Source organism: Mesorhizobium temperatum, assembly GCF_002284575.1.
Lineage (GTDB): Bacteria > Pseudomonadota > Alphaproteobacteria > Rhizobiales > Rhizobiaceae > Mesorhizobium > Mesorhizobium temperatum.
Genome location: NZ_NPKJ01000023.1, coordinates 1 through 53115, shown reverse-complemented (window position 1 = coordinate 53115; position 53115 = coordinate 1). Strand labels below are relative to the sequence as shown.

Sequence of the window (53115 nt, the reverse complement as noted above, 5' to 3'; positions counted from 1 at the left end):
CGCAAATCCTGCAATTCCAAAGCCGACCTCCGCCCTAATCAGGATGCCAGATCAACGGTTTGCGGATAGTTCACGGCCGACCGGTTACCAGAACAAAAAAAGCCCGCTGCCGGGAGGAGGTGGCAGCGGGCTTGATGTCGAATACGGCACGGGAGGAGGAGGTGCGCCGCACTCAGCGTCGGCATCACATCTGGGAGGAGTAGATGGCCGACACGCAACATATATGGGTTGCTTAATGATTCGGCAACAACAAAAGTTGCATAGCTCGTGTGCAGATTTGCGGCGTCGTCTCAAAATTCGCGATGTCGGTCTGGAGCGCGGCGTCACTGCACCGGGACGTTTTCCTTGAAGATAAGGCGCGGCTCGATGAATTTCCGCGTCAGATAAGGCGCCGAGGAAGCGATCGAGCCGAGCAGGCGAATGACCGATTGCTCGGCGATCAGTCGTGCATTCTGGTCGATGACGACATCGAGCAGATCGTTGACGAGATAGCCGCGTGTCGCCCTCGTCAGGTCGTGGCAGATGAACACCGGCTTCCTTTGCGGCTTGGCTTCCAGCAGCGCTTTCGCCACGCCCGAGCGTCCGGCGCCGACGCAATAGATGCCGAGCAACTCCGGCTCGTTGTGCAATGCCTTCATCGTCGCCGTGTAGCTGATATCAGGCTCGTCGTTGATCTCCACGGCGCTGGTCACGGTCAAATTGGGAAACTCCTCGCTGAGCACCGAGCGAAAGCCCATTTCGCGTTCCTCATGCCCGCGGTAGGAGCGTGAGCCGACGACCATTGCCAGATGGCCCGAGCGCCCGCCCAGGAAACGCCCCATCAAAAGGGCTGCGGTGCGCCCGGCGACACGGTTGTCGACGCCGACATAGGCCGATCGCGGTGCGCCCGGAACGTCCGACACCAGCGTGACCAGGCGGATGCCGGCCTCGACGATCTCGCGCAGGATGTTGCGCGTTCTCGGGTGATCGACCGCAATGACGCCGACGCCGTTTGCCTTGAGCGAGAGGTTTTCGACCGCCGCCTGCAACGCGTTCGGCGAGATGCCGGCGAGCTTGTGGATCCGGCAGGAGGCGACAAGCGGCAGGCGTGCCGCATAATCCTCGATATGATTTGCCAGATCCATCATGAAGGCATTGGAGCCGATCGGCAGGAAGAACTCGAGATGCGCCGGCCGCGAGGGCAGCGTGACCTGATCCACGACCGGCAAATAGCCGAGCTGCTTGGCCGCCTCCATTACCCGCTGCCGGTTGGCGGCGCTGGCGCCCGGCCGGTTGTTCAGCACCCGGTCGACCGTCGCGGTCGACAGCCCGCAGCTTCTGGCGATGTCCGCAACGGTGGCTTTCATTGTCGCAGTCATAGGAGCCGATGTGATCCTGTACCAGAGATACGGCCAACCCGGCGTCCAACTGGCCACTCAGCCCTGCGGTTGCTTCCCCTGCACGATGGCGTCGTGGATCTCCTTGTCGGACATGCCGGTGATGATCCGTTCGACTTCCGCGACGTTGGTGCTCTTCGGATCGATATCGTCGGCTACCACCTTGCCGCGGCGCATGACAACGATGCGGTCAACCACCTGGAAGACATGATGGATGTTGTGGGCGATGAAGATGCAGGAATGGCCGGAATCGCGGGCGCTGCGCACGAAGCTCAGCACACCTTGCGTCTCGGCGACGCCGAGATTGTTGGTTGGCTCGTCGAGGATGATGAGGTCGCTGTCGAAATGCATGGCGCGCGCGATCGCCACGGCCTGCCGCTCGCCGCCGGAGAGCGAGCCGATCGGTGTGGTCGGCGGGATGTTCTTCGAGATGCCGACCTGCTTGAGCAGATCGCGGGCGACCACGTTCATCGCCTCCTGGTCCATACGGTTGAGGAAACGCGGCGGCTTGATCGGCTCGCGCCCGAGGAACAGGTTGCGCGCGATCGACAATTGCGTGACCAGTGCCGAGTCCTGGTAGATCGTCTCGATGCCGTGGGCGATGGCGTCGCTGGTGCTGCGGAAGTCCACCTTCTTGCCGCGGATGAAGATGTCCCCGCTGGTCAGCGGAACCGCACCCGACAGCACCTTGATCAGCGTCGATTTGCCGGCGCCATTGTCGCCGAGCAGACCGACGATCTCCCTTTCATTGACATGGAAATTGGCGTCTACCAGCGCTTGCACACGCCCGTAGGACTTGCGGATGTTTTCCATGCGGACAAGCGGTTCGGCCATGGTTCAAGTCCCCGCCTGATGCCGGCGTTCCAGCCATGAGTGGAGCGCCATCATGCCGAGGATGATCGCGCCGATGAAGATGTTGTAGGCAAGCCCTGGCACGCCGATCAGCACGATGCCGTTGCGCATCACGCGCAGGATCAGGATGCCGAGCACGGTTCCGATGATGGTGCCGCGTCCGCCGGTCAGCGCCGTGCCGCCGATCACCACCATGGCGATGACTTCGAGTTCGTACCCGGTGCCGCTGTTCGGGTTGGCCGCCGAGGTGCGCAGCGAGCTGATGACGCCGGCAAGCGAAGCCATGATCGACGACAGGATGAACAGGCCGATCTTGACGCCGCTGACATTGACGCCGCGCGCCCTTGCCGCGTTGGGGTTGCCGCCGGCCGCCTGGATCCAGTTGCCGGTCCGGCTTTGCGTCAGCACGTAGCCGAGTGCGATCGCGGCTGCGATGAACCAGAACAGCGACATGTAGATGCGGAACGGCCCGATGAAGAAATCGCCGACCAGCGCCTCGGCGAGCCAGCTGCCTTCGGCGCTCCAGGTGCGTTGCGGAAATCCGCTGGTGACGAATAGAGCGGTGCCGCGCACCACCAGCAGCATGCCGAGCGTCACCAGGAAGGACGGGATCTTGAGTTGCGTCACGAACCAGCCATTGACCAGCCCGATGAAGGCGGCAACCAGCAAGGCCACGACGAAGCCGGCTTCCAGCGAGGTGAGGTCGCTGTTGAAGAGCGTCCACATCAAGACGGGCGAGAAACCGAACAGCGATCCGACCGAGAGGTCGAATTCGCCTGAAGTCATCAACAGCGTCATCGCCAGCGCGATCAGGCCGAGCTCGACCGTGAAGGCCAATATGTTGCTGATGTTCTGCGGCGACAGGAAGTCGTGGTTGAACCCCCAGAACACCGCGAGCTCGACGACAAGCAGCACGAAGGGCCCGAATTCCGGCCTGGCGATCGAGCGTTGGATGATGGAACTGTTTTCCACGTTGGACCCGCGACATGGTTGGAACTGGCCAAACCCGGCGCCGCATGAGGCGGTTCGAGGCTCAGCGGGATGATGGGGATGATCGTGGCGGGCATGCCGCGACCATCCCGATCGCGGTTTTATTTTCCGGACAGGATGTCGTCGTAGACCTGTGCGGTGTCCTTTTCGTAGAGTGCGCCGGTGATCACGTCGAAGCCGGGCGGAATGCCGCTGGCGGCCATGTTGGCGATCGAAAGCGCCACATAGCTGGTCGCCTGCGGATCCTGCCACTGCGCGGCATTGACGTAGCCGGTCAGCACCTCCTGGGTGGTGTCGAGCGAGTTGCCCCAGCCGACGACCGGGATTTCACCCGGCTTGATGCCGGCCTGGTCGAACACCCGCTTGATCGAGCCGGTCACCAGGTCGCCGAGACCGATGATCGCTTTGACCTTGGCCCTGTTGGCGGTGAGGTAGTCGACCATGCGGTTGATCGCTTCGGCCTGGTCAAGCGTGGCTTCGGTGATTTCATAGGTGATGCCGAGCGGCTCGAAGACGCTCTTGATGCCTTCTTCTTCCTGAACGCCATAGGTGGCGCCCGGGATTTCGACCGGCATCCAGACGAAATCGCCCTTCTTCACCAGGCCCTTGTCGACCAGATACTGCGCCCAGTTCTTGCCGAAGGTGACGTTGTCGCCGCCAACATAGGCGTTGAAGTCCGCCTTCGGATCGGGCGTGTTGAAATTGATGATCGGGATGTTTGCCGCCCGTGCTTCCTTAGCGAGCTCGATAAGGCTGCCCGGGTCGGGGCTGGTGGTGGTGATGCCGTCCGCCTTGGCGGCGATGGCAGCGCGAACAGCCTCCTGCTGGGACGACACGTCGCCATTGTGGAACGAGGTGTTGACGGTGTTGCCGGTGTCCGTCGCCCATTGCTTGGCGCCGGCGAGGAAGTAGGTCCAGACCGGATCGGCCGGGCCGCCATGCGAAATCCAGTAGAAGGTCTTGGCCTGTGCCGCCGCCGGGATGGCCAGCGCCACGATCAAGCCGAATACAAATAGTCGTAGCCTTGTCAGCATTTGATTTCCTCCCATTTTGAAAACATCCTCCACCTCCGACGACGATCACGGCAAACCCTGATCGTATTTCTTGCCAGCGCCGATCTGGATGCATCAGAGCATCCGCTTTTTCGACATATGGCAAGCCTCCATTTGCCAGTGGTAGTTGGCGCGCGACAAGGCGCCATCAGCAGTCCCATCAGATTGCATCAGTTTGGCTGATATTTTCCAGGCAGGCGGATCCTCAATTCGAGCACCAGGCCGGGACATCTCTCCGTCGCAGTCGGGGCGGGAACCTAGATAAGATCGGCCCTGGCGAGGTCGCGCATCAGATGGCTGGCACCGTAGGTCCAGTGGGGACAGTCGGGTGACAGCCGCACCCGGTTGACCAGGGCGCCGAATTTCTCCGATGAGATGGTGACGATGTCGCCGACCTTGTGCGTGAAGCCCTTGCCCTTTTCGCCGCGATCCTTCGACGGCACGAACATGGTGCCGAGATAGAGCGCCAGCCCGTCCGGATATTGGTGATGCGGACCCATGGCGGCCGCGACCAGCTCTTCCGGCGAGCGGCTGATCTCGGCCATCGAGCTGGCGCCCTCCAGCGAGAAACCGTCCTCGCCCTCGACCTTCAGGCGCACGATGGCCTGCTTCACGTCGTCGATGGAAAAGTTATCGTCGAACAGCCGGATGAACGGGCCGAGCGCGGCCGAGGCATTGTTGTCCTTGGCCTTGCCGAGCAACAGCGCCGAGCGCCCTTCGACGTCGCGCAGATTGACGTCGTTGCCAAGCGTCGCGCCGACGATCCTGCCGCTGCTGGCGGCGATCATGGCGATTTCCGGCTCCGGATTGTTCCAGGTGGAAACCGGATGCAGGCCGACTTCGGCGCCGAAGCCGACCGATGCCATCGGCTGGCATTTGGTGAAGATCTCGGCATCGGGGCCGATGCCCACTTCCAGATATTGCGACCAGGCGCCACGCTGGATGAGCTTGGCCTTGATCTCCATCGCTTCCGGCGAGCCGGGCTTGAGCTTCGACAGATCGTGGCCGATCAGCCCGGCAATGTCGGCGCGAATGGCGTCCGCCTTCTCGGCGGAGCCACGCGCCTGCTCCTCGATGACCCGTTCGAGCAGGCTGACGACGAACGTGACGCCCGACGCCTTGACCGCTTGCAGGTCGACCGGAGAAAGCAGGATTGGTTTTTGCGGATCGCGCGCGGCCTGAAGGCTGTTGGCGGCGATTGCGTCGAGCGATCCAATCGGTTCGCCCGCGGCCGCGTGGACGTACCCTGCTGGGTCCGGCATCTCGCAGACGTCGCGCACGGTCGGTGCCATGCTCGACGTGATGTCGAAGACCGTGCCGCCGCGCACCGTGACCACCAGCGGATGGGACGCTTCGCTTGTCCTGACGCGGCCGATGAAGAGGCCGTCGTCAGGCAGGAGAGTGGTGTTCGTCATGGCTGCGGTCCTCTGCTTGTCTTGTTCTGCTGCGACGATCGTCGTTGCCGGACCAATGGTTCATAAAGAGCCTGGTCGGCGGCGGCGGCACTTTCAACAAATTCCCGCCAAAGGTCTATCCCGTTCCTCGCGGTCGAGCCCTGCGCTGCATTTCGCATCGGCGGACCTCTTCAATCCGCTGATGCCGAGATCAAACGCCCTTTCAAAATCATGAAATCGTCACTAGGATTTTCACTTGACGAAGCACATTTCAGGTGACCCTTGCCCCTACCGTTTTCCGATCCGATCTGGCAGAAGCCGCCGGCGGCCCCTGCGTTCCGGTCGCTTTTTCCCGGCGGCCAGCGTGCCGATGTCGTCATTGTTGGCGGCGGGATTCTCGGTCTGTCGACAGCCTTGCATGCAGCCCGGTTCGGCCTTGCCGTGCAGGTGCTGGAAGCCGGCGAAATCGGCCAGGGCGCATCGGGCCTGAATGGCGGTCAGGTCATCCCCGGCCTGAAATATGATCCGGAATGGCTGCTGGAGCATTTTGGCCCGGAACGCGGCGAGATCCTCGTCAATTTTGCCGCCTCGACGGCGGACACCGTCTTCGAATTGATCCGCGACGAGAAACTGGCGGTGCCGTTCGTCCGCAATGGCTGGATCCAGGCAGCGCACACCGAGACGGCGCTGAAGGCGGTGGCGAACAGGAACCGGCAGTGGCGGAACCGTGGCGCCGATGTCCGGCTTCTGAGCCAGACCGAGATCGCCGCGTTAACTGGCGCGCAGGGCTATCTCGGCGGCTGGCTCGACCGCCGCGCCGGCGTGATTGATCCGCTTGCCTACACGTCGGAACTGGCACGGATCGCCTCGACCGCGGGCGTGAAGATCGCCGAGCACCAGAAGGTGGTGCGCCTCGATAACAACGCCGGCATTTGGCGCATCTCGACGGAGGGCGGCGCCGAATTGCAGGCCAAAGCGGTCATTTTGGCGACGGACGCCTATACCGGCGACCTGCTCCCCGGTCTCGCCGAGACGATCGTTCCGCTGCACTCCTTCCAGATCGCGACAGCACCGCTGCCGCCCGATCTGGCGGCCGGGATTCTGCCGGAGGGGCAAGCGGTGTCGGACTCACGCCGCATCCTCGTTTATTACCGCAAGAGTGCCGATGGGCGCCTGGTGCTCGGCGGGCGCGGCCGGATGGCGCTGCCGACCAGCGAAGGTGACTGGGCGCATCTCGAGCGCGCGCTGCTCCGGCTCTATCCGGCGCTATCCGGCGTAGCCATCGAAAAGCGCTGGTTTGGCCGAGTGGCGATGACGCCGGATCACCTCCCGCATATCCACGAGCCCGAGCAGGGCCTGATGGCCGTGGTCGGCTGCCAGGGCCGTGGCGTCGGCCTGATGACCGCGCTTGGCGAGCGCATTGCCGGCTATCTGGTGAGCGGCGACGCCAGGCAATTGCCGTTCCCGGTCTCGCCGATCCGGCCGATCCGGTTGCATGCCTTTCGGCAGGTCGGTGTCGCCGCGACGATCGCCTGGTATCGTATGCTGGATGCATTCGAGCGCTGATTTTATGCCGATGCAGGAATCAGCTTGACAGTTTCATGATTATGAAAAACTCTTGAGTGATTTCAAATTCCGATGGGCAACCCGATGTCGACCATCGTTGCAAGGCAGCCGCTGCCGGAGTCCCGGTCCTCGACGGGTTTCCGGTTGGCCATGCTGCTGCCGGGCGGGCTGGTCACCTTCTTCCTGATCCTGTTTGCCCTCGGCCTCGTGGTTTTCCTCGCCCTTCGCGGCAATGACGGTTCGCTGCTGGGTGCCGGTTTCACGTTTGCGAATTTCATCACCGTGGCATCCGACCCGCTGTACTGGACGGTGACGCTGCGCTCGCTGGCCATCGCCGGCCTGGTAACGCTGGCAACGGTCGTCACCGCCTATCCCGTCGCCTACTATCTTGCCTTCCACGCCGGACGGCGGCGCGGGCTGCTGTTGTTTCTGGTGACGCTGCCGTTCTGGACCAGCTATCTCCTGCGCGTCTTCGCCTGGAAGATCGTGCTCGCCTATAATGGCGTGCTGAACTCGGCGCTCATCGAAAGCGGCATCTGGTCCGAACCGACACTGGCGTTTCTCAACACGCCGGCCGCCGTCGTCGTCACGCTCGCCCACGCCTATGCGCCGTTCGCCATCCTGCCCATCTATGTGGCGCTGGACACGATCCCGAAATCGCTGCTCGAAGCTGCTTCCGATCTCGGCGCCAGACCGTTCACCAGCTTCCGCCGCGTCGTGCTGCCGAACTCGATGCCGGGGGTGCTGGCGGCGGCTCTCGTCGTCTTCGTGCCGACGGTTGGCGACTATGTCACTCCGGCGCTGGTCGGCGGCCCTGCCAGCACCATGATCGGCACGCTGATCCAGGCCCAGTTCGGCAAGGCCAATGACTGGCCGTTCGGCGCCGCACTCGCCGTCGCCGTCATGCTGGTCATCCTCGCCGTGGTGCTGGTTGTGCGTTCCGCCGACCGCAGATTTGGCAGCCGGACATGAACACGGCGCGTATCGATGCAAAGCAGGGTGGCGGTTGGCTCGGCGCCTATGTCCTTGCCTATCTGGTGTTCCTGTACTTGCCGATACTGCTGATCCCGCTGTTTTCCTTCAACAATTCGATCCAGGCGGCGTTTCCGCTGCAAGGCTTCACGTTTGAATGGTACGCGACGCTGTCCGGCAATTCGGCACTGTCCGGCGCGCTTGCCAACAGCCTCGTCATCGGTGCAATTGCCGCCACGGGCGCGACGCTCTGCGGCATCACCGTGTCTTACATGGACCTCTTCGGCCGCTCGCCGCTTGCCGTCACGATCAGCGCCATCGCCCGGCTGCCGATCCTGATCCCCGGCGTCATCGTCGGCATCTCGCTGCTGATCCTGGTCAACCTCATTGGCTTCGGACCGTCACGCACTGCCATCGTGCTCGGCCACATATTGGTGGCGCTGCCGACGACGGTGGTGATCATGAAAAGCCGCTTCGCCGCTATCCCCAAGACCATCCACGAGGCGGCGCTCGATCTCGGCGCGTCCGACTGGACGACGTTCAGGCGGGTCATGCTGCCGCTCAGCCTGCCCGCCATTGTGTCAGCGTTCATGCTGGCCTTCCTGACGTCCTTCGACGAGTTCATCGTCGCCTTCTTCCTCGCCGGCACCGAGCCGACCTTGCCGCTCTACATTTGGAGCCAGCTGCGTTTCCCGAAATCGCTGCCCACCGTCATGGCACTGGGCACGGCCATCCTGGCCGTGTCCTTCGTCATCGCGGCAATTGCCGAAATCCTGCGCCATCGCGGGCTCGCCGCCGCTCAGCGGCCGGTACCCGCCAACCTGTCCAAACCAGAAGAAACCGAAAGAGGAGAACTGCAATGGCATTCGACTTGAAATCGATAAATCGCAAGACAGTCCAAGCCGGATTGGCAGCCTTCGCGCTGGCGCTTTCGTCGACCGTCGCGCTTGCGGCCGACAAGTTGCAATATTTCACCTGGTCGGGCTACGAACTTCCCGACTTCAACAAGAGCTTCCTCGCCGCACACCCCGATGGCGTCGAGGCCTCGATGTTCGGCGACGACGATGACGCCTTCACCAAGGTCAAGGCCGGTTTCCGTCCTGACGTCGCGCATCCCTGCTACGACAAAGTGGCGCGCTGGAACAAGGAAGGCCTGCTACAGCCGATCGACACCAAGCGCATCAAGAACTGGGATTCGATCTTTCCGGTCTTCAAGAACCTGCCCGACCTGCAGGCCGGCGACGGCAAGGTCTGGATGGTGCCGTGGGATTGGGGCAACACCTCGATCCTTTACCGCACCGATCTGGTGAAGAATCCGGAACCGAGCTGGAACCTGCTGTGGGACAAGCAATATGCCGGGCGCATGGCGACGATCGACGCCGTCCACGATACGCCGGTGGTGGCGGCGCTTCTCGCCGGCGTCAATCCGTTCGACATGACGCCGGAACAGATGGAAAAGGTGGCTGAAAAACTGCGCGAGCAGCGCCCGCTGCTCTCCAACTACACCACCGACATGACCTCGGTCGAACAGGCGCTGGCGAGCGGCCAGTTGGTCGCCGCCATGACCTGGAACGCGTCGGCCACCTCGCTGAAGAAGCAGGGCGTGCCTGTCGAGTTCATGAAGCCTAAGGAAGGCATGCTGACCTGGGCATGCGGCTTCGTCTTGCTCAAGGACGCCAAGAATGTCGACCTCGCCTATGACTTCATCAACAGCCGGCTGGAGACGGATTCGGGAAAATACCTGATCCAGGCCTATGGTTACGGCAGCTCGAACAGCTCTGCCTTCGCCGCGGTGCCGAAGGAGGAACTGGAAAAACTGCAACTGCCGTCCGATCCGGAAGTGATGCTGAAGACCACCGTCTTCACCGGGCCGATGAAACAAAATGACGAACTCGCCAAGATGTTCGAGAAGGTCAAGGCAGGCGGCTGAGTTCGCTCTTCCTTCTCCCCTTGTGGGAGAAGGTGGATCGGCGCGTAGCGTCGAGACGGTTGAGGGGTGCTGGACAGAATGCGGGGTTTGCCAAGCTGGAACACCCCTCATCCGTCCGAGCTTCGCTCGGCCATCTTCTCCCACGGGGGGAGAAGGGAAAGCGTTGGCGAACGAGGATGTATGCATGGACATGCTGAACGAAGCGGCTGAAAAGCCGAGGGACGACGCTGACGTGCGGGTCGGCCGGCGCGTGCGGGCGCTCAGGCTGGAACGCAGTCTTTCGCTGGCCGAGCTTGCCGCCAAGGCCGGCGTTTCGATCGGGGCGCTCAGCCAGATCGAGCGCGGCCTGTCCTCGCTTCGCGTCAAGGTGATCTGGCCGCTCGCCGCCGCGCTTGATATCGAGCCTTCGGCGCTGATCGCCGACGGCAACGAAGCCGGCAACGACCTCTATTGCGTGCGCGCCAACGGCCGGCGGCAGATCCCGGTGAAGTCGGAAGGCATCGCCAAGGCGCTGCTATCGCCGCCGGCCGCTACGCTCACCGGCATGCTGGTGACGGTAGAAGCCGGTGGCGGCACCGTCGAAGCCTATGCCCATCCCGGCCACGAATTCGGTTTCGTCCTGTCGGGCGAAGTCGAACTCGTGATCGATTCAACCACCTACGGGCTGAAGACCGGCGACAGCTTCGCCTTCAAAAGCACCTTGCTGCATGCCTTCCGCAATTCGGGCACCGAGCGCTGCCAGATCCTCTGGGTCAACACGACCAAGCCGTCCGAGGTTCGCGATGGCGCCTGATCCTCTCGTCCGGCTGGATGCGGTGTCGAAGATTTTCCCCGGCGGCATCGTCGGTCTCGACGCCGTCGATCTCGACATTGCCCGCGGCGAGTTCCTGACCTTGCTCGGCCCATCCGGCTGCGGCAAAACCACTAGCCTGCGGGTGATCGCAGGGTTCGAAAGCCCGTCGAGCGGACGGGTGCTGCTCGACGGTCGTGACGTTACTTCGCTGCGGCCGTTCGACCGTCCCGTCAACACCGTGTTCCAGGACTATGCGCTGTTTCCGCACATGGATGTCGCCGAAAACGTCGGCTTCGGCCTGTCGCTGCGCAAGCTTTCCGGGGCAGAACAGGCAAAGCGCGTCGGCGAAGCGCTCGACATGGTTGGCCTTGCCGAGAAGCTCGGCGCCCGCGTGTCCGAATTGTCGGGCGGCCAGCGCCAGCGCGTCGCGCTTGCCCGCGCGATTGTCTGCGAACCGCGTGTGCTGCTGCTCGACGAGCCGCTGTCGGCGCTCGACGCGCATCTGCGCGAACAGATGCAGGTCGAATTGAAGCGGCTGCAGTCGCGGCTCGGCACTACCTTCGTCCTGGTCACCCACGACCAGACCGAGGCGCTGTCGATCTCCGATCGTATCGTCGTCATGAACAGGGGCCGCATCGAGCAGATTGCGCCGCCGGCCACGCTCTACGACCGGCCCGCCACCAAATTCGTCGCCAGTTTCATCGGCACGATGAACCTGCTGCAGTCGCGCTTTGTCGGCCGTGACGGCGATCGGTTGCGTTTCGCCGCCGGCGCCTTGCCGCTCGAAGCCACATCGGAAACCGGCGAAGCGCCGGGAGAAGGCTCGATGCGAACCATCGGTGTGCGTCCGGAGGATCTTTTAGCGACGACCGAAGCAGCGACCGGCACCGCGCCGGTGCGGGTGAGCAGCATCGTCTTTCACGGCCGCACCTTGCGCCTGCACGCCGAATTGGGGCAGGGGATACCAGTGGTGATCGATGCGCCACGCCGGGCGGAAGGTTTTCAATTCCGCGTCGGCGACGTGGCGCATATCAGCCTGCGCCGTGGCGCTAACTGCCCAATGCTACCCAGCTAATCTGACCCTCATCGTTTCCAGAAAACCGGAGCACTACCCATGAGCAATCACCTGAACTTCTTTATCGAAGGAAAATGGGTCGCGCCCGTGGTGCCGGCAACGCTGGATGTGATCGACCCGTCGACCGAGGAGGCCTATACGAAAATCTCCGTCGGCTCGAAGGCCGATGTGGATCGCGCCGTGGCGGCGGCGAAGGCGGCCTTTCCGGCCTTTTCGCAAACCAGCAAGGCCGAGCGCCTGAAGCTGCTGAAGCGCATCCTCGAAGTCTACAACGAGCGCTACGAGGACATCGCCCAGGCTGTCAGCCAGGAGATGGGCGCGCCGATCACCTGGGCGCGCGAAGCGCAGGCCTGGGCGGGCAGGGCGCATATGGAAGCCACTATCAAAGCGCTGGAGGATTATGAATTCAGCGAGAAGCGCGGCACCACCATGGTGGTCAAGGAGCCGATCGGCGTCTGTGCGCTGATCACGCCGTGGAACTGGCCGCTCAACCAGATCGTCTGCAAGGTGGCGCCGGCGATCGCCGCCGGCTGCACGGTCGTGCTGAAGCCTTCTGAGATCGCGCCGATCAGCGGCATCATCTTTTCGGAAGTGATGGAAGCGGCCGGCACCCCGAACGGGGTCTATAACATGGTCAACGGCACCGGTCCCGATGTCGGCCAGGTCATGGCCGGCCATCCGGATGTCGACATGGTTTCCTTCACCGGCTCGACCCGGGCCGGCATCATCGTCGCCAAGACGGCGGCCGAGACGGTCAAGCGCGTGGCGCAGGAACTCGGCGGCAAATCGCCCAACATCGTGCTTGCCGATGCCGACTTCGAGAAGGCCGTGCGCAAGGGCGTCAACGCCTGTTTCGGCAATAGCGGCCAGTCCTGCGATGCGCCGACGCGCATGCTGGTGCCGGCCGCCCGCCACGATGAGGCGCTGACGATCGCCAAGAAGGCGGCAGAGGCGCACAAGGTCGGCGATCCGCGCTCGGAAGAGACCAAGCTCGGGCCGGTGGTCAGCAACATCCAGTTCGACAAGATCCAGCGGCTGATCGAGGCCGGCATCGCCGAGGGTGCTACGCTGGTCACCGGCGGTCCCGGCCGGCCGGAGCATCTTAATCGCGGTTATTACGTGCGGCCGACCGTCTTCGGCCACGTCAAGCCGGGCATGACCATCGAGAAGGAGGAGATTTTTGGGCCGGTGCTTTCGGTCATCTCCTACGATGACGACGACGACGCGGTGAAGATCGCCAACGACACCGTCTATGGCCTCGCCGCCTATGTGCAGTCCGGCGATATCGATCACGCGCGAAAAGTCGCCGGCCGCCTGCGCGCCGGGCAAGTCTCGATCAACTATCCGGAATGGGACACGTTCGCGCCCTTCGGCGGCTACAAACAGTCGGGCAACGGCCGCGAATACGCCGATTGGGCGATCCACGACTTCCTCGAGATCAAGGGCATCATCGGCTACGGCGCTTAGCGGATAACCCCGAACAGCGCCGCGCGTCTAAGAAAGTCGCGCGGCGCTGTAGCGTGGCCAATCCAAACTATTCGGCGGCTTCGCGGACAGGGATCAGGCGCCGCTCGACCTGTTGGAGATGCAGGCGCATCGCCGCCGCCGCGCCGCCGAGGTCGCGCTCGGCTATCGCTTCGACGATCCGTTCATGGTCGGCGAAGCTGTGATGGTCTGCCGGAGGGCGGGTGCCTTCTGAACGAAGACGTCCCCAGACCACGGTTCGGCGCACGGCGTTCAGCACGTCGAACAGGCCGAGCAACACATTGTTGCGGCTCGCCTGCGCAATCTGCCGGTGGAGCAGATTGTCGATGTTCTCGTATTGCCGCCATGTGCCGGCATCCCGCGTCTGCACCAACGATTGCCGCATCGAGGCGATATCGGAAAGCGTGGCGTGCAGCGCCGCTTCGCGCGCAATCTCGGGCTCGATGATGAGGCGCGCGCGCATCACGTCGGCCGGATTCGTGCGCCCGGCGATTTCCGAAATGCCGATCGTCTCCTCGACCGGTCCACTGCCGACGAAGGTGCCCCTGCCGACGTGACGCCAGATGCGGCCGTCCTTCTCGAGCACCGCCAGCGCCTTGCGCAGATCGCCGCGCGATACGCCGAGGCTCTCGGACAGTTCCCGCTCGGCAGGCAGCCGAGTCTCACCGGCATGGTCCATCTGGGCAAGATAGGCCTGAAGCTGAACCAGGGCGGCGTGGCCGCCATTTCCGGGATCGTCCATCAATTTAACCAATTCGCATATGATTTCCCTTTGTCGGTGTTAAAACGATTAGCGCAAACCGTCAACTGCCGAGTTTTCTGGGCCAACGCGTCCGACATGGTGCAGTTTCTCCTTGACCAATCCGCTCCATAGCCTTAACCAATCAAGGTAATGGTTACAAAAAACGGGAGGAATGACAATGGCCAGCATGACCAGACGTACCATCCTTGCCACCGCTTTTGCCGCGGCTCTGGCATGGGCACTGCCCCTGTCGGCCGCCAATGCGGGCGACATGCGCATCGCATTCGGCGACCTTCCCGGTATAGAATCTATCCAGACACTCGCCGCGATAGAGCGCGCCAAGGAGCGCGGCGTGAATGTCGAACTCATCGTTCTCAATGACGAGGATCTGGCTGCCCAGGCCATTGTCGGCGGCCAGGCCGATGTCGGCATCGGTGCGCCCTATACTCTGATCCAGAAGGTAGGTGTGCCGATCCGCATCTTCGCGCAGATATCGACGCTGCGCTTCTTTCCCGTCGTCAACAGCGAATTCTACAAGGAATGGAAGGATCTGGACGGGCAGGAAGTCGCCGTTCAGGCGCGCGGCTCCGGCACCGAGGCGGTCATGCTCCTGATGGCGAAAAACCACGGCATCAAGCTCGGTAACATCAGCTATGTCCCGGGTTCCGAGGTTCGCCGCAATGCGCTGCTCCAGGGGACCATCAAGGCGTCGATCGTCGATGCCGCCAACAGGCGCGCGCTCGAGGCCGAAGCCCCCGGCAAGTTCATCGTTCTGCCGGTCGAGGATCTCGGCGCCTCGGATGAAGCGCTTTTCGCGACCGCGGACTATCTGAAGAACAACGCCGCCGACGTCGACATCCTGGTCGAGGAACTGATGAAGACCGCGCGTGAAATAACTGAGAATCCAACCGTGGCGGTCGAGCTCCGCAACAAGTACAAACTGCTGCCGGATCTCGGCGCGGAGGCAGATAGCGAAATCACTGAATACTACAAGGAAACCGCGGAAGCCGGCAGCCTTGCGCTGAATGGCGGCGGAGCGGATGCGGCCAAAGACGACTTTGCCTTCTTCAGCCTTGCCGGCCAGATCGAAGGCGATCCAGCGAGCCTCAAGGTTGAGGACTTCTGGGATGTCTCCGCAATCGACCGTGCCGTCGCCAAGCTCGGCAAGAAATAGGCGGCCTGCCGGATGGCCGTAAGCATCAGAACCGACGGCGAGGCTGCCGGCCTCGCTCCTCTTTCCAATCGCAGCGCAACGGGCGCATCGTGGGACCAGCCGATCCTGCTCAGGCTGGTGTCGATCGCCCTGTTCGCGGGAATTTGGGAGGTGGCCGGGCGTATTCCCGTCAGCTTCGCCTTCCCGACCTTTTCCGACACGCTCGTCGCGTTTTTCGGACTGCTCGCCGACGGCAGCCTAGCAACCGCCTACCTTTCGACACTGCAGCCGCTGGTGCTCGGCGTTGTCCTGTCGGCGTTCCTGGGTGTCGGCCTCGGCACGATCTGTGGCCTATGGCGCACCGGCGAATGGCTGGTGATCCCCGTGTTCATCGTGCTTCAGGCTGCACCTGTCGCCGCCTTCATTCCAATGGTCACCTTCGTCTACGGAATAGGCATGACCGCCAAGACGCTCGCCGTCATGATCCTGGCGCTGCCGGTCATCGTGCTCAATACCTACAAGGCCGTGCGCAACGTCAACGAGTCGCTGCTGGTCATGTGCCGATCGTTCCTGGGCACACGCTGGCAGACCGTCGCCAAGATCATTCTTCCCGACGCCAGCCCGGTGATTTTTGCCGGCTTGCGCCTCGGAGTCGCTGCCGGGTTCGTCGGCGTGGTACTCGCCGAACTGCTGATTACCCCGACCGGCATCGGCGACCTCATCACCTTCCACCGCTCGCGCGCAGACTACGCCGAGATGTACGCAACAATTGCCTCGATCATCGCGCTTTCTACCCTCACACTCGTCTTTCTGCAGTGGGTGGAAGTCCGTGTTTTCAGGCCCGAGAGTAGAGGTGCTTAAGATGGTCGCGACCGCATTGCGAAATGGACCGTCGCCGGTTCCCGCACCGATCGATTCAATCGTGGAAGTGAGAGGAATTTCCAAAACCTACGGCAATGTCGAGGCGTTGCGCGGCATCGATCTCGACTTTCCCAGGGGCAAGCTGACCAGCCTTCTCGGACCCAGCGGTTGCGGAAAGACGACGCTGTTGAAGATCATAGCGGGGCTGATACGGGCCGATGGGGGCACCGTCGCGATCAACGGCAAGCGCGTCAGCGCACCAGGCCCCGAACGCGCTTTCGTGTTCCAGGACTTTGCGCTGATGCCTTGGGCGACCGTGACACGCAATGTGGCCTTCGGACTTGAACTGCGCGGCACCAACAAGGCCGAACGCGAGGAGATCGCCCGGCGCTACATCGCCGAGGTGGGTCTCGCCGGCTTCGAGGACAAGTATCCCCACGAGCTGTCGGGCGGCATGCGCCAGCGCGTCGGCCTGGCACGGGCCTTATCGGTCGATGCCGATGTCCTCCTCCTCGATGAACCGTTTTCGGCGGTCGACGAGCAGAATCGGCGGAAGTTCCAGGAAGACCTGATCCGGCTGCGCACCAACCAGAACAAGACCTTCATCTTCGTGACCCACTCGATCGAGGAGGCGGTCTACATCTCCGACCGCATCGTGTTGCTGTCACCCAGACCCGGCAGGGTTTCGCAGATCATCGAACCGGAAATCGATCGCTCCGGCGACCCGGAGCGCATTCATCGCGACAGGCACTATCTCGATACCGTCGAGGAGATCTGGCAGGGGCTGAAGCAATATGTGGAATGACCGGCCATGACCTTGTTTGGCTACCGTATACCAATGATGGCGTCTCTGTTCGTCTGGTGCGTCGTATGGGAAATCGTCGGCCGGCTGGACCTTGTCTTTCTGCTGCCGCCGTTTAGCGACGTGCTGGCTGCAGCCGTCGGTCTGGTGCAGACCCCGTCCTGGCAGAGCGCGACGGTCACGACCCTTCGCGCCTTCGCCATGGGCATGGCCCTGTCGATCGTTATCGGCGTGCCTCTGGGCATCCTGATGGGACGCGTCAAGATTGCCGACGACCTGCTCGGCATGTGGGTCAACATCTTTTCAAGCGCACCGCTGTCGGCGATCGTCCCGGTGCTGATGATCCTGTTCGGCTTCGGCGAGAAGACGATCGTTGCGGCGGTGTTCCTGTTTGCGATCTGGATCATCGTTCTCGACACGCGCGCCGGGGTCCGCCATATCTCGCCGTCGCTAATCGAAATGGCGCGTTCCTATGGCGCCTCGCGCCCGGCGCTCTATTGCAAGATCATCCTTTGGGCGGCATTGCCGGAAATCCTTGCCGGCATCCGCCTCGGCCTCATCCGCGGCGTCAAGGGCGTCGTCATTGGCCAGTTGCTTGTCGCCATCGTCGGCTACGGTGCGCTGTTCGAGACCTTCTCGCGAAATTTCCGCATGGCCGAATTCTGGGCCTTGACCATCATCCTTTTTGCCTTCGCCCTGCTGATCGCCGAACTGATCGAAAGGGCCGAAGCCAAAGTCGAATACTACGCAGGAGCAAGACAGTGAACATGCACGGCACGACCTCAAGCTATGTCATCGAACCGACCGCAATCCCGAGCATTCCGGTGGCGGGAACCGACAAGGCGTTTCCGGTGCACCGGGTTTATTGCGTCGGGCGGAACTATGCCGCGCATGCAGTCGAGATGGGACACGACCCCAATAAGGAGCCGCCTTTCTTCTTCCAGAAAAATCCCGACAACCTCGATACGACAGGGGAATTTCCGTATCCACCGGCCTCCAGCGATGTCCATCACGAGATCGAAATGGTCGTGGCGCTGAAAAGCGGCGGTACGGACATCGCGGTCGAAAAGGCTTTGGACTGCGTATTCGGTTATGGCGTAGGTCTCGACATGACGCGGCGCGACCTGCAAGGTAAGGCGAAGGACATGGGCCGTCCTTGGGAGGTCGGCAAGGCCTTCGAGGCATCGGCGCCATGCACGCCGTTGGTTCCGGCAAGCTCGATCGGTCATCCCGACCAGGGCGCGATTTGGCTGGACGTCAATGGCCAGCGAAAACAGACCGGCGATCTCAACCAGATGATTTGGAAAGTTCCGGAAATGATCAGCTATCTCTCGGGCCTCTTCACGCTGATGCCGGGAGACATCATTCTTTCCGGCACGCCGGCGGGCGTCGGGGCGGTTGTTCGCGGTGATGTTCTTCGCGGTCATATCGATGGCGTCGGCGACCTAGAGGTTCGCGTTGTCTGAAGTGTCGATCATTGAACGGCTTGCTGCCGGAGCGGACGATGCGCCGGCGATTTCGGCACCCGACAGGATCACGCTCACCCATGGCGGACTGCGCCGCCTGATCTCCGAGACGGCGGCGCAACTGCATGCGCTGGGCCTCGGCCGTGGCGACCGGGTGGCCATCGTGCTGCCGAACGGGCCGGAGATGGCCACTGCCTTTGTCGCGGTGGCCGCAGCGGCGTCAACGGCGCCGCTCAACCCGGCCTACCGGGCCGACGAACTCGATTTTTATCTCTCCGACATCGGCGCCAACGCAATCCTGGTCGCCGAGGACGAGAGTGGTCCGGCGGTCGCGGTTGCCGAGCGTCTCGGCATAGCTGTGCTCAGGCTCATAGCACTCCGTGACGCGTCAGCCGGCAGTTTTGAGATCGAGGGCAAACCGGTTGGTCCGTCTGTTTCGCCCGGCCCGGCTGAGGACGGCGACATCGCGCTGTTGCTGCACACGTCCGGCACCACGTCACGACCCAAGCTGGTGCCGCTCAGCCATGCCAATCTCGCCGCCTCGGCCGCCCATATCGGCGATACGCTTGGCCTGACGGCCGGTGATCGCTGCCTCAACATCATGCCGCTGTTCCACATTCATGGGCTGATCGGGGCGGTGCTGTCCTCGCTCGCCGCCGGCGGCAGCGTCTTCTGCACGCCGGGCTTCAACGCGCTGCGCTTCTTCCATTGGCTTAGCGAGGCGCGCCCGAGTTGGTACACGGCCGTGCCGACCATGCATCAGGCGATCCTGCCGCGGGCGGCGCGCAATGCCGATGCATTGGCCGCCGCGCCTCTTCGCTTCATCCGCTCGTCCTCGGCATCGCTACCGCCGCAAGTGATGGCGGAGCTTGAGGCGACCTTCGGCTGTCCGGTGATCGAATCCTACGGCATGACCGAGGCCGCGCACCAGATGGCCTCGAACCGGTTGCCGCCGGGCCTGCGCAAGCCGGGCAGCGTCGGCGCCGCCGCCGGACCGGAAGTGGCGGTGATGGCGCTGGACGGGCAATTGCTGCAGCCTGGTGAGACCGGCGAGATCGTCATTCGCGGGCCCAATGTCACCGCCGGCTACGAGAAAAATCTGGACGCCAATGCCACCGCCTTCGCGCATGGCTGGTTTCATACCGGCGATCAGGGCATGCTCGACGACGATGGTTATCTGCGCGTCACCGGCCGGCTCAAGGAGATCATCAACCGTGGCGGCGAGAAGATCTCGCCGCTCGAGGTCGACGACGTGCTGATGGACCATCCGGCTGTGGCCCAGGTCGTCACCTTCGCCACGCCACACGACAAGCTCGGCGAGGAGGTCGCGGCTGCGATCGTGCTGCGCGAGGGCATGGCTGCCACCGAAGGCGACATCCGCAGCTTTGCCGCGCTCCGTCTTGCCGACTTCAAGGTGCCGCGCATTGTCCTGATCCTGGACGAAATCCCGAAGGGCGCGACGGGCAAGCTGCAGCGCATCGGTCTCGCGACCAAACTCGGTCTTGCCAAACCCGGGCCTGGCTGATGATGCGGATCACCATTTTTGGCGCCGGCGCGATCGGCGGCTATCTCGCGGCCAAACTTGCCATGGCCGGCCGGGTCGATCTGTCGATCGTGGCGCGGGGCGCTCATCTTGACGCGATCAAGACGGCCGGGCTTCGCCTGATCGAAGACGGTCATGAATCAACCGCCTCTGTCAGGGCCGCCGCGCAAGCGCAGGAGCTAGGCGTCCAGGACTATGTCGTGCTGGCGCTCAAGGCCCATTCGCTTGCGCCAGCGCTCGACCAGATCGCACCGCTGCTGGGCGAGGGGACGGCCGTCGTCACCATGCAGAATGGCGTGCCGTGGTGGTATTTCCACAAGGCTGGCGGATCGCTCGAAGGTACGCGGCTGCAAGCGGTGGATCCAGGTGGGGTGATCTGGGATCGGCTCGGGCCGGATCGAGTCATCGGCTCGGTCGTCTATCCTGCTGCCGAGGTGGATGCGCCCGGCCTGGTCCGCCATATCGAGGGAAAACGCTTCTCGCTTGGTGAGCCCTCGGGCGAGAAGAGCGAACGTGTCATGCGGCTTGCCGAGGAGATGGTTGCGGCGGGGCTGCAGGTGCCGGTTCGCGACGACATCCGAAGTGAGATCTGGGTGAAGCTCTGGGGCAATCTCTCCTTCAACCCGATTTCCGCGCTGACCGGCAGCACGCTTGCGGCAATCGCTGCCGACGAGGCCACCCGCGCGCTTGCCCGCACCATGATGCTGGAGGCGCAGGCGATCGGCGAAAGCCTCGGCGTCCGTTTCGCGATCACGGTTGACCGCCGCATCAAGGGCGCCGGCGAGGTCGGCGAGCACAAGACGTCGATGCTGCAGGACCTGGAGCGCGGCCGGCCGATGGAGATCGACGCACTGGTGACGGCGGTCCAGGAGCTTGGCCGGCTGACCGGCCAGCCGACGCCCACCATCGACAGCGTTCTGGCGCTGGTGCGCCGCCTCGCCATCGAGCGCGGCTGCTATCTGACCTCGGCGTGACGGGGTAGGTGGGTTTCTCGACCATGCTTGACTCCCTGGATCGCTGGCCGTTGATCGCCACGTCATGATCAATCTGCTCAAATCCCCTTCACATATTCCGCAAGCTGGTCGGCCACGGTGCCCCAGCCATCGAAAAAGCCCATTTCCTCGTGGTTCTTGCGTGTCGCTTCATCCCGGTGGATGGCTGTCGCGGTGTAGCGCGTCGCCTTGCCTTCCGGCTGCAATGATATAACCGCTGTGATGAATGGGTCCCCTGACGGCCGATAGCCGGGCAGCAACGCATCGGTCCACACCAGCCGCTCGTTGGGCACGATGTCGAGGTAGCAGCAATGCCGGTCGTTGACCTCCTTGCCATCAGGCGACTGCATGCGGGTCCTGAACAGCCCGCCGGGCCTGAGGTCGATCTCGCAATCGGTGACGATCCACGGCTTCGGTGTGAACCATTGCCGAACATGTTCGGGTGTCGTCCAGGCTGTCCACAAAAGCTCGCGCGGCGCGTCGATGACGCGTTCGAGAACGAGGTCGAGTTTTGGGTCGGGTTTGAGCAGCAGGGTCGAACTCATTTGTCTTTCTCCTTGAGTTTTAGGACGTAGTCGTCGAACTGGTCGAGGCGGCGTTCCCACAGCGCGCGCTGCTCGACCAGCCAGTTTTCCGCAAGCTTCAGTGGCTCAGGCGCAAGCCGGTAGGTCCTGACACGGCCGGCTTTTTCGGAATGCACGAGCCCGCAGCCTTCCAGCACCCTGAGATGCTCGATGAAGGAGGGCAGGGCCATGTCGAAGGGCTGGGCAAGTTCGCTAACCGAGGCGGGGCTTCTGTTCAGCCGCTCGACAACACGGCGGCGCGTTGGATCGGACAGCGCCCGGAAGATGCCGTCGATCGGCGGCGGGCTGGCGGAGTGCAGGCTTGTTGCCACGGTCATGTCGTCCTCGCGTCACCGGACATAATTTATGTTACTTAGGTAAAAACCTTAGTATTGGCAAGCGCAAAAATTGTGAGGATGCCTGCGGGGTCGCTGGCAATGTCTGAAAGGTGGTTTACGGTGCGCCAGATTCGATGAGCGATCAGTCCGAGGGCCAAAAATTTGACGATCACGATGTACGGCATCACCAATTGCGACACGATCAAGAAGGCGCGTGTCTGGCTGCAGAGCCATGATGTCGCCTATCGCTTTCACGACTACAGGGTTGAAGGACTGGAGGCGGATCGGCTGGACAGTTGGTCCGGCAAGGTCGGCTGGGAAATCCTGCTCAACAAGGCGAGCACGACATTTCGCGAACTGTCGGACAAGGACAAGCTGAGTCTCGACGAGAAGAACGCCAAAGCGCTGATGCTGGCCAAACCGACGATGATCAAGCGGCCGGTCCTCGATCTTGGCGATCGTATCCTCGTCGGCTTCAAGCCTGATGTCTATCAGCAGGCTGTGGGTGGGTTGAAGTAGCGGGACGCTTTTTATACGCTCCAGTTCGAGAGCTTGCTTGCCGCGCCGGTCTCAATTCCGCCAGGCGAATTGGGTCGCGGGGAAGACCTTGGCCTGCCTAGCCGAGAGCGCGTCCCACGCTTCTCGGCAGCTGGGGTCCGGTTCGATCGTCTCGGCGATGCTGGTCATGGCATCCGCCGCCTCAGAAAAACTTTCGAACCATCCGACGCCGACCGCGGCGCTGATCGCCGCGCCGAGCGAGGAGGCTTCGGCATTGTGACCCTTGTGGATCGAGATCCCGGTCGCGTCCGCGATCATCTTTGTCCAAAGTTTGCTGTTGGCGCCGCCGCCGATCGCCACCATCTGCGCCGGCGAAAGACCATGACTGCGCATCTCTTCGAGAGCCCGGGCGGTTTGCAGCGTCATCGCCTCGAGCCCCGCACGATAAAAGTGACCGAGCGTGTGCGAGGGGTGCATGCCGATGAAGCTCGCGCGCGCGCTCGGATCCCAATGCGGGTCCATGCAACCGACCAGGGTGGTGCCGGCGAGAAGTCCGTCCGAGCCGATCGGGACGGCCGCCGCTTCCCTTTCCAGGCGGTCGAAGATCGCTGGATCGGAGCGCCCGCCGGCAAAATTGTCGACGAACCAGTTGACGAAATAGACACCCGCCCGCTGCACTGCCTCGAGGAAATAGCCATCGCCTGTCGGCGAGGTCATGGTACGCCAGAAGGCGCCGACCACCGGTTCTCGCGACCAGATTCCCGCGATGATCGCAGTTCCGAGATTGAGATAGACGACGCCGTCGCGCATGGCATTGACGCCGAGCCCGGCGCATTGCCCATCGCCGCCGGCGGCAATCACCGGCGTACCTTCGGAAAGGCCCGTTGCGGCGGAGGCCGCGGCATGAACGGTCCCGACCCGCGTGCCGGACCGCACCGCATCGGGAAGTTGCGACGGCTTGATGCCGAGATGATCGAGGAGCGGCTGCGACCATGCCTTACGCGAGATATCGAAGAGACCGAACGGATCGGCGCTCGTCCAACTCGCACTTGGCGTTCCCGTCAGTTTCAGCGTCAGATAGCCGTGCACGTCGAGGATTTTCTTCGCATGGTCCAACCGTTCCGGCTCGTTCTCGCGCAGCCATTTCAGGCGGTAGACGACCGGCGTCACATCGATCGGCTTGCCGGTGATCGCGTGCAGCCGCTCACGGCCGATCTCCGCCGCGAAACGGTCGACCAGCCCGGCGGCACGTTCGTCGAGCCAGAGGCTCGCGGGTCCGATCGGCTCGCCGGCGCCGTCGATGAGGGCTACGGTCTCGCGCTGGTTGGAGATCGCGATACCGGCGATGCGTTTCGCATCGACCGCGCCGACAAGCTGTCGCAGCGCCACTGTTGCGGCCCGCCACCAGTCGGTGACCTCCTGCTCGACGTAGTCCGGCCTCGGCTTCATCAGATCGAGCGGCGCGCGGCCTTCCGCCACGGCTCGTCCGTCCCGGCTCCAGGCAATCGCCTTGCAGGATTGCGTGGAACTGTCGAGGCCGACGACAAGAGGTCCGTCGCTGCTGCCCATGATTGTCCTCCCGAGACGATAAGTTCCACCGAGTGCTGGTTAGTCCAAGTGCTGGTTATTCCAAGAGAATGTTCGCGGTGGCCATGTCGGTGACAAAATGTGTCGCGTATCCGCCGCCGAGCCCAGCCCTGATCGCCCCCATCTTGCGGGCGCCACCGGCGGCGCAGATGCGGACGGGCACCGCTTTCAATTCATCGAGCGTGATGCCGACGGTGCGCCCGTCGAGCGGTGTTGCGAAAGGGGCTCCTTGGGCGTCGATGAACCGCCCGATGATGACGCCGAGCGCTCCCTGCTCGATCATGCCGGCAAGTGCGGCGGCATCCGATATCCCGGCTCGGGCATAGGTGCTCTCCGGCCCGATATCGCCGATCCCGAAGATGACCTTGCCGGCGGCACGGATCATGCGGAACTGGTTGACGAGCATCGGCTCCTGCATGAGTTCGTCGTGCAGTTCCTCGGTGGAGACGATCGCCGGGGCAAGCAGGTTTATGCAGCGGGCGCCGAGTCGATTGGCCATCAGCGAGGTGCAAAATTCCGGCGAGAAATCGCTGGTGCCGATCGAGCTTCCCGAGAGCTGGACGACGGTGAGGTTCCGATCATGCCGTAGTCGTGGGATCGAGCGGGCGGCAGCGAGCACCGTTTTTCCCCAGGCAACGCCGATCGTGTCGCCCGGATCGACCATCGACGCCAGCAACCGGCCTGCCGCTTCGCCGATGCGGCGGTCGGCATCGTTTGGATCAAGGTCGGGGATAACCGCGGCGCCGCGAAGCCCGTATTTTTCCATGAGACGCCGCGAGGTCAAGGTGCGGGCAAAAGCGTCGTGGTCGACCTGCACGGCGACAAGTCCGCTTTCGCGTGCCTCCTGCAGATAGTGTACCACGCTCGCCCTGGAGACGTTCATGACCTTGGCCACATCGCTCTGGTTAAGCTGGTCGACATAGTAGAGCCAGGCAGCCCACGCCACCGCGCTGTCGAATTCGGGCGGCAGTGCCGAGAGCCCAGATGGTCGGACCACGTCGATGTCGGCGTTGGCATTCATGTCCCTTTTTCCGCAGGTTTGCAGAACGAAGTCAAGCGTTGCGGGCGAATGCTTGACAAAAGACAGTGATAGGTGACTATTGTTCGATAGCGCAACGCTCCTGCGCCTCGATTAGAGGGTTGCCCCAGAATGAGGACGTCATGACGAATCCGGCAGCCGGATCCTGGACGGCATTAATCGACGACATTTTGGAGGGGCACTGGACCAACCCGGAGACCGGAAAAAAGGCCGTGGTGCCGTATGAGCGGATCGTCATCGAAGAAAGCCTCGAAGGGCGGGCGGCCGATCTCGTTTCGGAGCTCGACCTGGGTGAGCGGTTCACGGTCGTCGCGGATGCCGCGACCTATGATGCGCTTGGCGAACGCGTTGCGCGCGAACTGAGGACGCTCGGCCCCGTCGATGTCCTGATATTGGATCACCCGCATGCCGACATGGCCAACGTTGAAAGCCTGGCCGTCAAACTCGCGGATGCGGATGCCGTGATCGCGGTCGGTTCCGGCACGATCAACGATCTCTGCAAGTTCGTCACCGGAAGGAATGAACGGCGCTATTGCGTGTTCGGGACAGCCGGTTCGATGAACGGCTACACATCGACGACAGCGTCCATCACACTTGAAAGCGGCCTGAAGGTATCGCTCCCTTCCCACGCGCCATCAGGTTTTTTCGTCGATCTTGGCGTCTCCGCTGCCGCCCCGACCTATCTGTCGGCGGCGGGATTCGGCGACTGCCTTTGCCGCTCGGTTGCCCAGATCGACTGGTGGATGTCGCACCGTCTGCTTGGCACTGCCTACCACCAGGTCCCGTTTCTCATCCAGGAAAAGGATGAGGCGGCGCTCAACGAGCGTGCGGCAAAGCTTGCCGAACACGACATCGAGGCCAATGGCTATCTCTATCGCGTGCTGACGCTCTGTGGCCTTGGCATTTCCTTCACCGGCGTCTCCAATCACGGTTCCATGGGCGAGCATCAGATATCGCACTATATCGACTGCTTCGCCGGCGAGCGTCACCCCGGTACGCTCCACGGCACTCAGGTCGGTGTCGCTTCACTCACCATGGCGCGATTGCAGCAGGCAATGCTTGCAAGCGACAAGCCGCCGGTGGTGAAGGCGACGAAGATCGATCCTGACGACATGGTCCGCCGCATGGGGCCGGCTGTCGCCGCACAGTGTCTCGACGAACTGAAGAAGAAGGCCTTCGACGAGACTACCGCCGCCGCATTCAACGAGCGGCTGCAGGAGGTCTGGCCGACGCTCAGGCAGGAGGTCAAGCAATTCATGGTGCCTGTCGACGAAATGCAGCGCCTGCTGAAATCTACCGGCGGACCGACCTCAGCGGCTGAATTGGGCACGCCGGCCGATTTCTATCGCGAGGCCGTCGTTCATTGCCGGGAGATGCGCAATCGCTTCTCGTTCCTCGACATTGCTGCGGATGCAGGAATGCTGGAGGATTTTGCGCGGGGGGAAGCCTGACCGGATGCGCGACCTCGCCGAATTTGCACCCGAAACTGCGTCGCGCATGCGCGGCGTCTTCTGCGATATCGACGACACGCTGACGACCGAGGGTCGTCTTCCGGCCGACGCCTACCGTGCGCTCGAACGCCTGCACGAGGCGGGCCTTGTCGTTGCTCCCATTACCGGGAGACCGGCAGGCTGGTGCGACATGATTGCCCGGTTCTGGCCGGTGACCGGCGTGGTCGGCGAAAATGGCGCCTTTTACTTCGCTTATGATCAGGCAACGCGAAAAATGATCCGGGTTTTCGCCGCGAGCGCTGAGGAACGCCGGGAAAACAGGCGCAGGCTCGCCGAACTGGAAAAGCGCATTGTCCAGGAAGTGCCGGGTTCGGCCGTATCCGCCGACCAGCAATATCGCGAAGCCGATCTGGCCATCGACTTTTGCGAAGATGTTCCGGCGCTGCCGCTGTCCGATGCCAGGCGCATCAAGCAGCTTTTCGAGCAGGCCGGCGCTGTCGCCAAGATTTCGTCGATCCATGTGAACGGCTGGTTTGGCCGATACGACAAGCTGTCGATGACGCGCCGCTTTGCGAGCGAGAGGCTGGGAACCGATCTCGATGCCGAAAGGCAGGCCTATGCATTCGTCGGAGACAGCCCGAACGACGCCCCGATGTTCGGGTTCTTTCCGAACGCGTTCGGGGTCGCGAATGTGGTGGATTTCCAGGGACAGATCGACGCCGAACCCGCTTACGTCGCCAGGTCGCGAGGTGGCCGCGGCTTCGTCGAGATTGCCGATGTGATCCTGGCAAACCGGAGGTTAGGGGTGGTCTGATCGGCCGGCGCGAAATGTGCCGCCCGCAAAGACGCAAAGGATGTTCTGCAGGCGAAACAGAACCAGGGACGGAAGATTCGATGCCAGTCTGCTTTCAGATGAAAGCGAGCGCAACGCTCCAGGCAACATCGCACAGCACCTTCGGCTGCCACCGCGATGCCGGCCGGTGGATGTCACAGCGAGCTGCCCGTCTTCTGGTCGGTGATGAGGCCGGTGAAGAACCCTTTTTCCAGGAGCTTGGCCATGATGCCGACCTTGTTCTTTCCGCCGGAAACGAGGATGCGTTTGGGAATGTTGAGCGTGTCGAGAGGATAAACCCCGACAATGCGTTCGTTGACGGGATGGTCGATGAGTTCGGCGTTGCGGTCGAAGAAGTAGCCGAGAAAGTTCCCGATCGGCTTCAGTCTCAGGACGTCGTCGAATTCCTCGTCGGTCATATAACCGACGCTCCGAAGCGTCGAACTGGTTGTGCCGCCGACGCTCATCAGCGCAAGATCGGCGTTCAGCGCCTTCTGGATAACCTCGCGCGCGCTCGGTTGCTGCAGGATCGTCTCGCGGCTTTCGCGGCTGTCGCAGATGATGGGTCCGGGGAGATAGTAGGATTCGGCCTGGGTGCGCTGGGCAAAGACGGCGGCGGCGTCGTATTTGTCGATCGACGACCGGCGCGACAAAGAGCCGAGAAGCGGCACGACGGTAACGTTCCTGAGCGCCACCGGTTCGATGTTGGAAGCGAGCCATCTCATGGTACGGCCCCACGCCATGGCGACCGTTATGTCGTCCCTGAGCAGCGTCTCGACGGTCTGCGCGGCATAGATGCCGATCACTTCGGAGAGCCCGAGCTCCGACCCGGTGTCATTAGGCGTGATGCTGCATATGTCGAGCCGGTACTTCCGCCTGAGCTGTTCTTCCATTTCGAGCGCCTGGGACGTCCCGGCGTTGATGCGGATCGAGACGATGCCGCGCTCCTTCGCCTCGGCCAGCAGCCTGTGGATCTTGGTGCGGTTGATCTGCAGCCGCTCGGCGATGGCCTGCTGCGTTTCGCCCAGCACGAAATATTGATGGGCAACCCGTGCCAGCAGACCGATCGACGTCATGAGGGTCCTCCGCTGCAGGTGGCGCACCCGTCCGAATGCCGCTGTCGCCGGCCAACAAGTGCTTGCCACAGACATGGTGACGATATAGCATTTGAACAAATGCACAAGATATGAACATTTGTGCATCGCAAAACGAAGCGGTTCGGGAGGAACGCGTGCGGGTTGCCCAAGCCAGACGTTTCGTCATTTCGGACCACCCGCTGCCCTGGCTGCTGCCGCTGGTGGCGATCCTGCTTGTCTTCACCGTCTATCCCCTGATCTACAACATCTGGCTGAGCTTCCACGAGTTCGTCCCGCGCAGGCGGGCGCTCGAATTCGTCGGAACGGAAAACTGGGTGCAGCTCTGGAACGACACGCGGTTCTGGCAGTCGCTCGTTATCACCTTCACCTATTTCGCCATCGCGCTGGTCTTTGAGCTGGTGCTCGGCATGGCGATCGCGCTGCTCCTCGACAGCGACGGCTTCGGTTTCGGATTCCTGCGCGGCGTGCTGACGATGACGCTCGTCATCCCGCCGGCCATCGTCGGCATGATGTATCTGCTGATGGAGGACCCGCAGTTCGGGGTGATCAGCTACCTCCTGCAGTCGATTGGGCTGCTCAATCCGAACAACCCGATCCTCGCCACGGCGTCGACCGCGCTTGCCGGCGTTCTCGTTGCGGAAATCTGGCAGTGGACGCCGTTCATGGTCCTCATCTTCCTTGCCGGTCTCAGGGCGCTGCCGCCGGAGCCTTACGAAGCCGCGATGATCGACGGCGCGTCGTCGTTCCAGATTTTCCGGCGCATCACCCTGCCGATGATGTCGAAGGTGATCGCGATCGCCGTTCTGGTCCGCGGCATCGATCTCTTCCGCGTCTTCGATTACGTCTTCGTCATGACGTCCGGCGGGCCGGGAGCGTCGACCTATTCGCTTTCCCTCTATGCATGGCAGCAGACGTTCAGCTTTGTAAAGTGGGGTTATGGAGCCACGCTCAGCCTCGTCACTCTGGTGATCATCCTCGTCATTGCCAACCTCTTCATCCGTATCGCGAAGGTGAAATGGTAGAATGAACGGCTCCTTCTCGACGCGCATGCTTCGCACCATCGCCGCGTGGGTCGTGGTCGCAATTTTTTTCTTTCCGATCTACTACTGGACGTCGGTGGCGTTCAAACACGGCAATGACATCTTCAACCGGCCGCCGAAACTGTTCGCCTTCACGCCGACGTTCGACAATTTCCAGAAGGTGTTCGGGATTTCGCTGGGCAGCGGCGGCATCACCGTGACGCCGGGCGGCGGCAACTTCTACATGGCGCCGCGCGTCTGGGATTCGATCGTGATCGCGACGCTGTCGACCGTGCTCGCCGTCGCCATCGCCACGCTTGCCGCCTATGCCCTGTCGCGCATGAACTTCCGCGGCCGGCACAGTTTCGTCGGTTGGGTGTTGTCGACGCGCATGATGCCGCCCGTCGCGGTCGCGGTTCCGATGTTCTTCATCTACAAGAATTTCGGGCTCATCGACACCTATACCGGCATGGTGCTGATCCACGCGCTGATGAACCTGCCGCTCGCCGTCCTCCTGATGAAGAGCTTCTTCGACGACATTCCGTCGGAGATCGACGAGAGCGCGATCGTCGATGGCGCGAGCCGCTTCATGATCTTCCGGCGGATTGTGCTGCCGATGGCCAAGGGCGGCATCGCCGCCACGGCGGTGCTCTGCTTCATTTTCAGCTGGACCGAATTCCTCTTTGCGCTGACCCTGACCACCACATCGCTCAAGACCGTGCCTGTCGTCTCGTCGACCTTCGTCACCTCGATCGGCACCGCCTGGGGCAACATGGCCGCGCTTGGCGCCGCATCCATCATTCCCGCTTTCATCTTCATTCTGTTGGTTCAAAAGCACCTCGTGCGCGGTCTCACGATGGGATCGTTGAAACAATAGATGGGAGGCTCGAATTCGCAGCCTTGTGGAAATCGCGAATTAAACCGGAGGAGTAGACAATGAAAGACAGCATCAGAAAGGCGCATCTTGCCTCTGTCACTGACCGCTTCGTTCGCGGACAGATGGACCGGCGCTCGTTTCTTCGCGCAGCAAGCATTCTCGGCCTCGGCGCCGGCGCGCTCGGCATGGGCTTGGGACGACGTCCGTTCTACGGCATCAGCCAGGCATCGGCTCAGGAACAGGAGCTAAAGCCCAGCGCCGAAATCACCAAGTGGCTCTCGGATGTCGGCAAGCCCTTTGCCGGAACGACGCTCCGTCTCGCCACCGAATCGACGCCGCCGTCGAATGCCATCGCTACGCAGCTTAAGCAGTATTTCGAGGAGGCTACCGGCATCAAGGTCGAGATCGAAGTGCTGCCGCTCGAGCAGGTGCTGCAGAAGCTGACGCTCGACGTCGCCTCGAGCCTCGGCACTTACGACCTCTACTATATCGACCAGAGCTGGGCGGCGAGCTTCAGCCAGGACGTCTTCGATCCGCGTGAGCAGCTCAAAAACGCCGATCTGGCAATGCCGAACTACAACATCGACGACTTCCTGAAACCGCTCGTCGACGGTATCGCCATGTACGAGGACCGCATGGTCGGCGTGCCCTACGACATCCCGATCTTCATCATGCAATACCGCAAGGACGTCTGGGACGAGCTCAAGCTGCCGCCTCCGGCCACGCTGGACGATTTGCTGCAGGCGTCCGCGGCGATCACCGACGCCAAGGGCCCGAATATGTACGGCACCAGCGGCCAGATGAAATCAGGCCACTACAGCCTCGAATGCGATTGGACGGCGTGGCTTTGGGGCCATGGCGGGTCGATTTTCGGCCCCGACGGCAAATTCACCGGCAACGACGAAGCTGGCTTGGCCGCCATGGCCTACTGGGACAAGCTCAAGGCGACGATGCCGCCCGGTGTCGACGGCTGGACATGGGATGGTGAGGGCCAGTCGGTCGGCCAGGGCGTCGCTGCCTCGATGCTGTCCTGGGGCGAATTCTTCCCGTTCTTCGACGATCCCAACGCCTCCAAGGTCTCCGGTCTGATGGAAGCGATGGTTCCGCCGAAACCTGCCGCCACGCTACGCACGGTCGAACAGACCGGATTCGGCGAAATTCCGGGCGTTGGTCACCAGGGCGGTTCTTCGCTCGCAGTGTCGAAATACTCGAAGAGCCCGGATGCTGCCTGGATTTTCATGCAGTGGGCAACCTCAGCCGATACCCAGGCACTGATAACCGTTCTGGGCGGCGGTACAGGCCCAACGCGCACCAGCGTCTATGACGATCCGCGCGTGCTGGCCAATGCGCGTGTCGGCGCCGGCACGACCCGCCATTTGCCGGTCGTGCGCGACACCATCGCCAACTACATGGGATCCGAACCCGACCTGCCGGCATGGGCAGAACTTTCGAGCGACATGATCCCGGTTGCGCTGGGCAAATACTTCGCTGGCCAGTCAGGCTCGGCCAAGGAGTCGCTCGACGCTCTGAAAACCCAGGTCGACGATCTCGTCGCCAAGGGCTGAGTGTTCCAGGGTGGCGGCCTGGCCGCCACCCTGGGTTTCCACAATTCCCAAGAGGAAAAGCAATGGCTGGAAAACAGCTCGTAGCGGTGACAGGAGCCAGTTCTGGTATCGGCGAGGCGGTCGCCAAGGTGTTTTCGCGCGCCGGCCACCCTGTTCTGATGATGGCCCGCCGTCTGGAGCGCATGGAGGCGCTGAAGCTGCCCGACAGCATGGCCCGGCAGGTCGATGTCCGCGACCGCGCCGCAATCGCAGCCGCAGTGAAGGAGGCGGAAGCCGAATACGGACCGGTCGACATGCTCTTTGCCAATGCCGGCATCGCGCGTCTTGCCGACATAGGCCGCCAGCCGCCCGAGGAATGGGACGAGATGATCGACATCAACACGAAAGGCGTGCTGAATTCGGTCCACGCCGTGATGTCGGGCATGATGGAGCGCCGCCATGGGACGCTGTTTATGATGAGTTCGATCGCTGGCCGGAAGGTCTATCCGGATCATACCGTTTACTGCGGGACGAAATTCTTCGTTCACGCCGTCTCGGAATCGCTGCGCGACTATCTTTCCGATTACGATGTCCGCGTGGTCGTGCTTTCGCCCGGGGTAATCGAAACCGAAGTTCTGAGCGGCGTCCTCGATCCGCAGACGCTCGCCAACTACAAGGCTAACAAGCTCAAGATCGGCGGCGGGATCGGGCCGGAGCACGTCGCTGACCTCATGCTCCACACCTACCAGATGCCACAGAACGCCCTCGTGCAGGAAATCGTCATCACGCCGACCAGGCAGAAATACTGACGACCCGAATCCGGGCTTCTGGAGAGAGAGAATGGCTACCGTAGAATATAAGAACATCGCCAAGAGTTTCGGGCATGTCGAGGTGATGAAGGACATCTCCTTCGGCATTGCCGACCGCGAATTCGTCGTGCTTCTTGGGCCGTCCGGCTGCGGCAAGACCACGCTCCTGCGCATGACAGCAGGGCTCGAGCGCGTGACGAACGGCGATCTGTTGATCGGCGACAGGCGGGTCAACGATGTTCACCCGCGCGATCGCGACATCGCGATGGTGTTCCAGAACTACGCGCTCTATCCGACAATGAAGGTGTTCGACAATATCGGCTTCAGTCTCGAAGTGGCGAAAGTGCCAAAGGCGGAGATCAGGAAGAAGGTCGAATGGGCGGCGGAAATCCTGAATCTTACGCCTTACCTCGGGCGCTATCCCAAGGAACTGTCGGGTGGCCAGCGCCAGCGCGTCGCCATGGGCCGCGCCATGGTGCGGAATGCCGCCGTCTTCCTTTTCGACGAGCCGCTCTCCAATCTAGACGCGAAGCTGCGCACGCATATGCGCGTGGAAATCCGCCAACTCCACAATCGTCTCGGCACGACCACGATCTACGTCACCCATGACCAGATCGAGGCGATGACGATGGCTGACAAGATCGTGCTGATGCACGCCGGCAGGATCATGCAGATCGGCACGCCCGACGAGGTCTACGAGCGCCCGAACTCGAAATATGTCGCTGATTTCATCGGCTCGCCTTCGATGAATTTCATCGCTGGCGCTGTCGAGACCGCGGGCGGAGCTCCTCGCTTCGTCGCCGAAGGCGTGTCGATCGGCCTCTCACCGGAGATCAAGGCGAAGCCGGGCCAAAAGGTCATCATGGGCGTCCGGCCAAACGATCTCGGCATTTCGGATGCGGGTGAGATCAAGGGCGAGGTCGTACTGTCCGAAACGACCGGCGCGGATGTCCAGATTCATTTGCGTGTGGCGGGATACGACGCCGTCGCCGTGGTGCCGCGTGACGAGCGCCGCAGCGCCGGCGCCACGATCAGCCTTTCTGTCCTGCCGGGCAAGGTGCATCTCTTCGATGCGGCCACGGAACTGCGTGTCGCCTGAGGGATTCGCCATCGCGCTTCCACGACGCCTGTTGTTGATCCGGCCGCGCCCGGTCGAGGCGAGTTCTCCATGCGTGCGCGCTGCCTCAGCCCTTTAGGCTGAGATAGTCAGCCAAAGCCACTGCGTTGTTGTGCAACTCGTCCTGGGCGCCGTAGAGCAGCGTCACCCGGCCGTTGTCGAGCAGGGCACGCAACTGGCCGACCGCGTCGCTGTTCCTGTCGAGCTCGCCGCGATAGCGCTGCTGGAATTCCATCCAGCGCGTCGGCTCGTGGCCGAACCATTTGCGCAATTCATCGCTTGGCGCGATGGTCTTCAGCCATAGCGTAAGCGCGGCGTCTTCTTTGCGGACGCCGCGCGGCCATACGCGGTCTATGAGCACCCGCTGCCCATCGCCAGGCGAGGGCGGCTCGTAGATGCGCTTGACCTTGATATCGAGTTTCATTGCCAACTCCGGGGTTGACCGCCATGACGGTTTGTTGGCGGCTCCTTACGCCCACTCGCCCTTACGCCCACTCGCCCTTACGCCCACTCGCCCTTGCGCATGACCGGTACGCGGCTGCCGTCCTTGCCGACGCCGTCGATGTCGATCTTGTCCGAACCGATCATCCAGTCGATATGGATAAAGCTCTTGTTGCCGCCACGCGCCGCGATCTCGTCCTGGCTGAGCGAGGCACCGTCGACGAAGCACTTCGAATAGCACTGACCGAGCGCGATATGGCAGGCGGCATTCTCGTCGAACAGCGTGTTGAAGAACAGCAGACCGCTCTTCGAGATCGGTGAGGAATGCGGCACCAGCGCGACCTCACCGAGCCGGCGTGAGCCTTCATCGGTATCGAGCACCTTTTTCAGCACATCCTCGCCGCGGCTAGCCATGGCCTCGACGATGCGGCCGCCTTCAAAACGCACCGCAATGCCGTCGATCAGCGTGCCTTGGTAGGACAGCGGCTTGGTGCTCGTAACGTGGCCTTCGACGCGCCTGGCATGCGGCGTGGTGAAAACCTCCTCGGTCGGGATGTTCGGGTTGCAGGTGATGCCGTTCCTGGCGGTCGAAGCGCCGCCCATCCACTCATGCCCATCGGCCAGCCCGACGGTCAGGTCGGTGCCGGGTCCGGTGAAATGCAGCGCGTGGAAATTATGGCCGTTCAGCCATTCGGTGCGGCTGCGAAGAGCCGCATTATGCGCCTTCCAGTTGCCGATCGGGTCGTCCACATCAACCCGTGAGGCGGCAAAGATGGCGTCGGCGAGCTTCGCCACGGCGACGTCGTCGGTATCGCCCGGAAACACCTGCCTAGCCCAGGCCAGGTCGGGGTAGGCAACGATGTTCCAGTTGATGTCGAAGCGGGTGATCTTCTCCAGCGCCGGCTGATAGGCGATCGAGTTCGCCTTGTTGGCGCGCGCCACTTTCGCCGGATCCTGTGCCGACAGCAGCGACGGATCCTCGCCGCGCACGGCCAGCCGCGCAGCATTGTTGGCGAAGGCCTTCGCCATGCCCTCATAGAGCCAGCCGGCGGCGTGGTCGAAGCCGGCATCGGCGCCATAGCGGAAGCGCGCCAGTGTCATCTCGTCGTCGTTGAAGATCGGCGTCACCAGGCCGGCGCCAGCCTTGTAGGCATGCTCGACGATCCGTCGCGTCAAAGGCAGTGCTGCGATCGACGATGTCAGTACCAGGTCCTGCCCCGGCTGCAATTGCAGCCCGACCTTGATGGCGACTTCGGCCAGTCTGTCGAGTTTCACCGGGTCGATCGTTGCGGAAACGCCGCGCGAATGTGTGGTCATGGTCCTGCCTGCCGTAATGTGGGGGTCTCATCCTTACATAGACCGGTGCCGCCGTCCTTTCCACCGCCATCGCGATAGGGGGCTCAGGCAGCGCTGTCGAGCATGCCGAACTGCGCCATCGTCGCCTCGATCTCTTCGCGGATCCAGGCCTTGAAATCGCGCACCTTGCGGCTCTCGCTCTTGCTGGCAGATGTCACCAGCCAATAGCCCAGCCCGCTCTCCGCGCGCACACCGAACGGCGCGACCAGCCGGCCGTCAGCGAGAGCGTCAGCCGTCAGCAATTGCCAGGCGAGCATCACGCCATGGCCTGCGATCGCCGATTCCAGGCAAAGCATCGGGTCGGTGAAGCGCGCACCTTTGAGGAAGGTGACGGGCTTCACCCCGGCCGCCTCGAACCAGCTGTCCCAACTGATCATCGACCGCTCGTCGGTGATGGCGCAGGTCTGCGCCAGGTCCTGGATCGACTTCAGTCTGGCCGCGATCGACGGGGCGCAGACCGGAAACACCTCCTGCGCCAGTAGCAGTTCCGCGCGGACGCCCGGCCATTTGCCGTCGCCCATCCGGATGCCGATGTCGATGTCGGAATGGCCGAGATCGGCGATCCGGCCCGAAGCGTCGATGCGCAGCAGCACATTCGGATGGCGGGCGAAATGCCGTGATAGTCTCGGCAGAAGCCACTTCGAGGCAAAGGCCGGCGCCACCGAAACCACCAGCGTGCATTCGCTCTCCTCGTCGGCCAGCGCCACCGCCTGCGCAAGCTCGCGGAAACCGGCGCTGAGCCGCGCTGTGAAGACGACACCGAATTCCGTCAGAACCAGTCCGCCCGGCGTCCGTTCGAACAGCGTCTGACCGAGCTGCTTTTCGGTGCGCTTGATCTGCTGGCTGACGGCGCTCGCGGATACGTTGAGCTCGCCGGCCGCCGCGGCGAGCGACCCCAGCCGGGCGACGGTTTCCACGGCGCGCAGGCCGTTGAGGTGGACGCGGTTCAGCATAGCCATACAGTTTTTCTAAACGGTGACGGTTGAAATCTCAATTGAAACATAAGGCGGGACGGCAGATTTTAAGGAAATAAGCTGACCTATCGAGGAAAATCCGATGAAGATTTTATCACTGCTGAGGGGCTTTTCCGTTATCGGCACAGAGCAAAGCCGGCCGTATGAAAGCGAGACCACCCGATGGGCGATTGATCCGCTGTCGCATCCTGTGCTCGACATCATGTCGGAGCGTGAACTCGGCGACGTGCCGTTCAGGCTGACGGCCCGGCGCACTGCCTACGAGACGGGCACCGGCCAGGTCGGCTGCTGCTGATGAAACAGATTTAGTGGGTCGGCCCTCTGCGGTGGATACTGGCCAACGGCCATTGCGAGCCGTCCTGGCCCAACACAAGCGGATTGTTTGACAGGCTCGTGCACCTATTGTGCACTGCAATGAAAGCCGCTTCGCCGTCTCCTTTGCGTCTCGCCTTCGCCGGCATGATTGCCCTGGCCGTTGCCATGGGCATCGGCCGCTTCGTCTACACGCCGATCCTGCCCGGCATGATGGAGGAACTTGGCCTGTCGCCGGCCGATGCCGGCTGGATCGCATCCGCCAACTATCTCGGCTATCTCATCGGTGCGCTGGCGGCCATCGGCGGCTGGGCGCACGGTCGCGAGCGCCTGCTGATGCTGGCCGGTCTTGCCGCCACCGCAGTCCTCACCGGGCTGATGGGCCTGGCCGGTACTATGGCGGCCTTTCTCGTCATCCGCTTTCTTGCCGGTCTGGCCAGCGCCTTCGTCTTGGTGTTCATGTCCAGCATCGTTTTCGGCCATCTGGCAGCGACCAGCCGAAACGACCTGCAGGCGCTGCATTTTGGCGGCGTCGGCCTCGGCATTGCGGCGTCCTCGGCGCTGATGGCTATCCTCGTTACCGGACATGCCGGTTGGCCGGCGGGCTGGTTCTGGTCCGCCGTGATCTCAGTCTGCGGCTTTGCCGTCGTGGCGTTGCTGGTCGGCAGCACTGCGACCGCCAACGGCGCCGATGGTCGCGAACCGGCGTTGCCGAAGGACCGCTCGCTGATGAAGATCATCGTTGCTTACGGCCTGTTCGGCTTTGGCTACATTGTGACAGCGACGTTTCTGGTCGCCATCGTCCGGCAGGGCGGCGGCGGCCGCGTCTTCGAAGCCGTGGTCTGGATGGTCACCGGCCTTGCCGGGATTCCCTCGGTCTGGCTTTGGCAGAAGATCGCTGGAAAGATCGGGCTCTACCAGGCCTATGCCTTCGGGTGCCTCGTCGAGGTGGTCGGCGTCACCGCGAGCGTGGCCGTCGGTGGACACATTGGGCCGCTGCTCGGCGGATTTCTGCTTGGCGGGACCTTCATCGCCATCACCGCGCTAGGCCTGCAGGCCGGAAGGCAGCTTGCCCCGCAAGCGCCACGCCGGATCCTGGCGTTGATGACGGCCTCCTTCGGCCTCGGCCAGATCATCGGTCCGATCGTCGCCGGGCTGCTTGCGCAAGCCTCGGGCGACTTCTTCCTTGCATCGATCCTGGCCGCCGCCGTGCTGCTTGTCTCGGGCGCGATCACCTGGTCGGCTGCTCCAAAATCGCCATGATTGTGGTCTTGCTCGGGGCCGGGCATCGCGCACCGGCCATTTTCATTCCGATCGATGTGTGACCTTATGCCCGCTGAACAGCAACGCCGCTGATTTGCGCATCGACCGAGGATTTCCCCACAGTGTTCGTATCCTTCTTCCCGCAGCCGAAGCTTTTTTTCATCTCGGCCGCCGTCTGGAGCCTTCTGCTCGTCCTCCTGTGGTTTTTCGGCGGCGAACACCTTGGCACGATCCTTGGGATGCCGCCGGTCGATCCGCGGGCCGCACCCGTCATCAGCCCAATAAGATTCCTGACGCCGGCATTCCTCTGGTTCTACGCATATTTCTTCGCGGGTATGGGCGTATTCTACCTTTTTTGGTCGCTGTATGCCCCACACCGTTGGCAGAACTGGTCGATCCTTGGCTCTGCTTTGATCATTTTCGTTACTAATTTCATCGTGCAGATCAGTGTGGCGCTCAATGACTGGCGCGGCATGTTTTACGACATGGTGCAGAAGGCGCTCACCACGCCGGGGTCCGTTGCGCCTGCCGAGCTTTACTACGGAGTATGGCAGTTTCTGTCTTTGGCCCTGGTCTATATGACCATTGCCGTTCTGAACGTTTTCTTCGTCAGGCACTATGTTTTCCGCTGGCGCACGGCGATGAACGATTATTTTACCGCTTACTGGCCGAGGCTGCGCCATATCGAAGGGGCGTCGCAGCGCGTTCAGGACGACACGATGCGCTTCTCGGGCACAATGCAGGGGCTCGGAGTGAACTTCATCGACTCCATCATGACTCTGATTGCTTTTCTACCCTTGCTGGCATCCCTTTCTCTCCATGTTCCAACTCTCCCAATAGTCGGAGCAATCCCTTATCCGTTGGTTGTTGCGGCGATCGCCTGGTCATTGTTTGGCACCGGCTTGTTGGCAGTCGTCGGCGTCAAGCTACCCGGGCTGGAATTTCGTAATCAGCGTGTTGAAGCTGCTCTGCGCAAGGAACTTGTCCTCGGTGAGGACGATACGGCGCGAGCGCAGCCACCAACGTTGGTCGAGCTTTTCAGAAATGTTCGCAAGAACTACTTCACTCTCTATGCGCACTATGTCTATTTCGACATGGTCCGCTATCTATACCTTCAAGTCGACAACGTCTTCGCCACGCTTATTCTCGTTCCAACCTTGGCAATCGGCAAGATAACATTTGGCGTTTTCCAGCAAATTGTCACCGCCTTTTCACAAGTCGCCACTTCGTTCCAATATCTCGTGAATTCCTGGCCGACTATCGTCGAGCTGATATCCATCTACAAGCGCCTGCGCGCCTTCGAGGCGACGCTTGAAGGGGCGCCGCTGCCGGAAATCGACCAGGACTATCTGGAGCGAGAGCGAGCCGGCTTGCGCCCTGAGGATCAGCCGGTGAGCTAACAGTGGCGGGCGGCGGTCACTTCCGGATCCAGCCGCCCACCGACGCCTGCGTTTGGCCGCCATCGCGCCGCGAAACATAGTCGCGATAGCTGATGCACTCGACGTCGGGCCTGGTGCAGACCTCGCCGGCAAAGCGCTCCAGCGCATTCCAGTAGGCGCCGTCATTCATCAGCGTGAAATGGAACCCGAGTTCCAGCGGAATGCGTTTGCCCTGGTATTGAGCGTCGAAGGCTGCGCGAAAGGCGTCATATGTCCGGTCGGCGAATTCGTTCGCCTTGCTCGGCCGCTCGAAACCGCCGGAATGCCTGATATAGAGATTGTAGTCCATGGCGATCACTCGCCTTGTGTCAGGACCTTCCGGGATCTGCGGTAGCGAAAAGCGTGTGATGCCGTCGCGGGTCGGTGGCCGGGCAGGGCCGCGTGACACGCCGCTCGCGTCAAACAGGTAGCCCGCCTTTGGCAGCGCCTCGTAGAGCGCCTTGTTTGCCGACAGATAGGGGGCGCGAAAGCCGACCGCCTTGCGCGCGATTTCGCGCCAACCCGCGGGTTCAGCGGTAATAGCGTTTATCGAATAGGCGTTCTCGAGAATTCGCTGGAACGAACCGAACTCGCTCAGCCAGTCGGCCTTGCTCCAGTCCTTGCCGTCGAAATGGCCGCAAGCGTGGCTGCCGATATCGTGGCCCTCCGAGGCGGCAAGGTTTATCTGCGCGAGCCGGTCGGCGACGTCCTGTTTCGAGGCGGCAAAGCCGATACTGGATTTGCCTGATGTCTTGCCGGGCGCTGTGTATTCCTTGTGCGTTTCCGGCGAGAGCAGGAAGACGCAGGACACGAAATAAGTAAAATGGGCGCCGGTGCGCGCGGCCAGCGCCCTGCTGCGCTTCCACTGCGAAATATCGCGAGCGCTGTCGAACGAGATGATGACGGCCTGCTTCAGCCTTGCCGGCGCTGGCGCCGCGGGCGGATCGGCGACAGCAGTGTCCGCTGCAGCAAGCGACGCGATGGAAAACGCGACAACGCGGGACAAACGGGGCATTAGCATCTGATCTGGGATTTGAGGAGGGTTCGAGCACCGGCTATCGGCGAAATGTGGCGCGGGTGCGGTCGCCCTTTTTTAGTCACCCTTACGTCGCCTGTCCGGCGATTAGCCGATTTTCCTGTCCAACCCCTTCCATGCCGGCAAAATTTCGCTAAAACGCGGGCTACCGCATCGGCCTGAAAAGCAGAATTGATTTTCAGGAAGCACGATGCGCAAATTCAAAGTGTTAGAGCGTACTTTCCATGGACGCACGTCGCTCTAAACCGCCCTGGGGCGGGCAGGATGGTTTTGAGATGTCGGACGACAGTTTTATCCGCGAAGTCAACGAAGAGATGCGTCGCGATCAGGCGCATGCGCTATGGGACCGTTTTGGTCCTGCCTTGCTTGCGCTTGCGATACTGGTGGTGGTCAGCACCGCGGCCTTCGTCGGCTATCGCTATTGGGACGAGACTCGCGCCAATCGCTCGGGCGACGCCTTCTCGCAGGCGCTGAAGCTCGCCAATGAGGGCAAGAGCGACGAAGCGCTGACTGCCCTTGCTGCGTTGGAAAAGGATGGCTACGGCGCCTATCCGCTGCTCGCCCGCATGCGCGCGGCAACCGTCAAGGCGGATAAGGGCGATGTCGCCGCCGCCGTCAAGGACTTCGACGAGGTCGCCGCCGACACGGACATTCCATCAGGCCTTCGCGACATGGCGCGCCTCAGGGCAGCGCTGCTGCTCGTCGACCAGGGTTCCTTCGCCGATGTCTCCAGCCGCGTCGAGACGCTCACCGCCGACACCAATCCGCTGCGCCATACCGCGCGCGAGGCGCTAGGCCTTGCCGCCTGGAAGGAAGGCAAGGCGACGGACGCACTGAAACTGTTCGACCAGATCGCCGCGGATGACGGCGCCCCGCGCAACGCGCGCGAGCGGGCGACGTTGATGTCCGAGCTGATCCGTGGGTCGGGCAGCGTGTCGTAATGCATGTCGCCCAAAAGTGTGTAGCGGTTTTGGGACAACGACATGCATGGCAGATGCATGTCGCCCAAAAGTGTGCAGCGGTTTTGGGACGACGACATGCTGGCAGATGTAGGGCCGCATGACGTTCAAAGTCGCCATCATCGGCCGGCCTAACGTCGGCAAATCGACCCTTTTCAATCGTCTGGTGGGAAGGAAGCTGGCGCTTGTCGACGACACGCCGGGCGTCACCCGCGACCGTCGCGTCCATGCCGCCAAGCTCTACGACCTGCATTTCGATGTCATCGACACCGCCGGCTTCGAGGATGCTGCTGCTTCGACGCTGCCGGGCCGCATGCGCGCCCAGACCGAGATCGCCATCCGCGAAGCCGACCTGATCTTTTTCACGATCGATGCCAAGTCCGGGCTGATGCCTGACGACAAGACCTTCGCTGAGATCGTGCGCAAGTCCGGCAAACCGGTTGTCGTCGTCGCCAATAAGGCCGAGGCGCGCGGCGCCCAGGGCGGCATGGTTGAGGCCTGGGAGCTCGGCCTTGGCGAGCCGATCCCGGTGTCGGCCGAACACGGCCAGGGCCTGCCCGATTTGCGCGATGCGGTGATCGCCGCACTGGGCGAGGCGCGCGCCTTCGGCGAAGAAGAAGAGGATGCGGACGAGGAGACCGCCGCCAGCGAGGTACTGATCGGCGAGGACATCACCGATCCGGATGCCGAGCCGAGCTATGACGATACCAAACCGATGCGCATCGCCGTCGTCGGTCGCCCAAATGCCGGCAAATCGACGCTGATCAACGCGCTAATCGGCGAGGAGCGGCTCTTGACCGGACCGGAAGCCGGCATCACCCGCGATTCCATCTCCGTCGACTGGGACTGGCATGGCCGCCGCCTGAAACTGTTCGACACCGCCGGCATGCGCCGCAAGGCCAGGATCCACGAAAAGCTGGAAGTCATGTCGGTGCAGGATGCCCTGCGCGCCATTCGCTTTGCCGAGATCGTCATCATCGTGCTCGACGCCACCATTCCCTTCGAGAAGCAGGATCTGCAGATCGCTGACCTGATCATCCGCGAGGGCCGCGCGCCGGTGATTGCCTTCAACAAATGGGATATGATCGACCACCCCCAGGAACTCCTGGCGGAACTGCGCGAGAAGACCGAGCGGCTGTTGCCGCAGGCGCGCGGCATGCAGGCGGTGCCGGTCTCGGCCGAGACCGGGCGCGGCCTCGACAAGCTGATGGATGCCGTCATCCGGACGCACAGAGTGTGGAACAGCCGCGTCTCGACCGGCAAGCTCAACCGCTGGCTGGAAGGCATCCTGGCGCATCATCCGCCGCCTGCCGTGGCAGGGCGTCGGCTGAAGATCAAATATGTCACCCAGGCCAAGACGCGCCCGCCGGGCTTCGTCGTATCCTGCTCACGGCCGGACGCGATGCCGCAATCCTATGTCCGCTACCTCTCCAACAGTCTGCGCGAAGCCTTCGACATGCCCGGCGTGCCGATCCGCATCGCCTTGCGCACCTCGGAAAATCCGTTCGCCGGCAAGGCGAAGAAACGCCGCTGAGCGCCGCGTCTTCTGGGTGCCAGCATCAGCTACGCTCCGCAGGCCGCTCGCCGGCAGCGCCTGCACATTCGGGCAGGCGATTCCACTGCCACCTGCACCAGGATGTCGGCAATTCGCGCCGCCACCGGGTCTGGCTCGGCCTCCCTTGCGACGCGGGAACGGAACAGCGCCATCTCAGGCAGTGCGGGCAGCCGCGGCGTCATCGCCCTGACAGTTAAAGCGCCTCGCATGAATCCATTCAGCCACGACGCGCTTTAATGGGCGGTGTAGGCTCCGTCCACCAGATGGTAGCTCCCAGTGATAAAGCTGGCCTGATCGGACAACAGGAAGCACACAAGAGCCGCTACCTCTTCCGGTTTGCCGCGTCTGCCCATCGGCTGAAGGGCTGCCATGCGCCGCGTGGCTAATACCTCCACTTGCTCCGATAGAAGAGGCGTTTCGATCCAGCCGGGGCCGACGACATTGATCCGGATGCCCATCCTCGCATATTCAATCGCCGCAACCTTGGTTAGTCCAACGACCCCGTGTTTGGCTGCCGTGTATGCGGACGCAGTCGGCAAGCCGACGGAACCGAGAATCGAGGACATGTTCACGATGGCGCCTCCGCCTCGATCCAGCATGGCGGCGATTTCGTACTTCATGCTGTAGAAAACGCCATTTAGATTGACGTTTATCAGCTTGTGCCAGTTGTCGAGCGGATAGTCTGCCGTCGCTTTTCGAACGCCGTCGATACCTGCATTGTTTACCGCCATATCCAGTCCGCCGCATTTCTGGACAGTGAACTCGATCAGCTTTTCGACGGCTGCCGCATCCGTGACATCGACCGCAAAGTCGTAGGCCCTGCCTCCTTGCGCGCTTATTTCGGCGGCTCTGCAGCGCGCGGCCTCGGCATCAAGGTCGGCGACAACAACCTCGGCTCCTTCTTGCGCGAGTTGCCGTGAAACAGCCGCTCCTATTCCGGAGCCTGCGCCGGTCACAATCGCGACTTTACCATGGAAGTCAGGCTTCATCGTCTCTGTCCTATGCCCATTGTGACATAACCGAACAGAGGCAGACGGTTATCGCAAGAAGTTTCGATCCAATTCGCTTGTCAATCCTGTGAATTCATTTTGCCACCACACAGCGAGACTTGGCCCGCAGGCCTTGGAATGGTAGAGACGAGGGTGGCGGTAGATCGACCAGTTTCCTAGCAGGTAGAAATGGAAGAACACCACATTGCGCGCCGGGGGCTCGTGCTGGGTACTCTGGCTCTGATGGTCTCCGGATGTACGTCGACGTTGCGACAGGTGACGGAGCCGATTTCATCCGCGTTCGGACCAAGAAGTGGCCTCAGTCCTCGATTCCGACGGCAGCATGTGCGGTACGACGGAAACGAGCCGCCTGGAACGATCGTCGTCGATACTTCGCAACGTTTTCTCTATGCCGTCGAGACCGACGGGTGGGCGACGCGCTACGGCGTCGGCGTCGGCGAGCAGGGACTTTCGTTCAAGGGTACAGCGACCGTCGGCCGCAAGGCGGACTGGCCGTCGTGGACACCCACCGCCAACATGATGAGGCGCAAGCCGCGCCTGGTGCAGTATGCAGGGGGGGTCCCTGGCGGACCAAACAACCCGCTTGGCGCGCGTGCCCTATATCTCTATCGCGACGGGCGCGACACCCACTTCCGGATACATGGTACAAACGAGCCATGGACGATAGGCACAGCGGTATCGAACGGGTGCATCCGTTTGACAAATGACGACATCATTGACCTCTACGACCGTACTCCTTTGGGCACGAGGGTGGTGGTTGTTTGATGGTGAGCAGGCCTGATCTCCGTTGGATGGTGAACCCTGCCAGCACGTCACCGCAAAGGTGCCGCCGGCAACCGGGTGCCAACTGTGTCATTTCTGCACTAGGCTTTGTTACAGATCGCAGGTAACTTCGCGGAGCTGCATATTTTATTTGTGGCGATTCTATAGGCTATTCCATCCCCGGGGAAAGGATTGCTTGATGAGCAAGATCTTGATTGTAATGGTTGCCACCCTCGCCGTTGCCAGCCTGAGCGGCTGCGCAAACGGCTTTATCGGCAAAGGAAAGGGGAAGGCTCCTCCGCCGGAACCCGCTGCCGTAGAAGAGCCCGTGATTAAATAACGACCGGCTTTCGGTGATTTGGGGAAGGGCCGGCGGCCCTTCCCCATCGATATGCAGGGGCCAAGGCTGGATTCGTAGCCTACGTGCGGTTGGCGGCATAGGCTGGCCTAGGTCTGCGGTCTTCGGAGTTCGGGATGAGATGACGCTAGTAAGTGGCCGTTCAACAATTGTGGCCCTGCTCGCGCTTGTCGCAGCGTCATGTCAGTCGCAGGACAACAAGCCCCAGCCGACTTTCGTGTCCACTGATCGGGCACTGAGAACCGCGGCGATGCCGGCGCGCGCGGCGGCATCAACTCAAGCCCAACGGCATTTCATCGAGTTCCGCTCCCGGTACGCCCTCACTTACGGCCATTCCTTCGTGATTTTTGGACGATTGAACAAGGCGGGACGGATGGTCGACCCCGAAGTCGCAGGGCTCGCTCCGAAGTCCGATGATCCCAATGTCTATGTTCTCGGCCATTTGGCGCCCGTGCCAGCCTCGACCGGGTGGACGGACGGCGACCTGGAAGATGCCTACCGGTCGGCAAGCTGGCGGGTTTTACTTACCGAAGCCGAATATAGGAAAGTCGTCGCGAGCATACGAAGGCTGCAGGCCAGTTCTCCGCTTTGGCACGCCTCGCTCTACAACTGCAACGCATTTGTTGCGGACATCGCCAAATCCATGGGGTATAAGACCCCCGGTACCTGGCTGCGGCCGCAACAATTCATAACCAAACTTCGGGAGATGAACGCGGGTTGAATGCGATTGGCAGACCCGCTTTCACGTCTCATTCGCCCGGTTAAGTCCGAAAGGAACGCGCTCTGAATGTCTATCGGTCGACAACTCGGACGGTGACATCGTTGCGACGGCTTATCGTGGTCCCAGATCGAGAAAAGGCTCCGGTGACCTGAATTGACCATTGCTGTAGCTTCACTTGGCGAGATCATATGGGTGATCGGCCTCGTTGCTTGGTACGTGATCCGGTATCCGTTCGAGCGCCGGGCAAGGCGCGTGCGAATTGTCGCTGGCGGCCGCTCAAGTTCCGACACCGTCGGGCTTGCATCGGCTCTCCTTGGCCTGGCGATCCTGCCTGGCTTCTATGTCGCCACCGGCATCCCCGCAGCGGCTGACCATCCGGCCAGCGTGTGGTCGGTGGCGCTCGGAACCATCATCTTCTGCTCCGCGCTGTGGATTTTTCGCATGTCCCACAAGGAACTTGGCCGTAACTGGTCGATCACGCTCGAGATTCGCGAACGGCATGAACTGGTCAGTGCCGGGCCATATGCCTTGGTCCGTCACCCGATGTACACCTCGTTCCTGCTTATGGGGCTCGGCCAGCTCTTTCTGCTGCCGAACTGGGTTGCAGGCATATCCGGTTTGATTGGTTTCGCAGCGCTTTTCCTGCTGAGAGTGGATAAGGAAGAGCGCATGATGCTTGAGAATTTAGGCTCGCAATACCGTGACTATATGGAAAGGACCAAGCGAATATTCCCTTATCTTTATTAGAGGTCGTTTGATGCGAGGCCGAGCCCTCAAGCTTTCGGCGCCCCGGCGCCTTGTTGGCGATCTGATGAGATTTTCGCTCGGCGTGCCACGGGTCGCGGTGCAGCGTCAGATGAACCTCGGCCCACTCGTAACGGCTAGAATGGCGCAGCAGACCCGGCCCTCGTGGACCGCGATCTTCCTGAAAGGATATGCGCTTCTCTCCCTGGAGATGCCGGAGCTGCGGCGCGCCTATGTCAAGTTGCCCTGGCCGCAGCTTTACGAGTATCCGGCAAGCGTAGCCTCGATTGCCCACGAGCGCGAATATGATGGCGAGCCGGCCGTTCTGCTGAGCTGCATCAAGTGCCCGGAGCGTTACTCCATCACGGAACTTGAGGGGTCCATCCACGCGGCTCGATCACGGCCGATCCTGGAGGTCCCGGAGTTCCGGCGTGCCTTGCGGATGGCAGGTGCGCCCGCGCCAGTCCGGTGGCTGCTTATGTGGCTAGGGTTGAACATCGGCCGGCAAAGGGCAAATTACTTCGGTACCTTCCAACTGTCCGTCTATTCTGGTCTCGGTGCGGAATCACTCAACCCGCTGACACCATTGACCACGCTTCTAAACTACGGTCCGATCGGCAACGACGGATCGGTGAATGTCCGCATCCACTACGATCACCGGGTCATGGATGGAGCGAACGTCGCACGAGCACTGGAGAGATTCGAAAAGATTCTGAACGGCACTGTCGCCAATGAAGTGGGGCTGCTCGGTCAAGGTGTTGCCGCTCCTGCAAGACAGAGGAACGCGACGTGATTTCGCACCGTGAATTGCGGCCAGCCGTCGTCGTGATTGGCGGCTCGGGTGGAATTGGCCGGGCAATTGCGAGCGTCGCTGCACGGGAGCGCGGCGCGGTTGTGCTGGTTGCCCGCTCGCCCGAGGGTTTGGCCGCCGCGGCGTCTGAGGTTCGGGAGGCGGGTGGCGAGGCATTCACGCTCGAGTTGGATCTCGTGGCAGGCGATGCGCCAACGCGCCTGGAGGGCTTTCTGTCCGCACACGGCCTGGTCTGTGATGTCCTGGTCAACAGCGCCGGCTATGGCCTGCGCGGCGCGACGACGGCGCTGCCTGTTGATGGTCAACTCGGCATCATCGATCTCAACATACATTCCCTCACAGAACTGACCCTCCATTTTCTGCCCGGAATGGTGGCGCGCCGACGGGGCGGGGTGCTCAATCTCAGTTCCGTGGCCGGGTTCCTTCCCGGACCTTATATGGCTCTGTACTTCGCTAGCAAAGGTTTCGTGCGCTTCTTCTCAGAGGCGCTTCACCAGGAATTGCGCCGAACCGGTGTGACGGTCACATGCGTGGCACCAGGCCCGGTGTCGACGGAGTTTCTCGCAAGGTCAGGCGCCAATCAGACGGTGCTCTTCAACGTCTTGCCCAAGGTGGATGCGAAGTATGTGGCCGAACGTGCGTGGCGAGGGTTCAAATCCGGTCGTCGCCTCGTCGTGCCGGGAATCTCGGCCAAGTTGGCTGCCCTTGCGGCATCGCTCCTGCCTTCCGCAGCGCTGCTGCCCCTGGTCGGCCGGCTGCAACGCGGCGGCAATGATCAATGTCCTTGCGGTTCAGGTATGAAGTTCAAGAAATGCTGCGGTACCCGCCAGATCCAGCTACGCCGGGGCCCTCGGGGAATTATCCCCTGACCGGACCAGCACGCCACCGAAAAACCTCATTGAAGCAAGAGACCGCTCGCCGATGACGGGCCGTTAAGCATGTTCGTGGCATAGAGGAGGATCCTCCATCTCTGAACAGCGCTCTGCGGAGCGGTTGTTGGGACCGTTGGAGCCGTTTCCAACAAAGCCTTTGAAATGATTGGCGCTGTCGAACTCCGTTAACGCCCCATCAAGGTTAATGCATCATCGTGCCTCTCCAGTGGGGTCCGTTGCGTTTCTGGAGAGTTCCGTGCATCGACGTGTTTTGAAGCGGCTTGTCGCTTTCGCCGGTGAGAAAAGACGTTCCTTTCTGTCTCCTCTGGTCATTGGACTTGGCATCTGGGTCGGCTTTCCCAATGTCATCGCCTACCAGGACATGACGAGCCTGGTTTCGGGCCTCAAGGCGCCGAACGCCCGCTGGAACGCCTATGTCGAGAAATCCGTCGCCGGCTCGGTCCATGCCGCCGAAATGCCTTTCCTCGATTCCGACACCACCGGCTCGATCTCGGGCTCCGGCGTCCGGTTGCCCGGCATCGGCGCCGTGTCGTTTCGCGGCAAGGGCAGCGTGGCCAGCAAGACGCCCGACGAGGACCGCATCATGCGCGCCGACAAGAAGGGCCGCATCATCATCGTCTCGCCGGTCGCGCCGCCGAAGAACTTCAATGCCGGCTCGGTGTTTGAGCGCACCTCCTCGCTGCTTCGCCCGAGCATGGACAGCGGGCTGAAAATGGCTTTCGCCAAGCCCGAGATCAAAGGCAAGGAGATCCAGATTACCGCCGCGTTTCATAGGCGCGTCGACAAGAAGCCGGATCCCGGCGTGCCGGCCATGCTGGCCGCGCTGGTCAACAACGACCGCCCCGACGTCCTGGCGACCGCCTACGCAGCGGCCGCGCCTGACTATGCCCAGGCTTCGCCCTTCGAAGCCTTGCTTCAGGACGAGAAGCCGAACGATGGCCGTTTCATTCCGCCGGTGGCTAAGGGCGATCATTCGTGGATGCAAACTCCGCTGCCGGCGAGCGTCTTCTCCAAAGCGGAACAGACTTGCCTCGCCAACGGCATCTATTTCGAAGCGCGCGGGGAATCGCTGCGCGGCCAGGCCGCCGTTGCCCAGGTCATCCTCAATCGCGTTCGCAATCCGGCCTATCCGAACTCGATCTGCGGCGTCGTCTATCAGAACGACAAATGGTTCAACCGTTGCCAGTTTTCCTTCGCTTGCGACGGCAGGAAGAAGCGCATCCAGAGTCCCGCCCACTACAAGACCGCGCAGGACATCGCCATGGCGGTCACTGCCGGCAAGATCTTCATCCCGGAAGTGGGATCGTCGACCCATTATTACGCCAACTACGTCAACCCGGGTTGGGCGCGGACGATGAAAAAAATGACCAAGATCGGCCTGCACATCTTCTATCGCACCTATGGCGGCGGCTGGAGCTGAGCGCTCCGGCAAGGCCCCGGCCGCGGCCGATCGAAGACCCATAGCCGGAGGGATTCGGTCGCGGCACGCCAGCGGCGGTAGCGGGCACGATGTCGCACCCTGGCAAACTATTGATTTTCAAGGAAAAAATACTTAAGGCGGAAGTCCCGCCCGTGGCTTGACGGGCGCGGACCCTCTAACTATGTTGCCGGCGACTTAAGAGCGGACGGACGGTGACGATCTGACCGGGCAAGGGGGTTGCGATGGCCGACAAGAATGGGCCAGACGGAACCGGAGAAACCGGCCGCGGCAAACAGCGTCAAGCCGACATCCGCGACGACGATCTTGAGCGCCGCCGGCGCGACCTTGAAGCATCGCTTGCGACAAGGCGGCCGGACCGGCTCGAGGGGAAAGACGACGCGAAGGCGGGCAGTGCGGCCGGATATGGCCAGGCGCTCAAGCTATCCAGCGAGTTCATCGCCGGGATAGTGGTTGGTGCTGGTCTCGGCTGGATCATCGACCGTGTGGCGGGGACATCGCCATGGGGTCTGATCGTTTTTTTGCTGCTGGGTTTTGGCGCCGGCGTGCTCAATGTCCTGCGCTCCGCAGGGCTTATGGCGGAATTCGGACAGGGCGACAAAACCCACGATCCGAAAGAATGAACTTGAGGCGCCGTTTGCCGGCGCAGTGAACAGGACACTAAAGCCGCATGCGGCTTTGATGGGGATTTAAAGTGGCTGCTGACAAGGTCGATCCGATTCACCAGTTCCATATCAACAAGCTGATTCCGATCGAGATCGGCGGCTACGACCTGTCCTTCACCAATTCGGCGCTCTTCATGGTCGCGACCGTGGTCGTCGCATCGGCGTTCCTCTATCTCACCACCTCAAGCCGCAGCCTTGTCCCCACCCGTCTTCAGTCGGTCTCGGAAATGGCCTACGAATTCGTCGGCAACATGCTGAGGGACGCAGCCGGAACGCAAGGCATGAAGTTCTTCCCCTTGGTATTTTCGCTGTTCATGTTCGTGCTCGTTGCCAATCTGCTCGGTCTTTTCCCGTATTTTTTCACTGTCACCAGCCACATCATCGTTACCTTCGGCCTTGCCGCGCTGGTGATCGGAACCGTCGTCGTCTATGGCTTCATGAAGCACGGCCTCGGTTTCCTGAAACTGTTCGTCCCGCACGGCGTGCCGATTTACCTGCTGCCGCTGGTGGTGCTGATCGAGGTGATTTCCTTCGTTTCGCGCCCGGTCAGCCTCTCGGTTCGTCTATTCGCCAATATGCTGGCCGGCCACATCACGCTGAAGGTGTTCTCTGGCTTCGTGGTGAGCTTGAGCGCGCTTGGCACGCTTGGCATTGCCGGATCGGTTCTGCCGCTGGCGATGGCCGTGGCGCTGACGGCGCTGGAATTGCTGGTCGCCTTCCTGCAGGCCTACGTCTTTGCCGTGCTGACCTGCATGTATCTGAACGACGCCCTGCATCCCGGGCACTGACCCAGGCTGGCCAAGAGTTTCCGGCATTGCTGCCGGATGGAATTGCAACGGAATTTTAGATCCAAAGGAGTTGAACAAATGGAAGCAGAAGCAGCAAAGTTCATCGGCGCCGGCATCGCATGCCTCGGCATGGGTGGCGCCGGTATCGGCCTTGGCAACATCTTCGGCAGCTATCTGGCGGGCGCGCTGCGCAACCCGTCGGCCGCGGATGGCCAGTTCGGCCGCCTGATCTTCGGCTTCGCCGTGACCGAAGCGCTGGGCATCTTCTCCCTTCTCATCGCGCTTCTGGCCCTGTTCGGCTGAGCCCCTGTTCGGCTAACATTGGGAATTGGATGGGCCGGCCGCAATCGGCGGCGGGTCTGATATCAGGGGATAGTCCATGTTCGTGACATCTGCCTTTGCGCAAGAGTCCGCGCCCGCCGTCGAAGGCGGCCATACCGGCACGGAAGGCGATACGCATTCCGGCACCGGCGTGCCTGCCGAGGCGCACGGCGTGTTCCCGCCATTCGATCCGGCGACATTTCCGTCGCAGCTTCTGTGGCTGGCGATCACCTTCGGGCTGTTCTACCTGTTCCTGAAGAAGGTGGTGATGCCGCGTGTTGGCGGCATCATCGATGTCCGCAACGACCGCATCACGCAGGATCTCGATCATGCCGCCAGGCTGAAGGGCGAGGCCGATGCCGCCGTTGCCGCCTATGAGCAGGAACTGACGGAGGCCAAGACCAAGGCCAATGCGATCGGCCAGCAGGCCAACGATGCCGCCAAGGCGGAAGCCGAGGCCGCCCGCAAGAAGGTCGAGGCAGCGCTTGACCAGAAGCTTGGCGAAGCCGAGGCTCGCATTTCGTCCATCAAGGCCAATGCCATGAAGGAAGTCGGCACGATCGCCGAGGACACCGCTTCGGCCATCGTCGAGGCGCTTGTCGGCGGCAAGGCCAGCAAGGCCGAGATCGCGGCAGCCGTCAAATCCGTGGCCCGGTGAGGAGCGCATCATGGACGCCACATCACTCGCGACGCTTTGGGCCACCGTTGCCCTGGTCATTTTCCTGGCCATTGCCGTCTACATCAAGGTGCCTAAGCTGATCGCCAAGGCGCTCGACGCCCGCGCCGACAAGATCAGCAACGAACTTGAAGAAGCGCGCCGGCTGCGCGAGGAGGCCCAGCAATTGCTCGGCCAATACCAGCGCAAGCGCAAGGAAGCCGAGCAGGAGGCCGCCGACATCGTCGCCGCCGCCAAGCGCGAGGCCGACATGCTGGCTGCCGAGGCGCACAAGAAGACCGAGGACTATGTCGCCCGGCGCACCGCACTTGCCGAACAGAAGATCGGTCAGGCCGAGCGGGAGGCGATCAGCGAGGTGCGCGCCAGCGCCGTCGATATCGCCGTCGAAGCCGCACGCACGCTGCTCGCCGGCAAGATTGACGCAAAGGCGGGTGCCGACCTGTTCAAGGCCTCGCTTCAGGACGTGAAGTCGAAGCTGAACTAAGCGACTTCATCAGGAAGTCATCGAAGCCGCTTGGGAAACCTGGCGGCTTTTTTGTTAGGCGAAAGCGGCTGAGCGGGTAATCTCCCCCCTTGAGGGGGAGATGTCGCCGAAGGCGACAGAGGGGGTCGCCTCGGCTGGCGCGACGCGATATCGGATAATACGTCGAATGAAAGAGGAGGTTGGCGCTTCACGCGCGGCTACCCCCTCTGGCCTGCCGGCCATCTCCCCCTCAAGGGGCAGGGCTATCGCATTTGAGTCATGAGCTGGAAGAGATAAGCATCGTTCCAGCCTGCACGCATCATTTTGCCACGCATG

56 protein-coding genes are annotated in these 53115 nt (G+C 62.2%); 40 read left to right on the top strand and 16 right to left on the bottom strand.

Going from position 1 to position 53115, the window contains the following annotated elements:
* Nucleotides 1–349: hypothetical protein (locus CIT26_RS37015; RefSeq protein ID WP_206072733.1), on the top strand; the 349-nt coding region annotated here is incomplete at its 5' end.
* Here CIT26_RS37015 and CIT26_RS07365 read toward each other — a convergent pair.
* The 5 genes from CIT26_RS07365 to CIT26_RS07345 all read right to left on the bottom strand — a co-directional run bounded on the left by CIT26_RS07365 (nucleotide 324) and on the right by CIT26_RS07345 (nucleotide 5685).
* A complete protein-coding gene (locus tag CIT26_RS07365) occupies nucleotides 324–1346 on the bottom strand; it encodes a LacI family DNA-binding transcriptional regulator (protein WP_095491969.1) in 1023 nt (340 codons plus the stop codon). The genes CIT26_RS37015 and CIT26_RS07365 overlap by 26 nt on opposite strands.
* Before the next feature lie 69 nt (nucleotides 1347–1415).
* On the bottom strand, nucleotides 1416–2210 hold the full coding sequence (locus CIT26_RS07360; protein ID WP_095491968.1) for an ATP-binding cassette domain-containing protein: 795 nt from the start codon (nucleotides 2208–2210) through the stop codon (nucleotides 1416–1418).
* Nucleotides 2211–2213: 3 nt separating this feature from the next.
* Nucleotides 2214–3200 (bottom strand): ABC transporter permease, encoded by a 987-nt coding sequence (locus CIT26_RS07355; protein ID WP_095491967.1) that lies wholly within the window; start codon nucleotides 3198–3200, stop codon nucleotides 2214–2216.
* A gap of 119 nt (nucleotides 3201–3319) precedes the next feature.
* Nucleotides 3320–4252 carry a substrate-binding domain-containing protein gene (locus CIT26_RS07350; protein ID WP_095491966.1) on the bottom strand — a complete coding sequence of 311 codons (933 nt, stop codon included), beginning with the start codon at nucleotides 4250–4252 and terminating at the stop codon, nucleotides 3320–3322.
* 275 nt (nucleotides 4253–4527) lie between these two features.
* On the bottom strand, nucleotides 4528–5685 hold the full coding sequence (locus tag CIT26_RS07345) for a fumarylacetoacetate hydrolase family protein (RefSeq protein ID WP_095491965.1): 1158 nt from the start codon (nucleotides 5683–5685) through the stop codon (nucleotides 4528–4530).
* A gap of 261 nt (nucleotides 5686–5946) precedes the next feature.
* Between CIT26_RS07345 and CIT26_RS07340 the strand changes: the two genes are divergently transcribed.
* The 7 genes from CIT26_RS07340 (at nucleotide 5947) to CIT26_RS07310 (ending at nucleotide 13467) form a co-directional block, all read left to right on the top strand.
* On the top strand, nucleotides 5947–7230 hold the full coding sequence (locus CIT26_RS07340) for an NAD(P)/FAD-dependent oxidoreductase (protein ID WP_095491964.1): 1284 nt from the start codon (nucleotides 5947–5949) through the stop codon (nucleotides 7228–7230).
* Between the two features lie 84 nt (nucleotides 7231–7314).
* A complete protein-coding gene (locus CIT26_RS07335) occupies nucleotides 7315–8202 on the top strand; it encodes an ABC transporter permease (protein ID WP_095491973.1) in 888 nt (295 codons plus the stop codon).
* A complete protein-coding gene (locus tag CIT26_RS07330) occupies nucleotides 8199–9077 on the top strand; it encodes an ABC transporter permease (RefSeq protein WP_095491963.1) in 879 nt (292 codons plus the stop codon). The genes CIT26_RS07335 and CIT26_RS07330 overlap by 4 nt, the downstream gene beginning before the upstream one ends.
* Entirely contained in the window at nucleotides 9062–10132 is a 1071-nt protein-coding gene (locus CIT26_RS07325) for an ABC transporter substrate-binding protein (protein ID WP_095491962.1), read from the top strand. The genes CIT26_RS07330 and CIT26_RS07325 overlap by 16 nt, the downstream gene beginning before the upstream one ends.
* A gap of 184 nt (nucleotides 10133–10316) precedes the next feature.
* Entirely contained in the window at nucleotides 10317–10925 is a 609-nt protein-coding gene (locus tag CIT26_RS07320; protein WP_095491961.1) for a cupin domain-containing protein, read from the top strand.
* Entirely contained in the window at nucleotides 10915–12000 is a 1086-nt protein-coding gene (locus tag CIT26_RS07315; protein ID WP_095491960.1) for an ABC transporter ATP-binding protein, read from the top strand. Before CIT26_RS07320 ends, CIT26_RS07315 begins: the two co-directional genes overlap by 11 nt.
* 39 nt (nucleotides 12001–12039) lie before the next feature.
* Nucleotides 12040–13467: an aldehyde dehydrogenase family protein gene (locus tag CIT26_RS07310; protein ID WP_095491959.1), complete on the top strand. Its 1428-nt coding sequence runs from the start codon at nucleotides 12040–12042 to the stop codon at nucleotides 13465–13467.
* 67 nt (nucleotides 13468–13534) lie between these two features.
* On the opposite strand, the gene CIT26_RS07305 is transcribed toward CIT26_RS07310, so the two are convergent.
* A complete protein-coding gene (locus CIT26_RS07305; protein WP_095491958.1) occupies nucleotides 13535–14227 on the bottom strand; it encodes a FadR/GntR family transcriptional regulator in 693 nt (230 codons plus the stop codon).
* 178 nt (nucleotides 14228–14405) lie between these two features.
* Between CIT26_RS07305 and CIT26_RS07300 the strand changes: the two genes are divergently transcribed.
* Genes CIT26_RS07300 through CIT26_RS07270 form a run of 7 tightly spaced genes read left to right on the top strand, consistent with a single transcriptional unit; the run spans nucleotide 14406 to nucleotide 21026 of the window.
* Entirely contained in the window at nucleotides 14406–15401 is a 996-nt protein-coding gene (locus tag CIT26_RS07300) for an ABC transporter substrate-binding protein (RefSeq protein WP_095491957.1), read from the top strand.
* A 12-nt stretch (nucleotides 15402–15413) separates the two neighbouring features.
* Entirely contained in the window at nucleotides 15414–16241 is an 828-nt protein-coding gene (locus CIT26_RS07295) for an ABC transporter permease (RefSeq protein ID WP_095491956.1), read from the top strand.
* Nucleotide 16242: 1 nt separating this feature from the next.
* Nucleotides 16243–17046, top strand: coding sequence for an ABC transporter ATP-binding protein (locus CIT26_RS07290; protein WP_095491955.1), 804 nt, complete (start codon nucleotides 16243–16245; stop codon nucleotides 17044–17046).
* A gap of 6 nt (nucleotides 17047–17052) precedes the next feature.
* Nucleotides 17053–17808, top strand: a complete 756-nt coding sequence (locus tag CIT26_RS07285; protein WP_095491954.1) for an ABC transporter permease — start codon at nucleotides 17053–17055, stop codon at nucleotides 17806–17808.
* A gap of 2 nt (nucleotides 17809–17810) precedes the next feature.
* Nucleotides 17811–18509 carry a fumarylacetoacetate hydrolase family protein gene (locus CIT26_RS07280; RefSeq protein WP_095491953.1) on the top strand — a complete coding sequence of 233 codons (699 nt, stop codon included), beginning with the start codon at nucleotides 17811–17813 and terminating at the stop codon, nucleotides 18507–18509.
* A complete protein-coding gene (locus CIT26_RS07275; RefSeq protein WP_095491952.1) occupies nucleotides 18502–20034 on the top strand; it encodes an acyl--CoA ligase in 1533 nt (510 codons plus the stop codon). Before CIT26_RS07280 ends, CIT26_RS07275 begins: the two co-directional genes overlap by 8 nt.
* 2 nt (nucleotides 20035–20036) lie before the next feature.
* Nucleotides 20037–21026: a 2-dehydropantoate 2-reductase gene (locus CIT26_RS07270; protein ID WP_095491972.1), complete on the top strand. Its 990-nt coding sequence runs from the start codon at nucleotides 20037–20039 to the stop codon at nucleotides 21024–21026.
* 77 nt (nucleotides 21027–21103) lie between these two features.
* Here the strand turns inward: CIT26_RS07270 and CIT26_RS07265 are convergent, their stop codons facing one another.
* Together CIT26_RS07265 and CIT26_RS07260 are read right to left on the bottom strand one after the other, a co-directional pair.
* Nucleotides 21104–21589: an SRPBCC family protein gene (locus CIT26_RS07265; RefSeq protein ID WP_095491951.1), complete on the bottom strand. Its 486-nt coding sequence runs from the start codon at nucleotides 21587–21589 to the stop codon at nucleotides 21104–21106.
* Nucleotides 21586–21945 (bottom strand): ArsR/SmtB family transcription factor, encoded by a 360-nt coding sequence (locus CIT26_RS07260; RefSeq protein WP_095491950.1) that lies wholly within the window; start codon nucleotides 21943–21945, stop codon nucleotides 21586–21588. The genes CIT26_RS07265 and CIT26_RS07260 overlap by 4 nt, the downstream gene beginning before the upstream one ends.
* A 162-nt stretch (nucleotides 21946–22107) precedes the next feature.
* On the opposite strand from CIT26_RS07260, the gene CIT26_RS07255 reads away from it, so the two are divergent.
* Nucleotides 22108–22464, top strand: coding sequence for an ArsC family reductase (locus CIT26_RS07255; protein WP_095491949.1), 357 nt, complete (start codon nucleotides 22108–22110; stop codon nucleotides 22462–22464).
* 51 nt (nucleotides 22465–22515) lie between these two features.
* On the opposite strand, the gene CIT26_RS07250 is transcribed toward CIT26_RS07255, so the two are convergent.
* Both CIT26_RS07250 and CIT26_RS07245 read right to left on the bottom strand, forming a co-directional pair.
* Nucleotides 22516–24012 (bottom strand): xylulokinase, encoded by a 1497-nt coding sequence (locus CIT26_RS07250; RefSeq protein ID WP_095491948.1) that lies wholly within the window; start codon nucleotides 24010–24012, stop codon nucleotides 22516–22518.
* Between the two features lie 55 nt (nucleotides 24013–24067).
* On the bottom strand, nucleotides 24068–25051 hold the full coding sequence (locus CIT26_RS07245) for a sugar-binding transcriptional regulator (RefSeq protein WP_095491947.1): 984 nt from the start codon (nucleotides 25049–25051) through the stop codon (nucleotides 24068–24070).
* 140 nt (nucleotides 25052–25191) lie between these two features.
* Between CIT26_RS07245 and CIT26_RS07240 the strand changes: the two genes are divergently transcribed.
* Nucleotides 25192–26520 (top strand): sn-glycerol-1-phosphate dehydrogenase, encoded by a 1329-nt coding sequence (locus CIT26_RS07240; RefSeq protein WP_095491946.1) that lies wholly within the window; start codon nucleotides 25192–25194, stop codon nucleotides 26518–26520.
* 4 nt (nucleotides 26521–26524) lie between these two features.
* Nucleotides 26525–27334 carry an HAD-IIB family hydrolase gene (locus tag CIT26_RS07235; protein ID WP_095491945.1) on the top strand — a complete coding sequence of 270 codons (810 nt, stop codon included), beginning with the start codon at nucleotides 26525–26527 and terminating at the stop codon, nucleotides 27332–27334.
* A 173-nt stretch (nucleotides 27335–27507) separates the two neighbouring features.
* Here the strand turns inward: CIT26_RS07235 and CIT26_RS07230 are convergent, their stop codons facing one another.
* Nucleotides 27508–28428: a sugar-binding transcriptional regulator gene (locus CIT26_RS07230; RefSeq protein WP_167391312.1), complete on the bottom strand. Its 921-nt coding sequence runs from the start codon at nucleotides 28426–28428 to the stop codon at nucleotides 27508–27510.
* 155 nt (nucleotides 28429–28583) lie between these two features.
* Here CIT26_RS07230 and CIT26_RS07225 point away from each other — a divergent pair, with 155 nt between their 5' ends.
* The 5 genes from CIT26_RS07225 to CIT26_RS07205 all read left to right on the top strand — a co-directional run bounded on the left by CIT26_RS07225 (nucleotide 28584) and on the right by CIT26_RS07205 (nucleotide 33797).
* Nucleotides 28584–29471 (top strand): carbohydrate ABC transporter permease, encoded by an 888-nt coding sequence (locus CIT26_RS07225; RefSeq protein WP_095491943.1) that lies wholly within the window; start codon nucleotides 28584–28586, stop codon nucleotides 29469–29471.
* Nucleotide 29472: 1 nt separating this feature from the next.
* On the top strand, nucleotides 29473–30345 hold the full coding sequence (locus tag CIT26_RS07220) for a carbohydrate ABC transporter permease (RefSeq protein WP_023799420.1): 873 nt from the start codon (nucleotides 29473–29475) through the stop codon (nucleotides 30343–30345).
* A 59-nt stretch (nucleotides 30346–30404) separates the two neighbouring features.
* Nucleotides 30405–31910: an ABC transporter substrate-binding protein gene (locus CIT26_RS07215; RefSeq protein WP_095491942.1), complete on the top strand. Its 1506-nt coding sequence runs from the start codon at nucleotides 30405–30407 to the stop codon at nucleotides 31908–31910.
* Nucleotides 31911–31972: 62 nt separating this feature from the next.
* Nucleotides 31973–32698 carry an SDR family oxidoreductase gene (locus tag CIT26_RS07210; protein ID WP_095491941.1) on the top strand — a complete coding sequence of 242 codons (726 nt, stop codon included), beginning with the start codon at nucleotides 31973–31975 and terminating at the stop codon, nucleotides 32696–32698.
* Nucleotides 32699–32729: 31 nt separating this feature from the next.
* Complete coding sequence (locus tag CIT26_RS07205) at nucleotides 32730–33797, top strand: ABC transporter ATP-binding protein (RefSeq protein ID WP_095491940.1); 1068 nt, start codon at nucleotides 32730–32732, stop codon at nucleotides 33795–33797.
* 85 nt (nucleotides 33798–33882) lie between these two features.
* Here the strand turns inward: CIT26_RS07205 and CIT26_RS07200 are convergent, their stop codons facing one another.
* The 3 genes from CIT26_RS07200 to CIT26_RS07190 form a co-directional block, all read right to left on the bottom strand.
* Nucleotides 33883–34239 (bottom strand): DUF488 domain-containing protein, encoded by a 357-nt coding sequence (locus tag CIT26_RS07200; protein WP_095491939.1) that lies wholly within the window; start codon nucleotides 34237–34239, stop codon nucleotides 33883–33885.
* 77 nt (nucleotides 34240–34316) lie between these two features.
* The gene (locus CIT26_RS07195) at nucleotides 34317–35573 is read right to left on the bottom strand and encodes an aminopeptidase (protein WP_095491938.1); all 1257 of its coding nucleotides are present in this window, start codon (nucleotides 35571–35573) and stop codon (nucleotides 34317–34319) included.
* 83 nt (nucleotides 35574–35656) lie between these two features.
* Nucleotides 35657–36571 (bottom strand): LysR substrate-binding domain-containing protein, encoded by a 915-nt coding sequence (locus CIT26_RS07190; protein ID WP_095491937.1) that lies wholly within the window; start codon nucleotides 36569–36571, stop codon nucleotides 35657–35659.
* Between the two features lie 97 nt (nucleotides 36572–36668).
* On the opposite strand from CIT26_RS07190, the gene CIT26_RS07185 reads away from it, so the two are divergent.
* The 3 genes from CIT26_RS07185 (at nucleotide 36669) to sbmA (ending at nucleotide 39561) form a co-directional block, all read left to right on the top strand.
* A complete protein-coding gene (locus CIT26_RS07185; protein ID WP_095491936.1) occupies nucleotides 36669–36881 on the top strand; it encodes a hypothetical protein in 213 nt (70 codons plus the stop codon).
* Between the two features lie 119 nt (nucleotides 36882–37000).
* Nucleotides 37001–38161: a YbfB/YjiJ family MFS transporter gene (locus tag CIT26_RS07180; protein WP_095491935.1), complete on the top strand. Its 1161-nt coding sequence runs from the start codon at nucleotides 37001–37003 to the stop codon at nucleotides 38159–38161.
* Between the two features lie 122 nt (nucleotides 38162–38283).
* A complete protein-coding gene (gene sbmA / locus CIT26_RS07175) occupies nucleotides 38284–39561 on the top strand; it encodes a peptide antibiotic transporter SbmA (protein WP_095491934.1) in 1278 nt (425 codons plus the stop codon).
* A 16-nt stretch (nucleotides 39562–39577) separates the two neighbouring features.
* Here the strand turns inward: sbmA and CIT26_RS07170 are convergent, their stop codons facing one another.
* Nucleotides 39578–40594, bottom strand: a complete 1017-nt coding sequence (locus CIT26_RS07170) for a polysaccharide deacetylase family protein (RefSeq protein WP_095491933.1) — start codon at nucleotides 40592–40594, stop codon at nucleotides 39578–39580.
* A gap of 296 nt (nucleotides 40595–40890) precedes the next feature.
* Here CIT26_RS07170 and CIT26_RS07165 point away from each other — a divergent pair, with 296 nt between their 5' ends.
* Both CIT26_RS07165 and der read left to right on the top strand, forming a co-directional pair.
* Nucleotides 40891–41556 (top strand): tetratricopeptide repeat protein, encoded by a 666-nt coding sequence (locus CIT26_RS07165; RefSeq protein WP_095491932.1) that lies wholly within the window; start codon nucleotides 40891–40893, stop codon nucleotides 41554–41556.
* Nucleotides 41557–41674: 118 nt separating this feature from the next.
* Nucleotides 41675–43108, top strand: coding sequence for a ribosome biogenesis GTPase Der (gene der, locus CIT26_RS07160; protein WP_095491931.1), 1434 nt, complete (start codon nucleotides 41675–41677; stop codon nucleotides 43106–43108).
* A 254-nt stretch (nucleotides 43109–43362) separates the two neighbouring features.
* On the opposite strand, the gene CIT26_RS07155 is transcribed toward der, so the two are convergent.
* Nucleotides 43363–44118, bottom strand: a complete 756-nt coding sequence (locus CIT26_RS07155; protein WP_095491930.1) for an SDR family NAD(P)-dependent oxidoreductase — start codon at nucleotides 44116–44118, stop codon at nucleotides 43363–43365.
* Between the two features lie 189 nt (nucleotides 44119–44307).
* Between CIT26_RS07155 and CIT26_RS07150 the strand changes: the two genes are divergently transcribed.
* From CIT26_RS07150 to CIT26_RS07095, 12 genes are all read left to right on the top strand, one after another.
* Nucleotides 44308–44904, top strand: a complete 597-nt coding sequence (locus CIT26_RS07150; protein ID WP_095491929.1) for a L,D-transpeptidase — start codon at nucleotides 44308–44310, stop codon at nucleotides 44902–44904.
* Between the two features lie 196 nt (nucleotides 44905–45100).
* On the top strand, nucleotides 45101–45241 hold the full coding sequence (locus CIT26_RS07145) for an ABC transporter (RefSeq protein ID WP_095491928.1): 141 nt from the start codon (nucleotides 45101–45103) through the stop codon (nucleotides 45239–45241).
* Between the two features lie 139 nt (nucleotides 45242–45380).
* Nucleotides 45381–45980, top strand: a complete 600-nt coding sequence (locus CIT26_RS07140) for a hypothetical protein (protein ID WP_095491927.1) — start codon at nucleotides 45381–45383, stop codon at nucleotides 45978–45980.
* Nucleotides 45981–46139: 159 nt separating this feature from the next.
* Entirely contained in the window at nucleotides 46140–46727 is a 588-nt protein-coding gene (locus tag CIT26_RS07135) for a protein-S-isoprenylcysteine O-methyltransferase (protein ID WP_095491971.1), read from the top strand.
* Between the two features lie 10 nt (nucleotides 46728–46737).
* Nucleotides 46738–47517 (top strand): hypothetical protein, encoded by a 780-nt coding sequence (locus CIT26_RS07130; RefSeq protein ID WP_095491926.1) that lies wholly within the window; start codon nucleotides 46738–46740, stop codon nucleotides 47515–47517.
* Nucleotides 47517–48404 carry an SDR family NAD(P)-dependent oxidoreductase gene (locus tag CIT26_RS07125; protein WP_095491970.1) on the top strand — a complete coding sequence of 296 codons (888 nt, stop codon included), beginning with the start codon at nucleotides 47517–47519 and terminating at the stop codon, nucleotides 48402–48404. The genes CIT26_RS07130 and CIT26_RS07125 overlap by 1 nt, the downstream gene beginning before the upstream one ends.
* 259 nt (nucleotides 48405–48663) lie before the next feature.
* Nucleotides 48664–49848, top strand: a complete 1185-nt coding sequence (locus CIT26_RS07120) for a cell wall hydrolase (RefSeq protein WP_095491925.1) — start codon at nucleotides 48664–48666, stop codon at nucleotides 49846–49848.
* Nucleotides 49849–50090: 242 nt separating this feature from the next.
* The gene (locus tag CIT26_RS07115) at nucleotides 50091–50489 is read left to right on the top strand and encodes an AtpZ/AtpI family protein (protein WP_095491924.1); all 399 of its coding nucleotides are present in this window, start codon (nucleotides 50091–50093) and stop codon (nucleotides 50487–50489) included.
* 71 nt (nucleotides 50490–50560) lie between these two features.
* The gene (locus CIT26_RS07110; RefSeq protein WP_095491923.1) at nucleotides 50561–51319 is read left to right on the top strand and encodes a F0F1 ATP synthase subunit A; all 759 of its coding nucleotides are present in this window, start codon (nucleotides 50561–50563) and stop codon (nucleotides 51317–51319) included.
* A gap of 78 nt (nucleotides 51320–51397) precedes the next feature.
* Nucleotides 51398–51622, top strand: coding sequence for a F0F1 ATP synthase subunit C (locus CIT26_RS07105; RefSeq protein ID WP_023799397.1), 225 nt, complete (start codon nucleotides 51398–51400; stop codon nucleotides 51620–51622).
* Nucleotides 51623–51698: 76 nt separating this feature from the next.
* Nucleotides 51699–52298: a F0F1 ATP synthase subunit B gene (locus CIT26_RS07100; protein ID WP_095491922.1), complete on the top strand. Its 600-nt coding sequence runs from the start codon at nucleotides 51699–51701 to the stop codon at nucleotides 52296–52298.
* Between the two features lie 10 nt (nucleotides 52299–52308).
* The gene (locus CIT26_RS07095; RefSeq protein ID WP_095491921.1) at nucleotides 52309–52800 is read left to right on the top strand and encodes a F0F1 ATP synthase subunit B; all 492 of its coding nucleotides are present in this window, start codon (nucleotides 52309–52311) and stop codon (nucleotides 52798–52800) included.
* Nucleotides 52801–53115 lie beyond the last annotated feature (315 nt).

Bases quoted from the DNA above. Each gene is read 5' to 3' on its own strand.
- CIT26_RS07365 (WP_095491969.1), bottom strand. From the start codon at position 1,346: ATGAAAGCCACCGTTGCGGACATCGCCAGAAGCTGCGGGCTGTCGACC.
- CIT26_RS07185 (WP_095491936.1), top strand. From the start codon at position 36,669: ATGAAGATTTTATCACTGCTGAGGGGCTTTTCCGTTATCGGCACAGAG.
- CIT26_RS07150 (WP_095491929.1), top strand. From the start codon at position 44,308: ATGGAAGAACACCACATTGCGCGCCGGGGGCTCGTGCTGGGTACTCTG.
- CIT26_RS07270 (WP_095491972.1), top strand. From the start codon at position 20,037: ATGCGGATCACCATTTTTGGCGCCGGCGCGATCGGCGGCTATCTCGCG.
- CIT26_RS07245 (WP_095491947.1), bottom strand. From the start codon at position 25,051: ATGAATGCCAACGCCGACATCGACGTGGTCCGACCATCTGGGCTCTCG.
- CIT26_RS07265 (WP_095491951.1), bottom strand. From the start codon at position 21,589: ATGAGTTCGACCCTGCTGCTCAAACCCGACCCAAAACTCGACCTCGTT.
- CIT26_RS07215 (WP_095491942.1), top strand. From the start codon at position 30,405: ATGAAAGACAGCATCAGAAAGGCGCATCTTGCCTCTGTCACTGACCGC.
- CIT26_RS07140 (WP_095491927.1), top strand. From the start codon at position 45,381: ATGACGCTAGTAAGTGGCCGTTCAACAATTGTGGCCCTGCTCGCGCTT.
- CIT26_RS07190 (WP_095491937.1), bottom strand. From the start codon at position 36,571: ATGGCTATGCTGAACCGCGTCCACCTCAACGGCCTGCGCGCCGTGGAA.
- CIT26_RS07335 (WP_095491973.1), top strand. From the start codon at position 7,315: ATGTCGACCATCGTTGCAAGGCAGCCGCTGCCGGAGTCCCGGTCCTCG.
- CIT26_RS07145 (WP_095491928.1), top strand. From the start codon at position 45,101: ATGAGCAAGATCTTGATTGTAATGGTTGCCACCCTCGCCGTTGCCAGC.
- CIT26_RS07345 (WP_095491965.1), bottom strand. From the start codon at position 5,685: ATGACGAACACCACTCTCCTGCCTGACGACGGCCTCTTCATCGGCCGC.
- CIT26_RS07105 (WP_023799397.1), top strand. From the start codon at position 51,398: ATGGAAGCAGAAGCAGCAAAGTTCATCGGCGCCGGCATCGCATGCCTC.
- CIT26_RS07155 (WP_095491930.1), bottom strand. From the start codon at position 44,118: ATGAAGCCTGACTTCCATGGTAAAGTCGCGATTGTGACCGGCGCAGGC.
- CIT26_RS07180 (WP_095491935.1), top strand. From the start codon at position 37,001: ATGAAAGCCGCTTCGCCGTCTCCTTTGCGTCTCGCCTTCGCCGGCATG.
- CIT26_RS07325 (WP_095491962.1), top strand. From the start codon at position 9,062: ATGGCATTCGACTTGAAATCGATAAATCGCAAGACAGTCCAAGCCGGA.
- CIT26_RS07210 (WP_095491941.1), top strand. From the start codon at position 31,973: ATGGCTGGAAAACAGCTCGTAGCGGTGACAGGAGCCAGTTCTGGTATC.
- CIT26_RS07290 (WP_095491955.1), top strand. From the start codon at position 16,243: ATGGTCGCGACCGCATTGCGAAATGGACCGTCGCCGGTTCCCGCACCG.
- CIT26_RS07220 (WP_023799420.1), top strand. From the start codon at position 29,473: ATGAACGGCTCCTTCTCGACGCGCATGCTTCGCACCATCGCCGCGTGG.
- CIT26_RS07320 (WP_095491961.1), top strand. From the start codon at position 10,317: ATGGACATGCTGAACGAAGCGGCTGAAAAGCCGAGGGACGACGCTGAC.
- CIT26_RS07300 (WP_095491957.1), top strand. From the start codon at position 14,406: ATGGCCAGCATGACCAGACGTACCATCCTTGCCACCGCTTTTGCCGCG.
- CIT26_RS07195 (WP_095491938.1), bottom strand. From the start codon at position 35,573: ATGACCACACATTCGCGCGGCGTTTCCGCAACGATCGACCCGGTGAAA.
- CIT26_RS07130 (WP_095491926.1), top strand. From the start codon at position 46,738: ATGCGAGGCCGAGCCCTCAAGCTTTCGGCGCCCCGGCGCCTTGTTGGC.
- CIT26_RS07115 (WP_095491924.1), top strand. From the start codon at position 50,091: ATGGCCGACAAGAATGGGCCAGACGGAACCGGAGAAACCGGCCGCGGC.
- CIT26_RS07205 (WP_095491940.1), top strand. From the start codon at position 32,730: ATGGCTACCGTAGAATATAAGAACATCGCCAAGAGTTTCGGGCATGTC.
- CIT26_RS07330 (WP_095491963.1), top strand. From the start codon at position 8,199: ATGAACACGGCGCGTATCGATGCAAAGCAGGGTGGCGGTTGGCTCGGC.
- CIT26_RS07165 (WP_095491932.1), top strand. From the start codon at position 40,891: ATGTCGGACGACAGTTTTATCCGCGAAGTCAACGAAGAGATGCGTCGC.
- CIT26_RS07305 (WP_095491958.1), bottom strand. From the start codon at position 14,227: ATGGACGATCCCGGAAATGGCGGCCACGCCGCCCTGGTTCAGCTTCAG.
- CIT26_RS07230 (WP_167391312.1), bottom strand. From the start codon at position 28,428: ATGACGTCGATCGGTCTGCTGGCACGGGTTGCCCATCAATATTTCGTG.
- CIT26_RS07250 (WP_095491948.1), bottom strand. From the start codon at position 24,012: ATGGGCAGCAGCGACGGACCTCTTGTCGTCGGCCTCGACAGTTCCACG.
- CIT26_RS07095 (WP_095491921.1), top strand. From the start codon at position 52,309: ATGGACGCCACATCACTCGCGACGCTTTGGGCCACCGTTGCCCTGGTC.
- der (WP_095491931.1), top strand. From the start codon at position 41,675: ATGACGTTCAAAGTCGCCATCATCGGCCGGCCTAACGTCGGCAAATCG.
- CIT26_RS07295 (WP_095491956.1), top strand. From the start codon at position 15,414: ATGGCCGTAAGCATCAGAACCGACGGCGAGGCTGCCGGCCTCGCTCCT.
- CIT26_RS07280 (WP_095491953.1), top strand. From the start codon at position 17,811: ATGCACGGCACGACCTCAAGCTATGTCATCGAACCGACCGCAATCCCG.
- CIT26_RS07235 (WP_095491945.1), top strand. From the start codon at position 26,525: ATGCGCGACCTCGCCGAATTTGCACCCGAAACTGCGTCGCGCATGCGC.
- CIT26_RS07200 (WP_095491939.1), bottom strand. From the start codon at position 34,239: ATGAAACTCGATATCAAGGTCAAGCGCATCTACGAGCCGCCCTCGCCT.
- CIT26_RS07285 (WP_095491954.1), top strand. From the start codon at position 17,053: ATGACCTTGTTTGGCTACCGTATACCAATGATGGCGTCTCTGTTCGTC.
- CIT26_RS07310 (WP_095491959.1), top strand. From the start codon at position 12,040: ATGAGCAATCACCTGAACTTCTTTATCGAAGGAAAATGGGTCGCGCCC.
- CIT26_RS07360 (WP_095491968.1), bottom strand. From the start codon at position 2,210: ATGGCCGAACCGCTTGTCCGCATGGAAAACATCCGCAAGTCCTACGGG.
- CIT26_RS07240 (WP_095491946.1), top strand. From the start codon at position 25,192: ATGACGAATCCGGCAGCCGGATCCTGGACGGCATTAATCGACGACATT.
- CIT26_RS07100 (WP_095491922.1), top strand. From the start codon at position 51,699: ATGTTCGTGACATCTGCCTTTGCGCAAGAGTCCGCGCCCGCCGTCGAA.
- CIT26_RS07260 (WP_095491950.1), bottom strand. From the start codon at position 21,945: ATGACCGTGGCAACAAGCCTGCACTCCGCCAGCCCGCCGCCGATCGAC.
- CIT26_RS07170 (WP_095491933.1), bottom strand. From the start codon at position 40,594: ATGCCCCGTTTGTCCCGCGTTGTCGCGTTTTCCATCGCGTCGCTTGCT.
- CIT26_RS07315 (WP_095491960.1), top strand. From the start codon at position 10,915: ATGGCGCCTGATCCTCTCGTCCGGCTGGATGCGGTGTCGAAGATTTTC.
- CIT26_RS07350 (WP_095491966.1), bottom strand. From the start codon at position 4,252: ATGCTGACAAGGCTACGACTATTTGTATTCGGCTTGATCGTGGCGCTG.